General features: G+C 68.3%; 59 protein-coding genes (2 of these 59 running past the window's edge). 35 read left to right on the forward strand and 24 right to left on the reverse strand.

Annotated features, from left to right (window positions below; translation table 11 throughout):
* The 4 genes from PX554_RS05240 to PX554_RS05255 all read left to right on the forward strand — a co-directional run.
* Positions 1–536, forward strand: the 3' portion of a protein-coding gene (locus PX554_RS05240; protein WP_275499557.1) for a type 1 glutamine amidotransferase domain-containing protein. It extends 259 nt beyond the left edge of the window; only the last 536 of its 795 coding nucleotides appear in the window; its start codon lies beyond the left edge, outside the window; its stop codon occupies positions 534–536.
* Between the two features lie 135 nt (positions 537–671).
* Positions 672–1,400: an alpha/beta hydrolase gene (locus tag PX554_RS05245; RefSeq protein WP_275499559.1), complete on the forward strand. Its 729-nt coding sequence runs from the start codon at positions 672–674 to the stop codon at positions 1,398–1,400.
* Between the two features lie 246 nt (positions 1,401–1,646).
* A complete protein-coding gene (locus PX554_RS05250) occupies positions 1,647–2,501 on the forward strand; it encodes an MBL fold metallo-hydrolase (protein WP_275499560.1) in 855 nt (284 codons plus the stop codon).
* A 402-nt stretch (positions 2,502–2,903) separates the two neighbouring features.
* Complete coding sequence (locus PX554_RS05255) at positions 2,904–3,722, forward strand: alpha/beta fold hydrolase (RefSeq protein WP_275499562.1); 819 nt, start codon at positions 2,904–2,906, stop codon at positions 3,720–3,722.
* A gap of 220 nt (positions 3,723–3,942) precedes the next feature.
* Here PX554_RS05255 and PX554_RS05260 read toward each other — a convergent pair whose 3' ends face one another.
* On the reverse strand, positions 3,943–7,080 hold the full coding sequence (locus PX554_RS05260) for an efflux RND transporter permease subunit (RefSeq protein WP_275499564.1): 3,138 nt from the start codon (positions 7,078–7,080) through the stop codon (positions 3,943–3,945).
* Between the two features lie 9 nt (positions 7,081–7,089).
* On the reverse strand, positions 7,090–8,343 hold the full coding sequence (locus tag PX554_RS05265; RefSeq protein WP_275499566.1) for a TolC family protein: 1,254 nt from the start codon (positions 8,341–8,343) through the stop codon (positions 7,090–7,092).
* Positions 8,344–8,471: 128 nt separating this feature from the next.
* On the opposite strand from PX554_RS05265, the gene PX554_RS05270 reads away from it, so the two are divergent.
* Both PX554_RS05270 and PX554_RS05275 read left to right on the forward strand, forming a co-directional pair.
* Positions 8,472–9,149 carry a response regulator transcription factor gene (locus PX554_RS05270; RefSeq protein WP_093221173.1) on the forward strand — a complete coding sequence of 226 codons (678 nt, stop codon included), beginning with the start codon at positions 8,472–8,474 and terminating at the stop codon, positions 9,147–9,149.
* Positions 9,136–10,503 carry an ATP-binding protein gene (locus tag PX554_RS05275; protein ID WP_275499569.1) on the forward strand — a complete coding sequence of 456 codons (1,368 nt, stop codon included), beginning with the start codon at positions 9,136–9,138 and terminating at the stop codon, positions 10,501–10,503. Before PX554_RS05270 ends, PX554_RS05275 begins: the two co-directional genes overlap by 14 nt.
* A 50-nt stretch (positions 10,504–10,553) precedes the next feature.
* Here the strand turns inward: PX554_RS05275 and PX554_RS05280 are convergent, their stop codons facing one another.
* The 4 genes from PX554_RS05280 to PX554_RS05295 form a co-directional block, all read right to left on the reverse strand.
* Positions 10,554–10,694, reverse strand: a complete 141-nt coding sequence (locus PX554_RS05280; protein ID WP_275499571.1) for a hypothetical protein — start codon at positions 10,692–10,694, stop codon at positions 10,554–10,556.
* Between the two features lie 77 nt (positions 10,695–10,771).
* Positions 10,772–12,316 (reverse strand): bifunctional aminoglycoside phosphotransferase/ATP-binding protein, encoded by a 1,545-nt coding sequence (locus PX554_RS05285; protein WP_275499573.1) that lies wholly within the window; start codon positions 12,314–12,316, stop codon positions 10,772–10,774.
* Positions 12,317–12,318: 2 nt separating this feature from the next.
* Positions 12,319–12,798 carry an Hsp20/alpha crystallin family protein gene (locus PX554_RS05290; RefSeq protein ID WP_093221846.1) on the reverse strand — a complete coding sequence of 160 codons (480 nt, stop codon included), beginning with the start codon at positions 12,796–12,798 and terminating at the stop codon, positions 12,319–12,321.
* 36 nt (positions 12,799–12,834) lie between these two features.
* A complete protein-coding gene (locus tag PX554_RS05295) occupies positions 12,835–13,065 on the reverse strand; it encodes a hypothetical protein (RefSeq protein ID WP_093221182.1) in 231 nt (76 codons plus the stop codon).
* 245 nt (positions 13,066–13,310) lie between these two features.
* On the opposite strand from PX554_RS05295, the gene PX554_RS05300 reads away from it, so the two are divergent.
* From PX554_RS05300 to PX554_RS05320, 5 genes are all read left to right on the forward strand, one after another.
* A complete protein-coding gene (locus PX554_RS05300; protein WP_275499577.1) occupies positions 13,311–14,348 on the forward strand; it encodes a zinc-dependent alcohol dehydrogenase family protein in 1,038 nt (345 codons plus the stop codon).
* Between the two features lie 39 nt (positions 14,349–14,387).
* The gene (phbB, locus tag PX554_RS05305) at positions 14,388–15,122 is read left to right on the forward strand and encodes an acetoacetyl-CoA reductase (protein WP_275499579.1); all 735 of its coding nucleotides are present in this window, start codon (positions 14,388–14,390) and stop codon (positions 15,120–15,122) included.
* Positions 15,123–15,343: 221 nt separating this feature from the next.
* A complete protein-coding gene (locus tag PX554_RS05310; RefSeq protein WP_093221190.1) occupies positions 15,344–16,000 on the forward strand; it encodes a BON domain-containing protein in 657 nt (218 codons plus the stop codon).
* Positions 16,001–16,130: 130 nt separating this feature from the next.
* Positions 16,131–16,928: a universal stress protein gene (locus tag PX554_RS05315; RefSeq protein WP_275499582.1), complete on the forward strand. Its 798-nt coding sequence runs from the start codon at positions 16,131–16,133 to the stop codon at positions 16,926–16,928.
* Positions 16,929–16,989: 61 nt separating this feature from the next.
* A complete protein-coding gene (locus PX554_RS05320; protein WP_275499584.1) occupies positions 16,990–18,771 on the forward strand; it encodes a PHA/PHB synthase family protein in 1,782 nt (593 codons plus the stop codon).
* Between the two features lie 22 nt (positions 18,772–18,793).
* Here PX554_RS05320 and PX554_RS05325 read toward each other — a convergent pair whose 3' ends face one another.
* Together PX554_RS05325 and PX554_RS05330 are read right to left on the reverse strand one after the other, a co-directional pair.
* Positions 18,794–19,447: an NAD(P)H-dependent oxidoreductase gene (locus PX554_RS05325; RefSeq protein WP_275499586.1), complete on the reverse strand. Its 654-nt coding sequence runs from the start codon at positions 19,445–19,447 to the stop codon at positions 18,794–18,796.
* Between the two features lie 38 nt (positions 19,448–19,485).
* Positions 19,486–20,067, reverse strand: coding sequence for an NAD(P)H-dependent oxidoreductase (locus tag PX554_RS05330; RefSeq protein ID WP_275499588.1), 582 nt, complete (start codon positions 20,065–20,067; stop codon positions 19,486–19,488).
* Between the two features lie 383 nt (positions 20,068–20,450).
* Between PX554_RS05330 and PX554_RS05335 the strand changes: the two genes are divergently transcribed.
* From PX554_RS05335 to PX554_RS05355, 5 genes are all read left to right on the forward strand, one after another.
* Positions 20,451–20,705 (forward strand): response regulator transcription factor, encoded by a 255-nt coding sequence (locus tag PX554_RS05335; protein ID WP_256326063.1) that lies wholly within the window; start codon positions 20,451–20,453, stop codon positions 20,703–20,705.
* 72 nt (positions 20,706–20,777) lie between these two features.
* Positions 20,778–21,170 carry a phasin family protein gene (locus PX554_RS05340; RefSeq protein ID WP_093221205.1) on the forward strand — a complete coding sequence of 131 codons (393 nt, stop codon included), beginning with the start codon at positions 20,778–20,780 and terminating at the stop codon, positions 21,168–21,170.
* Positions 21,171–21,217: 47 nt separating this feature from the next.
* Positions 21,218–22,006: a universal stress protein gene (locus PX554_RS05345; RefSeq protein WP_275499591.1), complete on the forward strand. Its 789-nt coding sequence runs from the start codon at positions 21,218–21,220 to the stop codon at positions 22,004–22,006.
* A gap of 13 nt (positions 22,007–22,019) precedes the next feature.
* Entirely contained in the window at positions 22,020–22,709 is a 690-nt protein-coding gene (locus tag PX554_RS05350; RefSeq protein ID WP_275499593.1) for an NAD(P)H-dependent oxidoreductase, read from the forward strand.
* Positions 22,710–22,746: 37 nt separating this feature from the next.
* Positions 22,747–22,890, forward strand: coding sequence for a hypothetical protein (locus PX554_RS05355; RefSeq protein WP_176787029.1), 144 nt, complete (start codon positions 22,747–22,749; stop codon positions 22,888–22,890).
* 22 nt (positions 22,891–22,912) lie between these two features.
* On the opposite strand, the gene PX554_RS05360 is transcribed toward PX554_RS05355, so the two are convergent.
* On the reverse strand, positions 22,913–23,554 hold the full coding sequence (locus tag PX554_RS05360; RefSeq protein WP_275499596.1) for an NAD(P)H-dependent oxidoreductase: 642 nt from the start codon (positions 23,552–23,554) through the stop codon (positions 22,913–22,915).
* Positions 23,555–23,707: 153 nt separating this feature from the next.
* Between PX554_RS05360 and PX554_RS05365 the strand changes: the two genes are divergently transcribed.
* A complete protein-coding gene (locus PX554_RS05365) occupies positions 23,708–24,145 on the forward strand; it encodes a potassium channel family protein (RefSeq protein ID WP_275499597.1) in 438 nt (145 codons plus the stop codon).
* 111 nt (positions 24,146–24,256) lie between these two features.
* Positions 24,257–25,045 carry a universal stress protein gene (locus PX554_RS05370; protein ID WP_275499599.1) on the forward strand — a complete coding sequence of 263 codons (789 nt, stop codon included), beginning with the start codon at positions 24,257–24,259 and terminating at the stop codon, positions 25,043–25,045.
* A 57-nt stretch (positions 25,046–25,102) separates the two neighbouring features.
* Here PX554_RS05370 and adhP read toward each other — a convergent pair whose 3' ends face one another.
* The gene (adhP, locus tag PX554_RS05375; RefSeq protein WP_275499600.1) at positions 25,103–26,134 is read right to left on the reverse strand and encodes an alcohol dehydrogenase AdhP; all 1,032 of its coding nucleotides are present in this window, start codon (positions 26,132–26,134) and stop codon (positions 25,103–25,105) included.
* Between the two features lie 194 nt (positions 26,135–26,328).
* Here adhP and PX554_RS05380 point away from each other — a divergent pair, with 194 nt between their 5' ends.
* From PX554_RS05380 to PX554_RS05395, 4 genes are read left to right on the forward strand one after another with little or no spacing between them, the layout of a single operon-like run.
* Positions 26,329–27,483, forward strand: a complete 1,155-nt coding sequence (locus PX554_RS05380; RefSeq protein ID WP_275499602.1) for a L,D-transpeptidase family protein — start codon at positions 26,329–26,331, stop codon at positions 27,481–27,483.
* 52 nt (positions 27,484–27,535) lie between these two features.
* Positions 27,536–28,237 carry a VIT1/CCC1 transporter family protein gene (locus PX554_RS05385; RefSeq protein WP_093221225.1) on the forward strand — a complete coding sequence of 234 codons (702 nt, stop codon included), beginning with the start codon at positions 27,536–27,538 and terminating at the stop codon, positions 28,235–28,237.
* The gene (locus PX554_RS05390; protein WP_275499605.1) at positions 28,234–30,804 is read left to right on the forward strand and encodes a cation-translocating P-type ATPase; all 2,571 of its coding nucleotides are present in this window, start codon (positions 28,234–28,236) and stop codon (positions 30,802–30,804) included. Before PX554_RS05385 ends, PX554_RS05390 begins: the two co-directional genes overlap by 4 nt.
* A complete protein-coding gene (locus PX554_RS05395; protein ID WP_275499607.1) occupies positions 30,801–31,895 on the forward strand; it encodes an AI-2E family transporter in 1,095 nt (364 codons plus the stop codon). The genes PX554_RS05390 and PX554_RS05395 overlap by 4 nt, the downstream gene beginning before the upstream one ends.
* A gap of 27 nt (positions 31,896–31,922) precedes the next feature.
* On the opposite strand, the gene PX554_RS05400 is transcribed toward PX554_RS05395, so the two are convergent.
* Positions 31,923–32,828, reverse strand: a complete 906-nt coding sequence (locus PX554_RS05400; protein ID WP_275499993.1) for an alpha/beta hydrolase — start codon at positions 32,826–32,828, stop codon at positions 31,923–31,925.
* Positions 32,829–33,045: 217 nt separating this feature from the next.
* On the opposite strand from PX554_RS05400, the gene PX554_RS05405 reads away from it, so the two are divergent.
* Positions 33,046–33,381 (forward strand): lysozyme inhibitor LprI family protein, encoded by a 336-nt coding sequence (locus tag PX554_RS05405; protein ID WP_093221236.1) that lies wholly within the window; start codon positions 33,046–33,048, stop codon positions 33,379–33,381.
* Here PX554_RS05405 and PX554_RS05410 read toward each other — a convergent pair.
* The 11 genes from PX554_RS05410 to PX554_RS05460 form a co-directional block, all read right to left on the reverse strand.
* Positions 33,365–34,855 (reverse strand): efflux transporter outer membrane subunit, encoded by a 1,491-nt coding sequence (locus tag PX554_RS05410; protein WP_275499609.1) that lies wholly within the window; start codon positions 34,853–34,855, stop codon positions 33,365–33,367. The two genes, PX554_RS05405 and PX554_RS05410, sit on opposite strands and share 17 nt — an antisense overlap.
* A complete protein-coding gene (locus tag PX554_RS05415; RefSeq protein WP_275499611.1) occupies positions 34,855–36,429 on the reverse strand; it encodes an MDR family MFS transporter in 1,575 nt (524 codons plus the stop codon). The genes PX554_RS05410 and PX554_RS05415 overlap by 1 nt, the downstream gene beginning before the upstream one ends.
* Positions 36,422–37,600, reverse strand: coding sequence for an HlyD family secretion protein (locus PX554_RS05420; RefSeq protein WP_275499613.1), 1,179 nt, complete (start codon positions 37,598–37,600; stop codon positions 36,422–36,424). Before PX554_RS05420 ends, PX554_RS05415 begins: the two co-directional genes overlap by 8 nt.
* Before the next feature lie 121 nt (positions 37,601–37,721).
* Positions 37,722–38,288, reverse strand: a complete 567-nt coding sequence (locus PX554_RS05425) for a TetR/AcrR family transcriptional regulator (RefSeq protein ID WP_093221244.1) — start codon at positions 38,286–38,288, stop codon at positions 37,722–37,724.
* Between the two features lie 82 nt (positions 38,289–38,370).
* Positions 38,371–38,580, reverse strand: a complete 210-nt coding sequence (locus tag PX554_RS05430) for a hypothetical protein (RefSeq protein WP_275499617.1) — start codon at positions 38,578–38,580, stop codon at positions 38,371–38,373.
* A gap of 46 nt (positions 38,581–38,626) precedes the next feature.
* A complete protein-coding gene (gene fghA / locus PX554_RS05435) occupies positions 38,627–39,457 on the reverse strand; it encodes an S-formylglutathione hydrolase (protein WP_275499994.1) in 831 nt (276 codons plus the stop codon).
* A complete protein-coding gene (locus tag PX554_RS05440; protein WP_275499619.1) occupies positions 39,457–39,837 on the reverse strand; it encodes a VOC family protein in 381 nt (126 codons plus the stop codon). The genes fghA and PX554_RS05440 overlap by 1 nt, the downstream gene beginning before the upstream one ends.
* A gap of 4 nt (positions 39,838–39,841) precedes the next feature.
* On the reverse strand, positions 39,842–40,954 hold the full coding sequence (locus tag PX554_RS05445; protein ID WP_275499621.1) for an S-(hydroxymethyl)glutathione dehydrogenase/class III alcohol dehydrogenase: 1,113 nt from the start codon (positions 40,952–40,954) through the stop codon (positions 39,842–39,844).
* 48 nt (positions 40,955–41,002) lie between these two features.
* A complete protein-coding gene (locus tag PX554_RS05450; RefSeq protein WP_275499623.1) occupies positions 41,003–41,671 on the reverse strand; it encodes a pentapeptide repeat-containing protein in 669 nt (222 codons plus the stop codon).
* A gap of 4 nt (positions 41,672–41,675) precedes the next feature.
* A complete protein-coding gene (locus tag PX554_RS05455) occupies positions 41,676–42,032 on the reverse strand; it encodes a GntR family transcriptional regulator (RefSeq protein WP_093221256.1) in 357 nt (118 codons plus the stop codon).
* Between the two features lie 37 nt (positions 42,033–42,069).
* Entirely contained in the window at positions 42,070–42,648 is a 579-nt protein-coding gene (locus PX554_RS05460; protein ID WP_093221258.1) for a nitroreductase family protein, read from the reverse strand.
* A gap of 123 nt (positions 42,649–42,771) precedes the next feature.
* On the opposite strand from PX554_RS05460, the gene PX554_RS05465 reads away from it, so the two are divergent.
* The 7 genes from PX554_RS05465 to folP all read left to right on the forward strand — a co-directional run bounded on the left by PX554_RS05465 (position 42,772) and on the right by folP (position 50,863).
* Positions 42,772–44,583, forward strand: coding sequence for a peptide MFS transporter (locus PX554_RS05465; RefSeq protein WP_275499626.1), 1,812 nt, complete (start codon positions 42,772–42,774; stop codon positions 44,581–44,583).
* Between the two features lie 238 nt (positions 44,584–44,821).
* Positions 44,822–46,159, forward strand: a complete 1,338-nt coding sequence (glmM, locus tag PX554_RS05470) for a phosphoglucosamine mutase (protein WP_275499628.1) — start codon at positions 44,822–44,824, stop codon at positions 46,157–46,159.
* A 138-nt stretch (positions 46,160–46,297) separates the two neighbouring features.
* Positions 46,298–46,528 carry a DUF1272 domain-containing protein gene (locus PX554_RS05475; protein WP_093221266.1) on the forward strand — a complete coding sequence of 77 codons (231 nt, stop codon included), beginning with the start codon at positions 46,298–46,300 and terminating at the stop codon, positions 46,526–46,528.
* The gene (locus PX554_RS05480) at positions 46,525–47,772 is read left to right on the forward strand and encodes a bifunctional hydroxymethylpyrimidine kinase/phosphomethylpyrimidine kinase (protein WP_275499631.1); all 1,248 of its coding nucleotides are present in this window, start codon (positions 46,525–46,527) and stop codon (positions 47,770–47,772) included. The genes PX554_RS05475 and PX554_RS05480 overlap by 4 nt, the downstream gene beginning before the upstream one ends.
* A complete protein-coding gene (locus PX554_RS05485; protein WP_275499633.1) occupies positions 47,772–48,407 on the forward strand; it encodes a ribonuclease HII in 636 nt (211 codons plus the stop codon). Before PX554_RS05480 ends, PX554_RS05485 begins: the two co-directional genes overlap by 1 nt.
* A gap of 142 nt (positions 48,408–48,549) precedes the next feature.
* Positions 48,550–49,686, forward strand: a complete 1,137-nt coding sequence (locus PX554_RS05490; protein WP_093221270.1) for a site-specific DNA-methyltransferase — start codon at positions 48,550–48,552, stop codon at positions 49,684–49,686.
* A gap of 121 nt (positions 49,687–49,807) precedes the next feature.
* Entirely contained in the window at positions 49,808–50,863 is a 1,056-nt protein-coding gene (gene folP / locus PX554_RS05495; protein ID WP_093221272.1) for a dihydropteroate synthase, read from the forward strand.
* Between the two features lie 14 nt (positions 50,864–50,877).
* Here the strand turns inward: folP and PX554_RS05500 are convergent, their stop codons facing one another.
* Positions 50,878–51,603 (reverse strand): SDR family NAD(P)-dependent oxidoreductase, encoded by a 726-nt coding sequence (locus tag PX554_RS05500; protein WP_275499637.1) that lies wholly within the window; start codon positions 51,601–51,603, stop codon positions 50,878–50,880.
* Between the two features lie 96 nt (positions 51,604–51,699).
* Here PX554_RS05500 and PX554_RS05505 point away from each other — a divergent pair, with 96 nt between their 5' ends.
* Positions 51,700–52,089: a winged helix-turn-helix transcriptional regulator gene (locus PX554_RS05505; RefSeq protein ID WP_275499639.1), complete on the forward strand. Its 390-nt coding sequence runs from the start codon at positions 51,700–51,702 to the stop codon at positions 52,087–52,089.
* Between the two features lie 128 nt (positions 52,090–52,217).
* Here the strand turns inward: PX554_RS05505 and PX554_RS05510 are convergent, their stop codons facing one another.
* Positions 52,218–53,639, reverse strand: coding sequence for a sigma-54-dependent transcriptional regulator (locus PX554_RS05510; RefSeq protein WP_093221279.1), 1,422 nt, complete (start codon positions 53,637–53,639; stop codon positions 52,218–52,220).
* Between the two features lie 139 nt (positions 53,640–53,778).
* Here PX554_RS05510 and PX554_RS05515 point away from each other — a divergent pair, with 139 nt between their 5' ends.
* From PX554_RS05515 to PX554_RS05530, 4 genes are all read left to right on the forward strand, one after another.
* Positions 53,779–53,916, forward strand: a complete 138-nt coding sequence (locus PX554_RS05515; RefSeq protein WP_093221281.1) for an aa3-type cytochrome c oxidase subunit IV — start codon at positions 53,779–53,781, stop codon at positions 53,914–53,916.
* On the forward strand, positions 53,913–55,034 hold the full coding sequence (locus tag PX554_RS05520; protein ID WP_275499642.1) for an NAD(P) transhydrogenase subunit alpha: 1,122 nt from the start codon (positions 53,913–53,915) through the stop codon (positions 55,032–55,034). The genes PX554_RS05515 and PX554_RS05520 overlap by 4 nt, the downstream gene beginning before the upstream one ends.
* 147 nt (positions 55,035–55,181) lie before the next feature.
* Positions 55,182–55,493 (forward strand): NAD(P) transhydrogenase subunit alpha part 2, encoded by a 312-nt coding sequence (locus PX554_RS05525; protein WP_093221285.1) that lies wholly within the window; start codon positions 55,182–55,184, stop codon positions 55,491–55,493.
* A gap of 107 nt (positions 55,494–55,600) precedes the next feature.
* Positions 55,601–55,785, forward strand: partial view of an NAD(P)(+) transhydrogenase (Re/Si-specific) subunit beta gene (locus PX554_RS05530; RefSeq protein ID WP_275499645.1) — the 5' portion only. 1,321 nt of this gene lie beyond the right edge of the window; 185 of the gene's 1,506 nt are visible here — the first part of the coding sequence; it begins with the start codon at positions 55,601–55,603; its stop codon lies off the right edge, out of view.

Raw genomic sequence — 55,785 nt, forward strand, 5'->3', positions numbered from 1 at the left:
CGTCGATGAAGGGCCGCACTTTGCGCTCGATCCTCGACGAGGGCATCAACAGCTACGACGGAGCCTTCATCCCTGGCGGGCAGGCGCCCATCGTCGACCTGATGCAGGATCAGGAACTCGGTGAAATTTTGCGCCATTTCCATGCGCATCAGAAGCCGACGGCGATGCTCTGTCATGGCCCGATTTCCTCGAGCGCCGCCATGCCATACGCACGCGAGTTCCGCGCCGCGCTGATCGCCGGCGACGAGGCAAAGGCGAAGGAATGGTCCGAGGGCTGGCAATATGCCGGCTACCGAATGACCGTGTTCCAAAAGTCCGAGGAGAAGGTGATCGAGGACACGATCCTCCACGCCAAGATCTATTTCGACATGCCCTATGCGCTCGGCCTGGCGGGCGCCGTCGTTGATACCGGGCCGGACTTCGAGCCTTATGTCATTGAGGATCGCGAACTGATCACGGGCCAGAACCCCCGCTCGGACCACCCGATCGCCAAAGCCCTGATCGCAGCCCTGGATCGCAAACTCGGCCACGCCTGACCTGCGCCGAATGCCGTCCGAAGCCGCGCGCCATGCACCTCGGTGTCAACCTTACGCGGCCCCAGCGCACGCGCGCGCCCTGTTCAACCTGGAGTGACGACGATGAAACATCATATTGCAGGAGTACTCCTCGCCATGGCCACGACCGCTTCCGCCACCGCCCAAACACACGCGCCGAACAAGCCCGTCTCGATCGTGCTGGTGCATGGCGCCTTCGTCGACGCGTCGGGCTGGAAGTCGGTCTACGACATTCTGACTAAGGACGGGTATGAGGTGCTGGTCGTCCAGAACCCGACCGTCACGCTCGACGGTGACGTTGCGGCCACCCGCCAGGTGATCGCGAAGGCAAGCAAGCCGGTTGTGCTGGTCGGCCACAGTTATGGCGGCGCGGTCATCACCGAAGCTGGCGCCGATCCCAAGGTGAAGAGCCTCGCCTATATCGCCGCGCTCGCGCCCGATGTCGGGGAATCTGTGTACGAACTGGCGACCCGGCCGGTGCCCGGCGAAGCCGGTCCGCCGCTGCTGCCGCCGGACGACGGGTTCATCATCGTCGATCCCGCCAAGTTCCCGAGCGCCTTCGCGAAGGATGTCGACATCTCGATCACCGGCTTCATGGCGGTGGCGCAGGTTCCTTGGGGCCTGGCTGCGGTGCAGACCAAGCTCGCCACAGCGGCATGGCGCGACAAACCGGTTCGCTGGATGCTGACGTCACAGGACCACATGGTCTCGCCGACCACCCAGCGCTTCATGGCGACCCGCGCCAAGGCCAAACTGACCGAGATCCACAGCAGCCACGCGGTCATGCTGTCCCATCCGAAGGATGTCGCCGCCTTCATCGAAGCGGCGGCCACCGGCGCCGACTAGCCCCCGCTCCAAGGACGGCGCACCACGGCGCCGTCCTTGGACATTGGCGAGGTCGAGATCCAAGGCCGCTCGATCTGCCGCGCTGATACAGCCGCGGCACGGTTGACTGCGATCGCGGCGCCGGCGCTGGCTGCGCCCGCTCCTCGATCCCCGACCAGCCGGACGGCCGTCGTATGTTGAGGGAGATGTTCGATGGTCGATGGATCAGGCACACCAAACGCGGTCAGCCGCCGCCAGGCGATCACCTTGGGCGGCGCCACGATACTTGCATCGGCGCTGTTCGCCGCGAGCGGACCGGCCGGTGCTACCATCGTGGACGCTACACGAAGAAATAGCCTGACCCAGGTGCGCAACGCCACATTGCGCATCAAGTATGGCGGCGTCCGCTTCCTTGTCGACCCGGTGCTGGCGGACAAAGACGCCTATCCCGGCTTCGAAGGGACGGCGAACAGCCAGCGGCGCAACCCGCTGGTGCCGCTACCCATGCCGCTTGCCTCGATCATCGACGTGGACGCCGTCATCGTGACGCACCTGCATCCCGATCATTGGGACGAGGCGGCCAAGGCCAAGCTGAACAAGGCGCTGCCGATCTTCGCGCAGAATGCCGGCGATGCCTCCCAACTCCGCTCGGCAGGCTTCGCAGACGTCCGCGTTCTGACCGAGAGCACCGAATTTCGTGGTGTTCACTTGAGCCGCACCGGCGGGCAGCATGGCACTGACGCGGCCCTCAAGGCATTGCCGCAGATCCTCGGCCCGGTCAGCGGCTTCGTCATGCGCCACCCCGCGCACAAAACGCTATACGTCGCGGGGGATACGATCTGGAACAGCCAGGTCGAGCGCGCCATCGCCACCCACGCCCCGGACGTCATCGTCCTGAACGCCGGCATGGCGACCGTGATTGGCCTCGATCCCATTATCATGGGGCCGACCGACGTCCTGGCGGTGCATCTGGCCGCGCCGAACGCGATGCTGATCGCGAGCCACATGGAGGCCGTGAACCACTGCATCCTAAGCCGAGCCGATCTGCGCGCCTTCTCGAAGCGCGACGGATACGAACAACACCTACGTATCCCCGCCGACGGTGAAACGCTGGCGATCTGAAAAGCGGTTCTGCACGTCGCGAGGCAAACGCAAACGGCCAGGAGGCTGCTTTCCGGCGCATTGCTGCTGCTTGGCAAAACCGCGCGGGGACAGCGGGCCGGTCGCGGTAAAGCGAGACGCTTGATCTCAACACCAGGAGCGTCTTCCCGCAAAATGCGCATCTGGCTTGGAAGCCAAGCCGCATGACCCGCGAGACATCCGATAGCGAACACGGGCAGCTCTGGCCGGCCAGCTCTCCGGGCACCTTCGCGGTCAACCCTGATCAAATCTGGAGAAGGTTGCTCAGCCACCGAAGGAACCGACCCATCCTTTAACGCTACGTCACCGCAATTGACGCCCCCTGCCGAGGGATGGGTCTAGATAACGGTGACTGGATGTACAGCAGCACAATGGAGCAATTCGATGCCGACGATCGCTACTGACGACGGCGTGAACATCTTCTACAAGGACTGGGGATCGGGTCAGCCGATCGTCTTCAGCCACGGTTGGCCGCTTTCGGCGGACGACTGGGACGCCCAGATGATGTTCTTCCTCAAACAGGGCTATCGGGTGATCGCGCATGACCGGCGCGGCCATGGCCGGTCCGACCAGCCCGGCACCGGCAACGACATGGACACCTGGGTCGCCGATCTCGCGGCGCTGACCGAGCATCTCGACCTGCGCGATGCGATCCATATCGGGCACTCGACTGGCGGCGGTGAGGTGGCTCGTTATGTCGCTCACCACCAGGATCGCGTTGCCAAGGCGGTGCTCGTCGCCTCCCTGACACCGAACATGTACCGGAGCGAGGACAACCCGTCGGGCCAGCCGCCCGAGTGGTTCGAGACCATTCGCGGGGGCGTGCTAGGCAACCGGGCGGAGTTCTACCGTTTTGTCCCCGAGAATCCGTTCTACGGCTACAATCTCGACGGAACCGAAACTTCGGAGGCAGTCATCGCGAACTGGTGGCGCCAGGGCATGGCCGGCGGCGCCCTTGCGCACCTCGCATCGGTCGACTCGCGGCTCGAAGACTATACTGCGGACCTCGAGAAGATCACCGTGCCGGTGCTGGTGATGCATGGGGAGGCGGACCAAGTCGTCCCGTTCGCCAGTTCTGTGCCGCGCGCGGTCGATCGGCTCCAAAAGGGGTCACTGAAGGCATATCCCGGCTATTCCCATGGCATGCTGACCACCCATGCGGATGTCCTCAACCCCGACCTGCTGGCGTTCATCAGGTCGTAACGACATAAGAGGGTTCGACTTTGGCGTCGTGGCGAATGAACGACGAAGAAGCCCGAACCCTCTCCGGATATTTCACGGCAAAGCAAAGTCGAGAGATGCGTGGTGGCCTCGACTGGCCCAGCTCCCGCCATAGAATGACGCGAACCCTCTCTCCAGCGTCAAGGGCGACATGGCGTAATGCGCTGTGGTGGGTGCTTTGGCCACGAAGCACCTACCCACGTCAGTCCCGGTGTAACCAGCGGTACAGGCTGGGCAACAAAACCAGCGTGAGAAGCGTCGAGGTGGCGATACCGCCGATCACCACGGTCGCGAGCGGGCGCTGTACCTCCGCCCCCGCGCCGGTCGCGATCGCCATCGGCACGAACCCGATCGAGGCGACCAAGGCGGTGGAGAGCACCGGCCGCAGGCGGTCGCGGGCGCCCTGGCGGACGGCGGCGTTGGCCGATAGCGGCTCGCCCTCTCGCCCCTCGCGCAGTCCGTTGATATGGTCGATCAACACCAGCCCGTTGAGCATCGCGATGCCCGATAGCGCGATGAAGCCGATCGCGGCGGTGATCGAAAAGGGCATGCCGCGCAGCCATAGCGCCAGCACGCCGCCGGTGATCGCGAAGGGGATGCCGGTGTAGACGATCGCCGCCTCGCGGACGCTGCCGAGCGCCGCATAGACCAGAGCGAAGATCAGCAGCAGCGCGGCGGGTACGACAATCGACAGCCGCTGCTGTGCCGCCTCGAGCTGGTGATACTGGCCACCGAATTCGATGCGATAGCCGGGCGGCAGCGTGATCCGTCGATCCAGTTCGGCGCGCGCGGTGGCGACATAGCCGGCGAGATCGCTGGTCGAGAGGTTGACCATCAGCGCGGCGCGACGATTGCCATTGTCGTGGAGGATCGGTTCCACCATCCGCGCCTCGCGCAGCCGGGCGACGCGCGACAGCGGCACCATGCCATAGGCGCCGACGCGCAGGGGCAGCGCGAGGATGGCATCGGGGTTGGCGCGCAGCCCTTCGGCCATGCGGATCACGATCGCGTGGCGCGCGGCATTGTGCGGGATGAAGCCGACTTCGGCGCCCGCCACCGCGTCGCTGATCGCCCTGTTCACCTCCTGCGTGCCGATGCCGAGCCGCAGCAGCGCGGCATGATCGAGCTCGACGACGATCGTCTTCGGGCGCCCGGTCGTCTCGAACTCGACGCTGGCGGTGCCGGGTTGTTTCTCCAGGATCGCCTTCGCCTGGGCGGCCGCGCGTTCCAGCACGTCGTAATCGTCGCCGTAGATCTTCACCGCGACGTCGGCGCGCACGCCTTCCAGCATCTCGTTGAAGCGCATTTCGATCGGCTGGGCGAAGGCGAGGGTCTGCTCGGCATAAACCTGTTGCGCCACCTTCTCGATACCGGCGATCAGGTCCTGCTTGGTGCGCGGCTTGCCCGGCGCGTGCGGCCACGTCTTTTCGGGCGCGTAGAAGAGGTAGAGGTCGTTCTGCTCGGGCGGCATCGGATCGGTGGCGACTTCGCTGGTGCCGATGCGCGAGAAGCTGTGCGTCACCTGCGGAAACGCCTTCAGGATCGCCCGCTCGGTGGCCTGCTCGATCGCGAGGCTGCGCTCGAGCGACATGCCGACCGGGCGATAGACCATCGCCGTGATCGCGCCCTCGTCGAGTTGCGGGGTGAATTGCGACCCGAGCGTGCGGAAGGTGAGGACGGTGCCACCCAGCAACGCCACCGCACCGATCACCAGCAGCAGCGGATGCGCGAGCGCGGCCGAGAGCACCGGCGTATAGACGCGATCGGCGAGGCCCATCACGCCCTTCTCACCACCCGTCTCGGCGTGGTCCGCCGGCGCACGAAGCAGCCAGGCGCCGAGCATCGGCACGATCGTGAAGGTCCAGGCGAGCCCGGCGACGATCGCCAGCATCACCGCCTGCGCCATCGGCTGGAACAGCTTCCCCTCCACGCCGCCGAGGCTCAGCACCGGCACATAGACGAGCGCGATGATCGCGATGCCGAAGAACGTCGGCCGCGCGACGCTGCGCGCCGCCTCGCCGACGATCGCACGGCGCTCCTCCAGCGTCAGGTCCGCGCCCTTCTCCCGCCGCCGCACCGCGAGCAGCCGCAGCGCATTCTCGACCACGACGATCGCGCCGTCGACGATCAGCCCGAAGTCGAGCGCCCCCAGACTCATCAGATTGCCCGACACGCCGATCGCATGCATGCCGGTGACGGTGACGAGAAAGGCGAGCGGGATCACCAGCGCCACGATCAGCGCCGCGCGCCAATTGCCCATCACCACCAGCAGCACCAGCGCGACCAGCAGCGCGCCCTCGCCGAGGTTGCGCTCGACGGTGTGGATCGTACGATCGACCAGATCGGCGCGGCTATATTGCCGGTCGATCACCATGCCCTTGGGCAGCGCCGCCTGGATTTCGGGCAGCGCGCCTTCGATGCGCAGCGCCACCTGCCGGCTGTTCTGGCCGACCAGCATCATCGCGGTGCCGAGCACCGTCTCGCGCCCGTTCTGGGTCGCCGCGCCCTGGCGCGGGCCATGACTGGTGACGACGGTGGCAAGGTCACGCACCTGCAAGGGCAGCACGCCGCCGGCGAACTTCACGGGAATCGCGCCGATCTCCTGCGCGGTCATCACCCGCGCGTCGGTACGCACCGCGAAGCGTTCGCTCCCCCGCGCGATGATGCCGCCGCCGGCATTCTCGACATTGCCCGCCACCGCCTGCGCCAGTTCGGCCGCGGTCACCCCGTGGGCGGTGAGCTTCGCCGGGTCCGGCTGGACGACATATTGCTCCTCCAGCCCGCCGTTCGAGTTCACGTCGGCCACGCCGGGTACGGCGCGCAGCATCGGCCGCACGGTATATTCCTGCGCCTCGTACAACTCCATCAACTGCCGCTCCGCCGACATGCCGGGTCGCGGCCGCCGCCATTCGAGCGTGTAGTAATAGATTTCGCCCAAGCCCGTGGTGATCGGCGCCAGTTGGGGCGTACTGCCGGCCGGTAGCTGGTCGCGTACCGCGTTCAAGCGCTCGGTGACGAGTTGGCGCGCCTTCAGTTGATCGGTGCCGTCCTTGTAGAGCAAGGTCACCTGGCTCAGCCCGGTCTTGGTCACCGAACGTGTCTGGTCGAGCCCTGGCTGGCCGCCCATCGCGCGTTCGATCGGCAGCGTCACCAGCCGCTCGATCTCCTCGGGGGCGAGCGCGGGCACCTGGGTGTTGATCTGCACCTGCACGCCGGTGATGTCCGGGATCGCGTCGATCTGCAGGCTGAAATAGGACCACAGCCCGATCGCCGCGACGACCGCGCTGACGGCGGCGACCGCCAGCCGGTGGAGGGTGACCCAGCGGAGCCAGCGCGTCATGCCGTGGCCTCAGCGCGCCAGCGCATTGCCGCCATTGAGCGCGCGCAACTGGAGCAGCGCCTCGATCGCGTCGCGCCGCGTGTCGAGGATCGCCCCGGTCGCGTCGAGATAGGCCTGCTGCATCTGCGTGTAGGTAGTGAGCGGAATCGCGCCGAGCCGGTAGTTACGGTCAGCCTCGATTGCGGCGGCGGCAAAGCGCTGCGCCGATGCGCCGTCCCATTTCGCCAGCGCCTCGCGCTTGGCTTGATATTGCGCGGCTTGATCGAACACGTCGCGCGCGATCCGACGTTCGGCGGCGACCAGCGTGGCATTCGCCTGGGCCTGCCGCCCCTGCTCGGCCGCGACGTCGCCCGCCTGCCGGTTCCACAGGGGAATCGAGGTGGAGAGGCGCACGCCGACGTTGGTCTCGCGAATGTCGGAGCGCGCGCGATCATAATAGGGCCCGACGCTCACCACCGGGATGCGGGCCTTTTTCGCGAGGTCCACCCGCAGCCCCTGCTGCTCGAACTGTGCCCGCAGCGCCTGCAGCTCGAAATTGTTGGCGTTCGCCTGCGCGGCGAGCGTCGCGTCCGCTGGCAGATCGGGCAGGCCCATGTCGGGCCGGACGATGCGAATGCGCGCGGCGAACGGCGCACCGCGCAGTTGATTGAGTTCGTAGAGGATCGAATTGGCCTCGGCATCCGCCGCCGCCGCGCTACGCTCCGCGCTGATCGCGTTCGCCTGGAGCGCCGTCGCCTCGAGCTGGGGCGAAGGGCCGGCGGGGTCGCGCGCGACGATCACGCGCGCCAGCGTCCGCATCCGATTGGCGACCGCGCGTGCCGCCGCCGCCTTCTCGTCCGCCGCGAACAGCCGGTAGCCGAGCGAGCGCGCCCGCGCCGCCAAAGTCGCGTCGAACTGCTGGAGGCCAATCCGCGCCAGCGCCACCTGCCGGTCGGCGATCGCGCGGCGCAGCGCGATCCGCCCGCCGAACTCGATCGGCTGGGTGACCGACACGGCATAGGTCATGCCCTCGCCGTTGAGCGCGCCGGTATTGACGTCGTTCGCGCGGCGCTGGCCGAATTCGACGGTCGCTTCGGGATCGGCCCAGCGCCCGGCCGCCGCGCGCTCGACACCGGCCGTATCGATCTGCCGCTGGTAGAATTGCCGCTCGGGATTGTTCGCGATCACGTCCTGCGCCAGCGCGTCGAGCGACACGGCGGGGCCGCTCTGCGCCAGCGCGGGCGTCGCGAGGCATATCCATCCCGCCAGTGCGAGCAACCGCATCTTCCGCCTCCGATCGATCCTGCCGCCCCCTAACCCTGCCGCTTTACGGCCGTCGACTAAAACCGCGTTCAGAGTCTGAAACGCAATTCAGTTGACCGCGCGCGCGTGCCCGCCACACATGCGCAGGCGTGACGCAGATCCTGCTCCTTGAAGACGATCCCGGCACGGCGGATGAAATCCGGCTGGAACTCGTCGCCGCCGGGCACGGGGTCGCACATCGCTCCACGCTCGCCGCAGCGGCCGAGGCGGTGCGCGCGGGCGGCATCGACGTGTTGATCGTCGACCGCCAATTGCCCGATGGCGAGGGGCTGGACCTGATCGCGGCGCTGCGATCGGAGGGATTTCGCACCCCCGCGCTGGTGCTGAGCGCGCTGGGCAGCCTCGACGATCGCGTGCGCGGTCTGCGCGCCGGCGGCGATGATTACCTCCCCAAGCCCTTCGCGCTGGTCGAGCTGATCGCCCGCGTCGAGGCGCTGCTCCGCCGCCCCGACGAGCGGCGCGACACGCGATTGATCGTCGGCCCGCTCGATCTCGACCTGCTCGAAGGCAAGGCGCGCCGCGCGGGCCGGCCGCTGGACCTGCTGCCGCGCGAGTTGAAGCTGCTCGACTATCTGGTGCGCCGCCCCGGCCGCATCGTCACCCGCTCGATGCTGCTCCAGGACGTATGGGGCTACAATTTCGAGCCGAACAGCAATGTGGTCGATGTCCACATCGGCCGCCTGCGCCGCAAGGTGGACGGCGAAGGCGAACCGCAACTGATCCGCAACGTGCGCGGGCAAGGCTATATCTTCGATGTTCCGGCCTGATCCCCGCACCCGCGCGACCTGGCGCTGGGGCGGCGCGCTGGCAGCGATCCTGATCCTGCAGTCGCTGGTGCTGGCCGGCATCTTCTGGGTGACCGCCAACGGCAACCACCGGCGCGCGATCGAACACACGCTGCTCGACGATTGCGGCTTCTTCGCGCTCACCCCGCCCGCCGAACGCGCCGAAGAACTGCGCGAACGGCTGGCGCGCGACATTCACCGCGAGCGCTTCCTTGCCCTGTTCGATGCGAACGGGCGGCGGATCGCGGGTAACGTCGCGACGATCCCGGACCTTCCACCCGGCACCAGTGCGTCGTTCGTCGCTCCCGTCGCGCCGACCGAACTGCCCGGCAAGACGAGCGACGTCGCCCGCCTGACGCTCTGCCCCTTGTCGGACGGCACGCGCCTGCTGACCGGCATGGACCTCGACGATACCGAGGAAGCGCTGCGGCTGACCTGGCAATCGTTGCTGCTCGGCCTGCTGCCCGGCCTCTGCTTGGCACTCGGCGTCGGCCTCGTCGCCGGCCGGCGCGCCGCGCGGCAGGTCGATGCGGTGCGTTTGCTCACCGAACGGATCGTCTCGGGGGATCTTGCCCAGCGCCTGCCGGTGCCGGCGCGGCCGGACAGTTTCGGGCTGCTGTGCGCGCACATCAACAGCATGCTCGACCAATTACAGATGCTGGTTGCCGAGGTGCGCGGCATCGGCGACGATATCGCGCACCAGCTCCGCACCCCCCTCACCCGCCTCCGCGCAGGATTGGAGCGGGGCTTGCGCGAAGCCGAGGACCGGGCCGGCTTCGAGGCGGTGATCGACCGCGGGCTCGCCGAGATCGACAGTCTGCTCGGGATCGTCGCCGCGCTGCTGCGCTTGCGCGAGTTGGAGGATGACGAACGCCGAAGCCGCTTCGCGTCGATAGACCTCGTCCGGCTGGTGGAAGACGCGTGCGACCTTCACCGCCCGGCGGCGGAGGATCGCGGCATCACGCTGCTGTGCGAATGCGCGCGCGTTCCCACGATCGAGGGCGATGCCAGCCTCCTGTTCGAAGCGGTCGCCAACCTGATCGACAATGCGATGAAGTTCGGGCCGCCGAACGGGACGGTGACGGTGCGGCTGGCCAGCGACGCCGCCGTCCCGACCATCACCATTGCCGATGAAGGGGATGGCGTGCCGGCCGCCGAACGCTCGCTCGTCACCCAGCGTTTCTATCGCGGCCGCCGCGACGGCGTCGGCGCGGGGCTTGGCCTCGCGCTCGTCAAAGCCATCGTCGATCTGCACGGATTCGCGCTGCACTTCGCGGCCTGCGGGAGCGCCGTGACGATCCGCTGCGCGCGCGAGATGCCAGCGCCGCCGCGGTGACGCCGTCCGCGTCGTCCCCGGCGATCCTCTCATGGTCGGCGAGACCGCCGTCAGACAAATCCGCTATTCATCCAGACCGAGACGATGACTTCAAACAGTATGATCGAAGCAAGCACACTTCCGCCGACTTGAATACGACGCTTCGCTTCCGCATCGAGCACGGAGCGGGATTTGTAGATGTGCGCCTGCATTTCCATAGTCCCGAATCTGAATTTATCTTGAAGATTTTGTAACAATATCGTCACCGCCGACGCATTGGGATTGATACTTAGGTTTGGGTGAGGCCGCCCTCCAGCGCGCGTTTCAGGTCCGGCAGATCCCGCCCCGCCGCCAGCACGATCCAGTCATCCGGGGCCGCAAGCGCGCTCTGTTTTCGCGCGACCTCCGCGTTCGCGTCCGACGCATCTGGCCCGCGCGCCTCGATACGCCGCACACGTTCCGCCTCGCCCAACTCCAGCCAGAAGCCGTGAAAGGGAACGCCGCACAGCCGCGCCACCGCCGCGATCGCCGCCCGGTCGAGTCGGTCCGAGAAGACGGCATCGGCGATCACCGCGCGACCCGCGCGCAGCGCCTCGGCCGCGAGTCGCCGCGTTTCCTCATAGACCCGCCGGTTGGCCGGCGCGGTGTAGTGCGACGGGTCGAGCCGCTGCTCCGGCCCGACGCCGCAGAGCCGCTTGCGCAAGACGTCGCTCCGCAACACGCGCGCGCCGGGCGGGCCGCCGATCTCGCCCGCGACGAAGCGCGCGAGCGTCGACTTGCCCGACCCGGACAGGCCGCCGATCGCGACGAGTCGCGGACGGGCATCGGCAAGGATTTCACCCGCGAGCGAAAGGTAACGCCGCGCCTGCGCGAAGTCCTCGGCCCGGCCGGTTCGCGCCGCCTGCGCGGCGAGCACATGCGCACGGATGCCGGCGCGGATGCTCATATACAGCGGCAGCAGCGCGATTCCCGCTTCGTCGGCAGGCGACAGATCGAAATAGCGATTGGCGACGATGCCGGCCTCGCGGCGCAGCCCGCGCGCCCAGAAATCCATCAGCAGGAACGCAAGGTCGTACAGTACGTCGGTGGTGGCGAGTTCGGCATCGAATTCCAGGCAATCGAACGGTGTCGGCACGTCATCGAGCACGACGATGTTGGCGAGATGGAGATCGCCGTGGCAATGCCGGACGCGTCCGGCACGCGCCCGCGCGTCGAGCAACGGCCGGTGCCGCGCGACCCCCGCCATCAGCCGTTCGGTGAGCGCCTTCACGATGGCCGGGTCGAGCGTATCCGCGAAGGCCGCCATGCTGTGGGCATTGCCCTCCACCACCTTGCGGATGCGGTCCGCGCCATCACCGCCTTCGGCGATCTGCGCGCGCGCGTGAAAGCCCGCCACCGCGTCCGCGAGGCGCATCAGCAACGCGTCGTCGAGCGTGATCCGGTCCACCATGTTCGCCAGCAATGCCGCGTCGGGGAAGCGGCGCATCTCGAGCAGCCAGTCGATCGGCGCGCCACGCCCGCCGAGCGCCAGCGTACCGTCCTGCTCGAGCGTCACGGGATGCAGGTTCAAGTACAGGTCCGGCGCGGTGCGGCGGTTGAGGTGGAGTTCCGCGTCGAGCGCGGCGCGGCGGCGCTCCGGCGTCGTGAAATCGAGATAGCCGAACGCCACCGGGCGCTTGATCTTCCACGCGCGGTCGCCCGACAGATAGATCGTGGCGGCATGGGTTTCGATGATCTCCACCGGCGCATCGGCCCCGGACGGGCCGCCGCGTGCCAGCCAGGCCGCGACGTCGGCATCGCGCCGGGGAAGGCGCGCGACCGACGCCGCCGCCACGCCTATGCCTCGATCGCGATCTTTCGCGACCGCTGCGGGGCGTTGCGGTCCTTGGCGATCTCCAAGCTCAGCACGCCGTGGTTGAACTTGGCCTTTATCTCGTTGGGATCGGCGTCGGCGGGCAGCGCTATTTCCCGGCGGAACGCGCCGTAGCGGCGTTCGCTGATCAGCCGCCCCTCGTCCTTGCGCTCCTCCGACGCGGTCTTTTCGCCGGCGATGACGAGGACACCCTCGGTCACTTCCACCGAAACGTCCTTGTCGGTGAGGCCGGGAAGTTCCGCCGTCAGCCGATAGGCGTCACCGGTGTCGTTCAGTTCCAGCGGCGGCATCGGCGCGACCACGCGCTTCGCGATATCGAAAAAGCCCCGCCCCGGCTGATCGACATCGGCGAACATGCGGTCGATCTCACCGCGCAGCCAGCCGAACGGGCTGATGTCCGCGATCGACGTCCGCGTGGCGGGTGTCTTGCTCATCTCGTTCATGGGAAGCGTCTCCATTTCGGGTTGCGGCACGCGGGATCAGGCGAAGAGCGCGGGTTCGGGATCGTCCTCGATCGGCTCGGGCACGGCCAGTTGTTCGTGGCAATCATGCGAGATCGTATGATGGCACCGGGGCGGCCAGGCCGCATTGACGGCCGCGTTCCACCATCCCGTGGTGACGATCATCGGCACTTCCCAGACGCGCTCGCAAGCAGTCCAGAGCAGCTCGGGAACCGGCGCGTCGAATTGCGTGGTGGCCGATTCGGTCATCGCTCGTCTCCTTAGTCCCGCCGGCAGAGGGATAGGATCGCGCCCGCAGGCGATGAATCGGGGATGCTACTTAGGTGTCCGGCACGGGCACCGCCGCGCGCGCCAGCTTCGCCGCGCATCGCCCCCCGCCCGCGCCGCCGTGCCGTCCGTGAATCTACGGATGGGCTGCGCGTGGTGCGATCGGCATGAGCCGATCCGCGAGGTCGCCCGCCGGTCGGCGCGGCGTGTGAAACGGAGACACCGCGATGAAAGCATTGGTCTATCACGGCCCCGGCAGCAAAAGCCTGGACGAACGCCCCATGCCGGTGCTCCGTGACGGCGGCGACGCGATCGTGCGGGTGACGCACACGACCATCTGCGGCACCGATCTCCACATCCTGAAAGGCGACGTACCGACCTGCGCGCCCGGCCGCATCCTCGGCCATGAGGGCGTCGGCATCGTCGAGGCGGTCGGCGCCGGCGTCACGACGTTCAAACCCGGCGACCACGTCCTCATCTCGTGCATCACGTCGTGCGGGCGGTGCGCCTTCTGCCGCAAGGGCATGTATTCGCACTGCACGTCGGGCGGCTGGATTCTCGGCAACACCATCGACGGGACGCAGGCGGAGTATGTGCGCGTCCCGCATGCCGACACCAGCCTCTATCCCATACCGGCCGGCGCCGACGAGGAAGCGCTGGTGATGTTGAGCGACATCCTGCCGACCGGCTTCGAATGCGGTGTCCTCAACGGTCGGGTCCAGCCGGGGTGCAGCGTGGCGATCGTCGGCGCGGGGCCGATCGGGCTTGCCGCGCTGCTGACCGCGCGCTTCTACACGCCGGCCAAGATCGTGGTGATCGACCTCGACGCGCACCGCCTCGCGACCGCGAAGCGCTTCGGCGCGACGCATGTCGTCGACAGCGGCCATGAGGATGCGGCGGCGGCGGTGCGCGCGGTCACCGGCGGTCTCGGCGCGGACACCGTCATCGAGGCGGTCGGCGTGCCCGCGACGTTCGAGCTTTGCCAGGAACTCGTCGCGCCCGGCGGCGTCATCGCCAACATCGGCGTGCATGGCTGCAAGGCCGATCTGCACCTCGAAACGCTGTGGTCGCGCAACATCGCCATCACCACGCGGCTCGTCGATACCGCCACGACGCCGATGCTCATGGAAACGGTATCCGCCGGAACGCTGGCGCCCGAGCGCCTCATCACGCACCGCTTCCAGCTCGCCGACATCCTCGACGCCTATGACACGTTCGGCCGCGCGGCCGAGACCCAGGCGCTGAAGGTGTTGATCGCGACCTGACGCCGCGGCGCCCGCTTCCACAGCAGAGAGGAGACGAAAATGGCGACACAGACACGGCGCGTCGCGCTGGTGACCGGCGGCACCACGGGAATCGGCGCCGCGACCTGCCAGTCGCTGGTGGCGGCCGGATATACGGTCGCCGCCAGCTTCTGCGGCAACGAGGATCGGGCCAAGGATTTCACCAGCCGGACCGGCATCCCGGCGTGGCGCTGGTCGGTCAGCGATCACGACGCCTGCCGGGCCGGCATCGATACGGTCGAGGCCGCGCTCGGGCCGATCGAGATCCTCGTCAACAACGCCGGCATCACCCGCGACTCCAGCCTCGCCAAGATGACGCCGGACGCGTGGCGCGCGGTGATCGACACCAACCTTTCGGGCTGCTTCAACATGGCGCATGCCGTGTTCGCCGGCATGCGCGCGCGCAAATGGGGGCGGATCGTCAACGTCTCCTCGATCAACGGCGAGACGGGACAGTTCGGCCAGACCAACTATGCCGCCTCCAAGGCGGGCATTCTCGGGTTCACGCGCGCGCTCGCGCTCGAAGGCGCGCGGGACGGGGTGACGGTGAACGCGGTCGCGCCCGGCTACACCGACACCGATATGGTCAAGGCCGTGCCGGCCGATGTCCTCGGCGGGATCGTCGCGCGCATTCCCGTAGGCCGGCTCGCCAGGCCGGAGGAGATCGCGCGCTGCATCGCGTTTCTCGTCGCCGAGGAGTCCGGCTTCATCACCGGCGCGACGTTAGACGTAAACGGTGGCCAGCGCATGGGCTGAGGCCCGACCCTTACGGGAATTTGCGCATTGGGCGGCGCAAATCCGCGCTTCAGAAAGACCGTGACAGCCACGCGGGCGCCGGATGCGATCGACCCCCATCCCGACACCTCCGACACCGGCGTTGCCCGTGGCCTGGATGATCTTGCCGGCGGTCGTCAGCCTATCCGCCTGCGAGCCCGGCGCCCCGATCGGGCGCCTCACCTCGAAGAAGGAGAAGAGCAATGCTAAAGACCGACAGCCAGTTGCAGCATGACGTCATCGCCGAGCTCGAATGGGAACCGCGTGTCGATCACGCCGACATCGGCGTGGCCGTCAACGATGGCGTCGTCACCCTGTCCGGCTATGTGAAGACCTATCCCGAGAAATTCGCCGCCGAGAAGGCGACCCGCCGGGTGGCCGGTGTCAAGGCGATCGCCGAGGAGATCAAGGTCCGGCTCGCGGCCGAACCCAAGACCGCGGACCATGAGATCGCCAAGCGCATCCTCGATCTGTTCGCGTGGAACGTATCGATCCCGGATGACCGCCTGACGGTGAAGGTCGAACACGGCTGGGTGACGCTGTCCGGCACGGTCGACAAACATTATCAGAGCGAGGAGGCGCGCAGGGCGGCTGGCCGTGTGACCGGGGTGCTCGGCGTCGTCAATCTCATCACCGTCAAGCAATTGCCGGTGCCCGCCGACATCAAGGACCGCATCATGGCCGCGTTCAAGCGCCAGGCCAATCTCGATGCCAACACGGTGATGGTCGCGACCGAGGGCAGCAAGGTCAAGCTGACCGGCAAGGTGCGGGCGTGGAGCGAGCGCGGCCTGGCCGAACAGGCGGCATGGGCGGCACCGGGCGTCACCGCCGTCGAGGACGACATCGTCGTCGCGTTCTGACCATCCCACGCGCGGATCGCGTCACGCGGCCGTCCGGGTACCGGGCGGCCGCTTTCGTATCCGTATCATCCCCCATATCGGCAGCGCCGACTCCTTTCCTATCGTCGTCGCCGGAACATTGGAGGTGGCCATGAAGAACATTCTCTTGCTGGTGCATGACGACAGCGGGCAGGAGGCCCGCCTGCAGGCGGCACTGGACATCACCCGTGCGCTCGAAGGGCATCTGTCCTGCGTCGATGTGTCCGTGCTGCCGATCCTGGTCGGCGATTATTACGGCGGGGCGGAAGCGGAGGCGATCCTCTTCGCCGACGAATGCGAGCGCGAGACCAAGAACAAGGCCGCGCTCGAAGCGCGCCTGGTGCATGAGGATGTGGCGTGGGACTGGTGCGATTCCACCGGCTCGATCGAACGATGCCTGCAGGACAAGGCGGCGCTGGCCGATCTCATCGTGCTCAACCGCAAGCTCGAAGTCGGCAGCCCCGACATGCACGACATCGTGAGCAATCTCGTGATGCACGCGCGGGCGCCGATCCTCGCGGTTCCCGAAACGCTGAAGCGCATGACGCTCGACCGCGCGCTCATCGCCTGGGACGGCCGCGGCTCCGCCGCCGCGACGGTGCGGGCCTGCCTGCCGCTGCTCAAGCTCGCCAAAGACGTCGAGATCTTCATGGCCCGGCGCGGCGGAGACGGCGTCGAGCCGACCGAGGCCGCCGAATATCTTTCGCGTCACGATGTTCACGCCGCCGTCCGCATCATCGACGAAACGCATACCGCACCGGATGAGTTGATCGGGGACGAGGCGACGCGCTGGCGCGCCGATTACGTGCTGATGGGCGCCTATGGCCACGGCCGGCTGCGCGAGACGTTCGGGGGCGTGACCAAACGCATGCTGTCCCACAGCACGCTTCCTCTGATTCTCGGCCATTGAGGCGCGCCGCCCTCGCCGCGATGCGGGGGAACGTTTTTGGCAAAGTGCGTGGGGGACGGCGGTGGAGGCCGAACATGTGAACGATCGCGGCACGGGCCGCGCGGCGGGCGAGGAGCCGCTCGCCGCCGTCGGCGACGTTATCGACAGGGTGACCGGCGCCGCGCTGGCGCGGCTGACCGGTGGCCTCTCGCCCGCGTCGATCGGCGCGGCGTTCCTTGATTGGGCGGTCCATCTCGCGATCTCGCCGGGGCGGCAGCTCCAGCTCGCCGCCGATGCCGATCGCCAGACCCTGCGCTTCCTCGATTACGCCTGCTCCGTCGCGGTCGCCGCCGCGCCGGTCACGCCGGCGATCGATCCGCTGCCGCAGGACCGGCGCTTCACCGATGCGGACTGGCAGGCCTGGCCGTTCAACCTGATCGAGCAGGCGTTCTTGCTTGGCCAGCAATGGTGCGACCAGAGCGGCCGCGCCGTCGGCGGGGTGACGCCGCGCCACGAGGAGATGGTGCGCTTCACCCTGCGCCAGTGGCTCGACGTGATGGCGCCGTCCAATTTCATCGCCACCAATCCGGTCGTACAGCAGCGCATCGCGGCGACGGGCGGCCAATGTCTGGTCGATGGCGCCGCCAATTTCGTCGATGATCTCCGCCGCGCCTGGTCGGGCGACCGTCCCGCCGGCGCCGACGCCTATCGCCCAGGAATCGAGGTCGCGGTCACGCCCGGCGAGGTCGTCTATCGCAATCATCTGATCGAACTGATCCAGTACCGCCCCACCACCGCGGCCGTCCGCCCCGAGCCGGTCCTGATCGTCCCCGCCTGGATCATGAAATATTATATTCTCGATCTCAGCCCGGCCAATTCGCTGGTGCGCTGGCTGGTCGGGCAAGGCTTCACCGTGTTCATGGTCAGTTGGCGCAATCCCGGCCGCGAAGACCGCGACATCCACTTCGACGATTATCGCCGGCTGGGCGTGATGAAGGCGCTCGACGCGGTCACCGCGATCACCGGCCACCCCGCCGTCCATGCCGCCGGTTATTGCCTTGGCGGCACCCTGCTCGCGATCACCGCCGCGACGATGGCGCGCGACGGCGACGCGCGGCTCGCCTCGATGACGCTGTTCGCCGCGCAGACGGAGTTCAGCGAGCCTGGCGAGCTCGGACTGTTCATCGACGCGGCGCAGGTGCATTTCCTCGAGAACATGATGTGGGCGCAAGGCTATCTCGACAGCCGCCAGATGGGCGGCGCCTTCCAGATGCTGCGCTCGAACGACCTGCTGTGGTCGCGCGTCATCCACGGCTATCTGATGGGCGAAGCCGAGCCGATGAACGATCTGATGGCGTGGAACGCCGACGGCACCCGGCTTCCGCAGGCGATGCACAGCGAATATCTGCGGCGGCTCTTCCTCGACGACGATCTCGCCGAAGGCCGTTACCAGGTCGATGGCAGGACGATCGCGCTCAACGACATTCGCGTGCCGATCTTCGCGGTGGGGACCGAATGGGATCACGTCGCGCCGTGGCGCTCGGTCTTCAAGATCCACCTGCTGACCGATACCGAGGTGACCTTCCTGCTCGCCAGCGGCGGCCACAATGCCGGCATCGTCTCCGAGCCCGGCCATCCGGGGCGGCATTTCCGCGTCATGACGCACCCGGCGACGCGCGGCCATCTCGATCCCGAGGGCTGGCAGGCGGTCGCGCGCGGCCAGGAAGGGAGTTGGTGGCCCACTTGGGCGGCCTGGCTCGACGAACGCTCCGCGCAGCCCGGCCCGCCCCCGTCCATCGGGAAACCGGAGGCCGGATACGGGCCGATCGAACCCGCGCCCGGCCAATACGTCCTCTCGCGCTGAAGCTGGGCGCGGCGCGCGCCGGTCATCCCGCCGCCGCCGCGCGCGCCGACGCGTCGGCGAGTTCGCGGATCACCTTGCCGGCTTCCATGCGCACGTCGCTCAGATACTGGCGCACGAAGCCCGCATCGACGCCATCGACGATCTCGTCATAGTGGACATGGCGCACCATCCGCAGCGCGAAGGCGTGTTTGATGTAATGGTCGAAACAGCTCCGCAAGCCGTTGACCTGCCCTTGCAGGTTCAGCCAGACTTCGCGCGCGGCAGAGGAGGTGAAGCTGATCATCACCTTGCCGGTCAGCACCCCTTTCGCCGCCGCCGCCTGCACGTCCTGCGCGGTCGCGGCCGATCCCAGCACACGCTCGACATAGCCTTTCATCATCGCCGGCGGCGTCCCGAACCAGATCGGATAGACGAGTACGAACGCGACCGCGTCCGCGAGGATCGCGAGTTCGTCCGCCACGTCGGGGAAGCGGCGGAACGCCGGGCCGGGCCGTTCCTCGCGCCGCAGAATGGGGTTGAAGTTCATCGCATACAGATCGCGCAGGATCGCGCGGTGTCCGTGCTTCTCGACCGCGTCGCAATAGGCGCGCGCGACCGAGGCGTTGAAGCTGTTGTCATCGGGGTGGCAGAGGATGACGACATGCAGCGGGGCTGCGCCGGGATCGTTGCTTGCCATGAATCGGGCCTCCGTCTGAAACACCGTGCGCGGGACGATCAGATGCCGGCCTCGCCGAAATCGAACAGATCGTCGAGCCACCCCGCCCGCGCCACCGCGCTGCCCTCGACATTGCCGATCAGGACATGGCCGAGCGGCCGTATCCCGACGAAGCGCAGGATGTTGCGCTCGAAACTCTTGACGCAGTGCGCGCGGTAATAGGTGCGATAGACGACCGCCGGCATCCCCATCGTCACGATCAGCCGCCCCGTGCGCGACGTCAGGCGCTTCTCGTGCAGCTTGCCCTGCCGCTCGACGAACGCGAATCCGGGCCGCATCACCTGCTCGACGAAGCCCTTGAGCAGCGCGGGCATGTCGCCGAGCCAAAGCGGGAAGAAGATGGCGATGTGATCGGCCCAGGCGACCGCTTCCTGCGCGGTCTGGATATCGGGGGGCAGGTTGCCATTCTCCCAATCGGCGCGCGAGGCGACCAGCGGGAAGCGAAGCTCGGCGACGTTGAGCGCGCGGACCTCATGCCCGCCCTCCTCGGCCCCTTCGATGTATCGCCGCGCGAGTGCGTGGACGAACCGCGCCGGATCTGCGTCCGGGTGCCCGTCGATGACGAGAAGGCGCTTCTTCATGCCGCGTCCTCCGTGGCGACGCGCGGCGCGGCGCTGGCGGTCGGGGCGGATGGGTGGCGGATCGTCATCGTGTCTCTCGCCGGTTTGCGAACTGCGCTGCCGGGTTTGCCCCAGACGCGGCGGGCGCGGCCATGCGTAATTCCCCGCATCCGCGCGCCGGACGCGCCCGAGACCCGGGCGGCCCGGCCGATCCGTGTGACCATTACGTAACGACGCGGCGCAGCAATCGCGCAACAATCGCGCAACATGGCGGGGTTCGCCGAGGAGCGTCGGATGAGGAATGTCGCCGCATCGACCACGGGCCAAAGGCCGGGAGCCCCTATCGTCGCGCATGGCGCGGGCGCCGCGCGCGCGCTGGCGCCATGCCCGCCGGGCGTCGCGTGATGCCGCCCGCGCCCGACTCGCTCCGGGCGCCGGACCATCGCCGCCCGGCCACGCTCGAGAGCCTCTCCGCGCGCGAACGCGACGTGCTCGACGGCGTCGTGCGCGGCCTGACCAACAAGCAGATCGCGATCGAACTCGGCATCAGCCACCGCACGGTCGAAAATCATCGCGGTCGCCTGATGCGCAAGCTCCGCGTCGGCAGCGCGGCCGATCTCGTCGCGATCGCCACCGCCCGCCCGACCGACACCGCGTAACATCCCGTATAGCGCCTCGCCCGGCCCAAGATGCAGACCGCCCCTGCGGGGACCATTTGACCGGAGACCGAGATGAGTGAAGATCAGCAGACGTTGGTAACGGATCAACACGCCGCCAGGAGCGAGGCGTCCGTCACGGCGGCGATTCCCGCGATCGGCAAGATGCTGATGGTGGGGCCGCGCCTTCAGGCCACCGTGCTCAAGACCTATTTCGACCGTCAACGTCAGGCGATCGCGTTTCTCAGCGAGCGCACGGCCGACGGCCTGAAGTTCGCCGACGCGGTATCCAGCGCGAACACGCCCACCGAGGTGCTCTCGGCCTGTTCGGACTTCGTCCAGACCGGCTTCAGGCATTTCGCGGAGCAAAGCGGCGAGATCGGCCGCCAAGCGGTCGAGGCGTTGCAGACCGCGCAGCGCGACGCCGCCAACATCGCGGCCGCGACCACGCCGCGTCACGCCGCCTGACACGTCGGCGGCCGGCGGCCTTCATCGAAGCGGGGACGCGAAAAACAATGAACACCATTCTCTTGCTCGTCCATGATGACGCCGGTCTCACTTCACGGCTGCGGGCCGCCGTCGACGTCGCCGGAGCGCTGGACGCGACCTTGCTCTGTCTCGATCTGACCATCCCGATCGCATCGATCGGCGCGGACCCGCTGTTCGGGCCGATGGTGCTGGAGCCGGACACCGCCACCGAGGCGGTGCTGGCGGCACGCGCCGAACTCGATCGCAGCGGGCTTCGATACGACTGGATCGAGCGGCGCGGCGAGCTGGCGCACGAACTCGCGCAGGTCGCCCCGCTCGCCGATCTGGTGGTGCTGAGTTCGCCGAAGGACTTGCTCTTCCCCGCGATGCACAAGGCGATCGGCGAAACGCTGGTACACGCCGACAAGCCCGTGCTCGCGGTGCCGGGTACGGCGGCTGGCATGCAACTCCACGGCGAGGCGCTTCTGCTGTGGGACGGATCACAGGGCGCGAACGACGCGATGCTCGCGGCGATGCCGTTGCTGCGCCGCGCCGCGTCCGTCACCGTGCTGGAGATCGACGACGGCTCGCTCGGCGTGCCCGCTTTTAAATGCACCGAATATCTGTCGGAGCGCGGCATCCGCCACCACCTCCGGCACGATCCCGCGTTCGGCGAGAAGGCCGGGTTCGTGATCCTCGAAGCGATCGAGGGGATCAAACCCGCCTATGTCGTCATGGGCGGCTACGGCCACGCGCGTCTCGTGGAGGGTCTGTTCGGCGGTGTGACCGAGCGCCTGCTGAACGATTGCCCCTTCCCGCTCTTCATCAAGCATTGAAGGAGATGCGGCCGTGACCATCGAACCGATCCGGCATCTCGTGGTGCTATGCCATCCCCGCAGCGGCAGCTTCAACCACCAGATCGCCGCCACCTATAGCGAAACCGTGCAGGCGTGCGGTCAGGTCGTGTGTGTGCGCGATCTCTATGCGCTGCGCTTCGATCCGATCCTCGAATATATCGGCGAAGGGCCGCAACTCGCCACGCTCGACGACCTGCGCGAAATCCGCCGCTGTGACGTCCTCACCTTCATCTATCCGATCTGGTTCGGCCTCCCCCCGGCGATGATCAAGGGCTATGTCGATCGCGTGCTGGGCGGCGGCTTCAAGCCGGACAGCGAGCATCCCCGCGTGGGCAAGCCGCTGCTCGCGGGCGTGCGCATGCTCGGCATCACGACATCGGCCTCGACCGAGGCGTGGCTCGCCGAGCACGGGCAGTTGATCGCGCTTCGCGAAGGCTTCGACCGATATCTCGGTACGATCTTCAACATGGCGGACACCCGGCACCTGCACATCGACGCCATCGTCGAGGGCCTCGACAAACATTATGCCGAGGAACAGCTCGAACGGGTGCGCGAGACCGCCCGGCAGATCTGCGCCGACGCACTCCACGCCGCCCACCGCGACGAGATGTCGCGCGTTCTCAGCCATGGCCGCGCCGCACCGCAGGCGTCGCCGCCCGTACCGGAGCATCCGCCCGCCTGACCGCCCCGCCCACCGCCGCTTGAAAGGAAGCCCGCCGATGTCACAGCAGTTTGACGACGAGGGGCCGATCCCCCCCGGAGAGGAGATCGGCCGCACGCCCGGCCCAATCGCCTTTTTCGTCGGTCTCACCCTGCTCGGCATGGTCATGGCGCTCGTCGCGCTGCTCAAGCAGCGGTTTTGATCGCGAGCGGCACCGCCGCGCGTCAGGCGTCGGCTCGGGCCGGCATTTCGCAGACTTGCCGCGCGGCGGCCCGCACCCGTTCGAGTTGCGCCGCCGCGTGATGCTCGCTCATGTTGGGCACGATCTCGTCGATCGCGACATGGTCGCTCCGCCGCATCCCGAAGGCGCGCATCAGATAGGCATCGAACACCGCGCGGAGCGAATCGTCCTGCCCGCGCGCGTGCAGCCACACATGCGACAGACCCGAGGTGCTGAACGACAGCAGCGGCTTGCCCGCCAGTGGCGACTGCGTCCGGTTGTCGGCGACCTTGCGAAACGAATGGTTCGCGCCGAGCACCCGGTCGACATAGCCCTTCAGCATCGCCGGCGGCAGGCCGTACCAGATCGGATAGACCAGAACGAGGATATCCGCCGCGTTCAGCAGATCGAGCTCGGCCGCGACATCGGCGGAGGGCGTCCATGCGCCGGTGCCGGGCCGCTCCTCGTCGCGCAGCACCGGATCGAACCCGAGCGCGTACAGATCGCGGACCTCGACGCCATGGCCATAGCCGCGCGCAGTCTCGGCATAGGTGTTCACGATCGCATGGTCGAAACTGTGGGTCGAGGGGTTGGCGCAGACCAGCAGGTGGCGGAACGGGGCGGACGGTGTCTGAGGGCCGGCCATCATCATCTCCAATCAGCTATCGTCGGCGGTCATCGCCGCTCGGCCGGGGGATGGCCATGCGTAGTCTCCCGTAGCGGCGGCGGGGGCGCGGCATCGGGGCTACGTACTTTCCCCAGTCGGTGCCCCTCGCGGCCTTTTGCTACTCGCGCGGGCATGAGTCTCGTCTGCCAATTGCTCGTCGCGACCGCGATGGTCTTGTCGATGCTGATCCTGCATCTCGGCGGTTTGGCGCTGCTGATCAGCGTGCTGGCGCACCGCGCGCGCGTGCCCGCCGAGCGCCACTGGCGGGTCGAGGTCGCGGTGATCGTCGCCGCGGCGATCGGGCTGTTCGTGCTGCACGGTATCGAGATCTGGGCCTATGCGCTGCTTTACGACGGCACCGGCGCGGTGCCCGATTTCGAAACCGCGCTGTATTTCTCGACGGCCACCTATACGACGATCGGTTATGGCGATGTCCTGCTCGCCCGGCCGTGGCGGCTGATCGGCGCGATCGAGGGCGCGAACGGCATCATCCTGCTGGGCTGGTCGACCGCCTTCTTCGTCGCGATGGTGCGCCGGATCGGCTTCGTCGAGCGCCAACTCGGCCTGTAGCCCGCCATCGCCCTGTCGGCCCTGCGCCATGTCCGTATGATTGCGGATGGGCGGCGCCTGGCGCGCGACATACCCCTGGTGATGACGGTATCGCGGCACGGGAACGACCCGATGAAGAACATCCTTCTGCTCATCCACAGCGATCGTGGCCAGGACGGGCGCTTGCAGGTCGCGCTCGATCTGTGCCGCACGATCGACGGGCATGTCACCTGTCTCGATATCGGCGGAGGCCCCGCGACCGACACGGACGGGTATCGTGACGGCGGCGAGCGCGGCGGATTGCTCACGGCGGAGACGAGCGCCAGAAGCGCGGTCGAGGCGCGGCTCGCCGGCGAGGACATATCCTGGGACTGGATCGACGCGCGCCGCGACATCGCGACATCCTTGCGCGGCGCGGCGGCGCTCGCCGACGTGATCGTCGTCCAGCGCGAACTCGGCGATTTCGCCTATCCCGAAATGCACGGCGCCGGGGCCGACCTGATCGTCCGTTCAGGCAAGCCCGTGCTCGCGGTGCCGGCGGAATGCCGCGGGCTCGATCGCGATGCGGTGCTGCTCGCCTGGGACGGATCGCGCTGCGCCGCATGCGCGCTGCGCGCCGCCGTGCCACTGCTGCGGCGCACGCGTCGCGTCACCATCGTCGAGGTGCAGGATGGCTCGATCACCACCACCCCGGCGGAGGATGCCGCCGAATATCTGTCGCGCTACGGCATCTGGGCCGAAATCCGGCGGGTCGATGCGCCGCGCGCGGGGCCGGCGCTGCTGGCCGAGGCATCGTCGGGCGCGTTCGGCTATGCCGTCATGGGCGGCTATGGCCATTTGCGGCTCGTCGAGGCGGCATTCGGCAACGCCACGCGCGAGATGCTCGGGCAAAGCCCGATCCCGGTGTTCCTCGCGCATTGAGCGCCAACTTCCGCCGCGAACGCCCGGCGGGGCCCGCCGGACGTTCGGGCCGGAACGTCACGCCTTTTCGAAGTCGATCACGATCCGTCCTTCGATCTCGCCGCGCGTCATCCGCCCGAAGACCTGATTGATATTCTCGAGCGTGTCGGTGGCGACGGTCGCATGGACCTTGCCGTCACCAGCGAAATCAAGCGCCTCCTGAAGATCAAGCCGCGTGCCGACGATCGACCCGCGCACGGTGATGCCGTTGAGCACGGTATCGAAGATCGACAGCGGAAAATCGCCCGGCGGCAGGCCGTTGAGCGCGACCGTACCGCCGCGCCGCACCATCCCCATCGCCTGCGCGAACGCGATCGGCGAGACCGCCGTCACCAGCACGCCCTGCGCGCCGCCGATCGCCTTCTTGATGAACGCGGCGGGATCGGTGTTGCGCGCGTTGACGGTGAGCGCCGCGCCCAGCTCCGTCGCGAGCTTCAGCTTGGCGTCGTCGATATCGACCGCGACGACGTTCAGCCCCATCGCCTTGGCATATTGCACCGCCATGTGGCCCAGACCGCCGATGCCCGAGATCGCCACCCAGTCGCCCGGCTTGGTGTCGGTGACCTTGAGGCCCTTATAGACCGTCACGCCCGCGCACAGCACCGGCGCGATCTCGACGAAACCGACGTTGGCGGGCAGATGGCCGACGTAATTGGGATCGGCGATGACATATTCGGCGAAGCTGCCGTTGACCGAATAGCCGGTGTTCTGCTGCGCCTCGCACAAGGTCTCCCATCCGCCGAGGCAATGCACGCAGTGCCCGCAGGCGGTGTAGAGCCAGGGCACGCCGACCCGGTCGCCCTCCTTCACATGGCTGACCCCCGCGCCGACCGCGACGACATGGCCGACGCCTTCATGGCCGGGGATGAACGGCGGGTTGGGTTTGACCGGCCAGTCGCCCTCGGCGGCATGCAGATCGGTGTGGCACACGCCGGTCGCCGCGATCTTGACGAGGATCTGCCCCGGCCCCGGCATCCGCACCGCCACTTCCTCGATAACGAGCGGCTTGCCGAATTCGCGGACGACCGCCGCTTTCATTGTCTTTTCCATGATGTCTATCCTCGTTCAGAACGGCGCGTCGATGCAGTCGCATACGCCCATCGCGTCGAGCGCCCCGGATCGGGCCGGCCACGGGCAGCTTTGTTCGCACGGCGGCGACGGCCCAATACGGATTGCTACGTAGTCGCGCCCGCACCGTAGAAACCCGTATAGGCACCCCGCGCCCCACCGCTGATGAGCGTGCGATGACACGCGCCCTCCTGCTCTGCTGCTTCCTGTCGCTGGTGTCGGCCGCCCCCGCGCCCGATGTCGTCCAGCCGCACTGGACGCGGCCCCAGGCCGCCCGGCTCGTCGAATGGCTCGACGCGGCCGCCGATGACGCGCTGGAACCCGTCACGGCGCAGGCGCGCGTCGTGCAGGCCGCGCTTGATACGAACGATCAAGCCGCTCTCGACGCCGCCGCGACGGAGGCGGCGACGCGGCTGCTCGAAGCCCATCGGCATGGCTGTTGCGGGGCCGCGCTTCGCAGCGGCTGGCATATCGCCGACACGTCCGACCGAACCGACGCCGCGACGCGCGTCGGACAGGCGGTGGCGGCGGACCGGATCGACGCGCTGTTCGCATCCGCGCGGCCCTCGCACCCCTATTACCTGGCGCTCCGCGCGGCCTATCACGCGGAAAGTGACCCGGCCCGCCGCGCCACGCTCGCCGCCAATCTGGACCGGTGGCGCTGGATGCCGCGCGCGCTCGGCACCCGTTACCTTCTGGTCAACACCGCCGCCTTCGAGGCGACGTTGTGGGAGGACGGGAAGATGACCGGGCGTTGGCGCGTGGTGGCGGGAAAGACGGCGTCGCCGACCCCCGTGTTCGCCGCGACGGTCACGGGCGTGATCCTCAATCCGTGGTGGGAGATTCCGCCCTCGATCGCGCGCGAGGGCATCGCCGCGCTACTGCGGACCCATCCCGCGCAAGCCGCCGCGCAGGGCTATGTCCTGCAAGCGGGCCGCTATCGACAGCGCCCCGGCGCGAACAACGCGCTCGGCCGGATGAAGCTGGTCATGCCGAATGGGTACAGCGTCTATCTGCACGACACCCCCGAACAGAAACTCTTCGCCGAGGACGTGCGGGCCTATAGCCACGGGTGCGTCCGGGTCGGCGATGCGCTCGGCCTCGTCGCCGCACTGCTGTCGAAACAACCCGGCTGGACGCGCGGAGATGTCGACGCGGCCGTCGCCACCGGACGGACGCGCACGGTCGCGCTGGCCGCGCCGGTCCCGATCTACATCGCCTATTTCACCGCCGAACCCGATGACAAAGGTGACATACGGTACATCGCTGATATCTATCACCGCGATACCGGCGCAAAGCTGCGGGGGGACCAGGGCCAATGCGCGCGCTGATCGCCCGCGCGCCCACAGCGCGAGCCATCGGCATGCCGGAAAGGGAGCGGCGATGACCAGGTTGCGTGTGCATCGTGAACATCACCTCGTCTCCCGGATCGGCTGGCTGCGCGCCGCCGTGCTCGGCGCCAATGATGGGATCGTCTCGACCGCGAGCCTGATCATCGGCGTCGCCGCCGCTGCCGCCCGGCCGGCGGACATATTGGTCGCGGGCGCGGCCGGACTGGTCGCCGGCGCGATGTCGATGGCGGCGGGCGAATATGTCTCGGTCAGCTCGCAATCGGACACCGAACAGGCCGATCTCGCGCGCGAGCGCAGCGAACTCGCCGGGGACACCGCCGCCGAGGTCAACGAACTGGCCGGCATCTATGTCGAACGCGGCGTCGATCCGGCGACCGCGCAGATCGTCGCGCGGCAATTGATGGCGAAGGACGCGCTCGCCGCGCACGCCCGCGACGAACTGGGTATCTCGCGGATCACGACCGCGCGGCCGATCCAGGCGGCGTTCACGTCCGCCGCCACCTTCACCACCGGCGCCGCGCTGCCGCTCGCGATCGTGTTCGTGGCGCCCGCGCGGTGGCTGGCGCCGAGCGAGGCGGTCGGCTCGCTGCTGTTCCTCGCGCTGCTCGGCGGCATCGGCGCGCGCGCGGGCGGCGCGCCGGTCTGGACCGCGACGCTGCGCGTGACCTTCTGGGGCGCGCTCGCGATGGCGCTGACCGCCGGGATCGGGCTGGCGGTCGGCACGGCGGTATGACCGCCGCCGCGCACCGCCACGTGGGCCTGACGGCGGCGGCGGCGGCGGAGCGGCTTACCGCCGAAGGCCCGAACGCCCTGGCGCAGGCGGGCCGGCGCTCGACCGTGGCAATCGTGCTCGACGTGCTGCGCGAGCCGATGCTCGCGTTGCTGCTGGCGGGCGGCGGCGCCTATCTGCTGCTCGGCGATCTGGCCGAGGCGTTGATCCTGCTCGCCTTCGCGACCTTCTCGGTCGTCGTCACCGTCGTGCAGGAAGCGCGCACCGAACATGTTCTGGAAGCGCTCCGCGATCTCTCGGCGCCGCGCGCGCTGGTGATCCGCGACGGCGCGCGCATGCGCATCGCCGGGCGGGAGGTCGTCCGGGACGATCTGATGGTGCTGGAACAAGGCGACCGGGTGGCCGCCGATGCCGTGCTGGTGGAGGCGGCGGATCTCCAGACCGACGAATCGCTGCTCACCGGCGAATCGCTGCCGGTCGGCAAGACGGTCGCCGCCGAAGGCCCGGTGCCCGATATCCGCCGGCCCGGGGGCGAGGGCCAGCCCTTCGTCTATTCCGGCTCGCTCGTCACGCGCGGCACCGGCATCGCCCGCGTCATCGCGACCGGGCCGCGTAGCGAAATCGGTAGGATCGGCCAGGCGCTCGCCACGCTCGACACCGAAGCGCCGCGTCTGCGCCGCGAAACGACGCGGATCGTCACCTGGTGCGCGGCGGGCGGCGCCACGGTCGCGCTGCTCGTCGTGCTGCTCACGGGCTTCTTGCGCGGCGGCTGGATCGAGGCGATCCTCGCCGGCATCGCGATCGGCATGTCGATGCTGCCCGAGGAGTTTCCGGTCGTCCTCACCGTCTTCCTCGCGATGGGCGCGTGGCGAATCGGCAAGGTCGGCGTGCTCACGCGCCGCGCGGCGGCGATCGAGACGCTCGGCTCGGCGACGGTGCTGTGCACTGACAAGACCGGCACGCTGACCGAGAACCGCATGTCGGTCGCCGAACTCTGGCTCCCGTCGGGCGAGACGCTCGCGCTCGGGCCGGGCGTGACCGTCCCCGAGGCCTATCGCGGCCTTATCGAAACCGCCGCGCTCGCCAGCGCGGTCGAGCCGACCGACCCGATGGAGATCGCGCTGCACGCCGCGCGCGGTGCCGCGCCGCAACCGGGGGCGTCGCGGGGCGCGCTGGTCCACAGCTATGCACTGCGCCCCGAACTGCTCGCGGTGTCGAACATCTGGGATGACGGCGCGGCTCTCGTCCTTGCCGCCAAGGGCGCGCCCGAGGCGATCGCCGCGCTGTGCCACCTGCCGCCGGAACCGTTCGCCGAAATGACCGCCGCGATCGAGGCGATGGCGGTGCGCGGCATCCGCGTCCTCGCCGTCGCCACGGCGGCCCCGCGCGACCGCGACTGGCACGAGACGCAACACGGCTATGACTATGACCTGTGCGGCCTCGTCGGGCTGGCCGATCCGCTCCGCGCGAGCGTGCCGGGCGCGGTCGCCGAATGTCGCGGCGCCGGCATCCGGGTCGTGATGATCACCGGCGATTACGCCGCCACCGCGCGATCGATCGCCGATCAGGCCGGGCTCGCCGCAGGGGATGTGCTGACCGGCGCCGAACTCGCCGCGCTGGACGACGCCCGGCTCGCCGAGCGGCTGAAGCGCGTCACCGTCTTCGCGCGCATCATGCCCGAACAGAAGTTGCGCATCGTGCAGGCGTTCAAGGCCGACGGCGAGATCGTCGCGATGACCGGAGACGGCGTCAACGACGCGCCCTCGCTCAAGGCCGCGCACATCGGCATCGCGATGGGCAGGCGCGGCACCGATGTCGCGCGCGAGGCGTCGTCGATCGTGCTGATCGAGGATGATTTCGGGGCGATCGTGCAGGCGGTTCGGCTCGGGCGGCGGATCTACGACAATATCCGCAAGGCGATGTCCTTCATTTTCGCGGTCCATGTGCCGATCGCGGGGCTGGCGCTGCTGCCGCTGGTGTTCGGGCTGCCGGTGTTGTTCGGCCCGATCCATATCGCCCTGCTGGAAATGGTGATCGACCCGGTCTGCGCGCTGGTGTTCGAGGCCGAAAGCGGCGAAGACGACATCATGCGACGCCGTCCCCGCGATCCATCCGAAACCTTGTTCTCCGTGGCGATGGTCGTGTGGAGCGTGTTCCAGGGGTGCGCCGCCTTCGCGACGCTGGCATTGGTCTTCGTGGTCGAGCGATCGACCGGCATGTCCGACACCGAACTGCGCGCGCTGATGTTCTTTGCGCTGGTCGCGGAGATCATCGCGCTGATACTGGTCAACCGGGCGTTCGGCAGCTCGATCGGCCAAGCGGTCGCGCGCGCCAACGCGGCGCTCCGCTATGTGCTCGGCGCCATCGCGAGCGTGACCGTGCTGATCCTGTTCGTGCCGCAGTCGCAAGCGCTGCTGAAATTCGGGTCGATCCGCTGGAGCGACATGGCGCTCGCGCTCGGGCTGGGCATGGTCCTGCTGATCCTGCTCGAAGGGTGCAAGCCGCTCGTCCGGCACCTGCTCGCCCGCCTCGTGCCGGCCGGCACGCGCGGATTGGCCGCAACGGCATGATGGAGCATCCCGGCCAAAAGACGCCGGCGGGGGTCTTCCTGCTGGCGCTGGTCGCTGCCGCCACCGTGGCGTTCCTCTGGCTGATCGCACCTTTCGCGGGCGCGATCCTGTGGGCGGTGATCGCGGCGGTGCTGTTCGAGCCGCTCAACGCGCGCGTGCTCGGCATGATGCCGCGGCGCCGCAGCGGCGCCGCGCTGATAACCTTGCTCATCATCGTCGTGGTCGTCGTGGTTCCCGCGATGCTGCTCGCCGGCGCGCTGCTGCGCGAGGCGACGGCCTTCTACGCGCGTGTGCATGCCGGGGAGATCGACATCGGACGGCTGTTCGTCGAGGCGCAGGCGCATCTGCCGGGCTGGCTGAGAGGTTGGCTGCGGGACATCGGCCTCGGCGACGTGGACGGCCTGCGCACCAAACTCGCCCAGGGGGTCGCGAGCAGCTTTCGCACCGTGGCCGCGCAGGTGCTGAGCATCGGCCAGGGCACGTTCGGGTTCTTCGTCGCGCTGGGGGTGATGCTTTACCTGACCTTCTTCCTGCTGCGCGACGGCCATGCGATCGCGGCGCGGATCGAACGCGCGATCCCGCTCACCGACGGCCAGCGCGCCGTGCTGATCGGCAAGTTCGTCGCCGTGATCCGCGCGACCATCAAGGGCAGCCTGATCGTCGCCATCCTGCAGGGCGCGACCGGCGGACTCGTGTTCTGGGCGTTGGGGCTGCCCGGCGCCTTGCTGTGGGGCGTCGCGATGGGCGTGTTCTCGTTGTTCCCGGCGATCGGGACCGGCATCGTCTGGGTGCCGGTCGCCATCTATCTGTTCGCCACCGGCGCGATCTGGCAGGGGATCGCGCTCGCTGGCTGCGGCTTCTTCATCATCAGTAGCGTCGACAACGTCGTCCGCCCGTTCCTGGTCGGGCGCGATGCGCGCATGCCCGATTATGTCGTCCTGATCGCCACGCTGGGCGGGTTCGAGCTGATGGGGTTCAACGGCTTCGTGGTCGGGCCGGTCATCGCGGCGCTGTTCATGGCGGTGTGGGACATTTTCATCAGCGCCCGCCCCGCCCCCGACCCGGTCGTCGAACCGCCGCCGGGGGCGTGACGCCCCCGCCGTCCGGCCGCTTTCGCGTCAGCCGGCGGGCTTCATCCAGTCATGCATCGTCATCCAGCGCGCGAATTCGTCAAACCAGCCGGTGCTGGTCGTCTTCTTCGGGTACATGCCGAAGCCGTGTCCGCCCTGTTCGAAGAAGTGGAACTCGACCGGGCGCTTGGCCGCGCGCCAGCTCTCGATCAGCCCGAAATTGCCGTTGCCGAACAGCGGATCGTCCGCGGCGAGCGCGACGAACAGCGGCGGCGCGTCGGCGGGCACCGTCACCGCCGCGAGCGAGCCATAGACGTTGCCGACGAAGGCCGGCTTCGCATCGGCCGCGCCGTTGAGGGTGGTCGCCATCGTCAGCATCGCGCCCGCCGAAAAGCCGACCATGCCGATCCGCGCCGGATCGACATGCCATTCGGACGCGCGGCTGCGGATCAGCGCGAAGGCAGCGCGCGCGTCGGCGAGCTGCGGGCCGAGATTGGCCATCATCGCCGCCACGTTCGGGCGCGGCGCCCCGCCGGCGGCGCGCTCCTGGAGCGACCGCTGATAGGCGGCCATGTCGCCGGGGGTCTGGTTGAGCCGGTACTTGAGCACGAAGGCGGCGACGCCACGCGCGGCGAGCGCGCGGGCGACATCCCACCCCTCGTTCTGCATCGACAGCGTGGTGAAGCCGCCACCGGGCGCGACGATGACGGCGGTGCCGCTCGCCTTGGCGGGGTCCGGCAGGAAGGGCGTGAGCGTCGCCACCGTCACGTTGCGCGCGAAGACGCTGTTATACTGGCTGTGCCAGGATTCCTTGGCGGTCGCGCCGGGCAGCGGCCCGGTGTCGAGCTCGATCGCATTCGGCTGGCTCGGGACCGCGATCGCCACCATCCGGTCGGCCTGCGCCAGCGCGGGCGAAGCCGTTGCCAGCGCGAGAACCAGCGCCGCCGCCGTCATCCGCACGCCCGACCGCCGGATCGCGCGAGTCAGTCTTCCCGAATTGGTGTGCCCCATTGTCCATCTCCCCTGATTTGTCCGGGTTTTGCGCCACGCGGCGGGCTCAGTCAATCGCATCGGGCGGTCGCCCGGCTTGACATGCCCCCGCGCCGCTTGCCATCCGCGCGGACCGTTTCGGCGCGCGCGCCGGCGCGGCCGAACCGGGAGAAGGACGCAGATGCTGTTATCGATCCTCGCGCTGGCCGCCGCCACGCCCAACGCCTGCCTCGACCAGACCTCGACCGCCGCGATCGCCGAGTGCTTCACGCGCCAGACCGCGCAGGCCGACGCGCGGCTCAACGCCGCCTACAAGGCGGCGCGGGCGCGCATTCCAGCGCGGCAGGCGGCGGCGTTGCAGGCCGCGCAGCGCGCGTGGATCGCATATCGCGATGCCAATTGCCACGCCTATGCGCTCGGCGAGGGCACGATCTCCCGGATCGAGGCGGCGCAATGCGCGTTCGACACGACCAGCCGCCGCGCCGACGAACTGGCGGCGTTCAGCCGCCGGAACTGACCGGCGCCGAACCGGCCGGCGGCGCGCCGGCGGGGTCGCTCCAGCCGAGCCCGAGGCTCTTCTGCACGCCGATATAGGCGTTGGTCAGTTGCGCCTTGGCCTGCGCGACCGCGATCGCCGCCGACAGCCGCTGGCGTTCGATATCGAGCTGGTCGATCAGCGTGCTGGTGCCCGCCCGATAGCGCTGCGCATTGAGCTGGGCGGATCGCTCCGCCGTCGCCTCGGCCCCACGCAACTGGCCAAGCTGCTGGCGGACGTTGCCGAACAGCGACAGGTTGCGCTCGGCATCCTGAAGCGCCTCCAAGACCGTCTCGCGATATTGCGCCTCGGCCTGGTCGCGCTGCGCCTCGGCGGTGTGGATCGCGGCGCGGGTGCGGCCGAAATCGAGGAACGACCAGCTCAGCATCGGCGCGACCAGAGACGTCAACTTGCCCGGATCGAACACATCGCCCGGATTGGTGCCGCCCAGGCCGAGGATGCCCATGAAGTTGATCTTGGGATACAGCTTGGCGGTCTGCACGCCGATATTGGCGTTGCCCGCAGCGAGCGCGCGCTCCGCCGAACGGATATCGGGGCGGTGCGCGATCAGCGTCGCCGGGTCGCCGATCGGAACCTGCGCGGGCGGCAGCGGCACGGGCGCGCCCGCGTCGAGCTGCGCGTCGAGCGCGCCCGGCGTCCGCCCGGTCAACACCGCGAGCTGATCCTTATACTGGTCGATCTGCGCGGCGAGCGGCACGTTCTGCGCGTCGGTGTTCTGGACCTGGGTCTGCAGGCGCACGACGTCGAGTTGCGACGCCGTGCCCGCGCGCAGGCGCTGGCGGGTGAGATCGAGCGCCTGGCGCTGGAGCCGGCTCGATTCGGCGTTGAGCCGCTGGCGTTCCTGCACGTCGCGCAGATTGACATAGGCTTGCGCGACCTGCGCCGACAGGCTGACCTGCGCGTCGGCGAGATCGGCGAAGCGCTGCGCGACACCCGCGCGCGCCTGTTCGATGCCGCGCCGGCCGCCACCGAACAGATCGAGTTCCCAGGACGCCTGTCCGCCGAGATTGTAGAAATTGAGCGACGAGACATCCCCGCCGCCGCTGCTGCCGCCATTGCCGCTGTCGCTCGATCCGACCAGGTTGGTGCCCGGCAGCCCGGCATGCAGATAGGTGGCGTTGGCGCTGATATTGGGAAGTTCGTTGGCGCGGCGCGAGCTGAGTTGCGCCTGCGCCTCGCGGATGCGCGCCTGCGCGAGATCGATATTGGGGCTGTGCGCCAGCGCGTCGTCGACGAGCCGGTCGAGCGTCGTGTCGCCGAGCGCCTCCCACCAGCGCGCGAGGCCCGGCGCGGGGACGAACGCCGCGTCCTTCGCGCGCACGAAGCCGCCGCGCGCGACCGCGTCGGACGCGGCCTTGGGCGGGCCGGCATAGTTCGGGCCGACCGTACACGCGCCGAGCAACGCCAGCGCGACGAGGGGAGTATGTTTCAGCATCAATGCACCGCCGCAGATTCGGAATGCTTCGGCAAGGGCCGAAGGAAGAAGATGAGCGGCAGCACGATCAGCGCGCCCATGCCCATCACGAAGAAGATGTCGTTATAGGTCATCACCAGCGCCTCGATCTGGATCTGGCCGCCGATCAGCCGGTACGCCGCCGCCTGGCTGCCGACGGTTCGCGCCGTCGCGGCCATGTAATCCTGCACCGCCACCGAATTGGCGTGGAGCGACTCCTCCATCCGCCGCGAATGCAGCCACACCCGCTGATCCTGGATGATCGAGATGCCGGCAAGCGCGAGGCTGCCGCCAAGGTTGCGCGCGGCGTTGTACAGGCCCGAAGCGTCGCCGGCATCGGCGGGCGGAACCGATTGCACCGCCGCCTGGCTGAGGAACAGCATCGTCAGGATCTGGCCGACGCCGCGTAACAATTGCGAGGCGGTGAAGTCGCCGCCGGTCGATTGCGCGTTCAGGCTCGAATCGATCAGCGCCGAGGTGCCCATGATGATAAGCCCCATCCCTACCGCGATACGGATATCGATCCGCTTGAGCAGGATCGGCACGACCGCCATCAGCAACAGACTGGGGATACCCGACAGCAGCACGACCTTGCCCGATTGCAGCGAATTGTAATCGGCAATCGAAGCGAGGAATTGCGGGATCACATAGGATGTGCCGTACAGCACGATGCCGAGCACGATCCCCATCAGCGCCACCGATCCGAACTGACGATCGAGCAGGAGGCTGAGCTTGATGACCGGCCGCTTCGCGAACACCTGCCCGGCAAACAGACAGATGAAGCCGACCGCCGAAATCGCCGTCACCGTGCGGATCACGCTCGAATCGAACCACAATTCGCGCTGGCCCTCTTCGAGCACGACGGTCAGCCCGCCGAGCCCGAGCGCGAGCCCGGCGATGCCGAGCCAGTCGGCGTTGGCGAATTCGCCGAGCTTGGCCTTCTGGTGGGGCAGACCGACGAACAGCAGCACCGCGAGCACCACGCAGATCGGCAGGTTGATGAAGAAGGCGTAGTGCCAGCTCACGTTCTCGGTCAGCCAGCCGCCGAGCAGCGGGCCGATCACCGGCCCCATGATCGCGACCACGCCGAACATGGCGATGCCGACCGGCTGCTGCGCGCGCGGCAGCCGCTGCGCGATGATGGTCTGCGCGGTCGGGATCAGCGCGCCGCCGGTGAACCCCTGCCCGACCCGACCGATAATCATCTGCGTCAGGTTGGTCGAGGTGCCGCAGATCAGCGAGAAGCCGGTGAACAGCACCGTCGCGATCAGCAGGAAGGTGCGCAAGCCGAGCATCCGCGTCAGCCACGCCGACAGCGGGATGATGACGATCTCGGCGACCAGATAGGCGGTGGCGACCCACGTCCCCTCCGTGCCGCTCGCGCCGATCTCGCCCTGGATCGTGGGCAGCGCCGAGTTGACGATCGAGATGTCGAGTGTCGCCATCAGCGCGCCGAGCGTGCCCGCCGCCACCGCCAGCCAGGCGCTGGCATCGGCGCGGCGCCCCTCGGCATCGGCGGGCGGCCGCGCCCTGGGCACGGCGGCGGAACTAGCCACGCGTACGGGCCTTTTCGCGCTGCTTTTCCTGATCGCGAATATGGTCGAGTTCGCCCTTCGCGCCGATCGTGTTGACCGTCACCGTCACCGACAGCCCGGGGACGAGCAGCTTGCGCGCCGCCGGGGTCGCGTCGATCGCGATGCGGACCGGAACGCGCTGGACGATCTTGGTGAAGTTGCCGGTCGCGTTCTGCGGCGGCAGCAGCGAGAATTCGCCGCCGGTGCCGGGCGACACGCTCTCGACTCGGCCGTGCAACTCGGTGCCGCCGAGCGCATCGACCTCGATCGTCGCCGGCTGTCCGGCGCGCATCAGCGCGAGCTGGGTCTCCTTGAAATTGGCGGTCACATAGATCTTGTCGAGCGGCACCAGCGACATCAGTCGCGTACCGGCCTGCGCGAACTGGCCGAGCGTCACCGTCTTGTCTCCGATGCGGCCGTTGATCGACGCACGCAGGATCGTCGCGCCGACATCGACGTTCGCCGCGGCAAGCTGGGCGCGCGCGCCCTGCGCCTGCGCCTCGCCCTGCCGCACCTGCGCGCGGATGCTGGCGATGCGGCGTTCCTGCGCGACCAGCGCCGCCGCCTGCGCACGCGCGTCCTCGGCCGATTGCTTGGCGGCAAGCTGCAATTGCGCGAGTTGCTGACGGGTCTCGGCACCACTCGCCGCGAGCGGCGTGTACCGCGCGACCTCGGCCGCGTCGTGCGCGGCTTTCGTGCGCGCGGCGGCGAGCTGCGCGCGCACCTGGTCGATCGCAGCATATTGCTCGGCGATGCCGGCGCGCGCGTTCTCGGTCGATGCCGCGGCCTGCGCGATCTGCGCCTGCGCCTGTTCGGCGCGCGCGCGATAATCGCGCGGGTCGATGCGGACGAGCGGATCGCCGGCCTTCACGTCCTGGTTGTCGATCACCAGCACCTGCTCGACATAGCCGCTCACCTTCGGCGCGATCACCACCGCATCGGCGGCGATCGTCGCGTCATCGGTCGATTGCAGATATTTGCCGACGGTCTGGTGATGGATGAACCAGACGATGCCGAGCACCACCAGCACGACCACGACCGCCAGCAGCACCAGCTTGGTGACCGGGCTGAGCTTGGACTTCTTGGCAGCGGCTTCGGGCTGATCCTGCGCCGGCGCGTCGTCGCGCACGGTCTGATCGGGCGTGTCGCTCATCGCGCCGCCACCGCCTTCGCCTTGCGTGATGGGAGCGCCCCAACCGTCCGTCCGTCTGCATATCGCGCCATCATGAAACCCTGCATGTTTGACCAGTCAGTCGTTTAAAGTTGAAATGAAATCAGCCGATCATCCGCCACAGCGCGTCGAAGCCGGTCTGGCGATGCGCATCGGCATTGGCGGGATCCTGATTGATGAAGTCGACCGTCGCGTCGGCGACCGCGTGCATCAGCGCCGCGAACAGCCCGAACGGCGCCGCGTGCATCGGGCCATTCTCCCGCGCCCGCTCGACGAGCGCGGTGATCTCTCCATACGCGCAGCGGACGCGGTCGCGGCTCGCCGCGCCGACCTCGTCGGAGACGTTGAGCTGCATCATCGCACGGCGTTTCTCCGGATAGCTTTGCGCCCAGCGCAGCGAGCACGACCAGACATGAAAGAGTTGCTCGCGCGGGCTCTGCTCCATCGGCATATCCGCCAGCGCGAGCGAGGCGATCTCGCTCTTGAGCTCGATATAGAGCTGGTTGAGCAGATCGGCCTTGGTCTCGAAATAGGTGAACAGCGATCCGTTCGAGACACCCGCCGCCTTGGCGATCAGCGCTGTAGGCGCGCCGAGTCCCTGCGCGGCGATGATCCGCGTCGCCGCCGCCATGATCGCGTTGCGCTTGTCGTCGCTTCTCGGCCTCGCCATGGCGCGCCGTCTATTAAAGAGTGTTCAGTCGGTCAAGCCAGAAATGTTGCACTGCGACAAGCGCGACTCAACGCCCCGATCGTCAGGGGTTCGACGTACCCGGCGCCTTCTTGACCAGCCCGCCAGCCCATTCGATCTCGCCCGCATCGGGCGCGATCACCGTGATGCCCTCGTCGGTCCCGCCGGCATCGCCGGTCGCGTCCGCCGTCGTGTCGTCGCCTTCGGTGCCCTGAACCCCGCCGACATCGCGGTCGATCTCATCCTCGCGCCCGGTGGCCGTATCGTCGGTCATGTCGTTCTCCTCAGAGCCACCCAACGCGTGAGGACCACGAACGGGTTCAGCCGAGGCGCTCCGCATGCCAGCGCAGATGATCGGCCATGAAGGTCGAGACACAATAATAGCTATGGTCGTAGCCGGGCTGGAGCCGGAGCGTGAGCGGGATACCGGCATCGTCACATGCCGCCGCAAGCAACTCCGGGCGCAATTGTTCTGCCAGAAAGGGATCGGCGTCGCCCTGATCGACCAGCAGCGCGTCCAGCCGCGCGCCGTCCTCGATCAGCGCGACCGCGTCGTGCGCGCGCCACACCGCCGAATCGTCGCCGAGATAGCCGGTGAGCGCTTTCCGCCCCCACGGCACCTGGCTCGGCGCCACGATCGGCGCGAAAGCGGAGACGCTGCGGAAGCGGTCGGGGTTGCGCAGGCCGATCGTCAGCGCGCCATGCCCGCCCATCGAATGGCCGGTGATCCCCTGCCGCGCCGTGTCGGCGGGGAACTCGGCCGCGATCAGCGCGGGGAGTTCCTGCTCGATGTACGAGCGCATGTGGAAATGCGCGGACCACGGCGCTTGCGTCGCATCGACGTAAAAGCCCGCACCCTGCCCGAAATCATATTCGGGCGCGTCCGCCACGCCCTCGCCGCGCGGCGACGTATCGGGCGCGACGAAGATCAGCCCCAGCTCCGCGCAGGCGGCGCGATACTCGCCCTTCTCCGTGACATTGGCGTGCGTGCAGGTCAGTCCTGACAGGAACCACACGACCGGCAGGCGCGCCCCCGGCGCGTGATCGGGCACGAACACCGAAAAGGTCATCGTCGTCCCGGTCGTAGCCGACGCGTGCCGGTACACGCCCTGCACGCCGCCATGTGCGCGCGCGGTGCTGACCGTTTCGATCATGCGACGATCCGGTGCGCGGCGCAGAGCTTGTTGCCAGCGGGATCGCGCAAATACGCGGCGTAGGCGCGGCCGAGCCGCGTGTCGCGGTGGCCGGGCGGGTCCTCACAGGCGCTGCCGCCATGCGCCAGCCCGGCGGCATGCCACGCATCGACCGCTTCGATCGAGCCGGCCCGGAAGCCGATCGTGCCGCCGTTGGCGCACGACGCCGCCGCGCCATTGATCGGTTTGGTCACGATGAAGATGCCCCCGTCGTGCGCGTAGAGGAAGCGATCCTCGGCGCGGCGCGCCGGCGCGATGCCGAGCGCGCCGAGCGTCGCGTCGTAGAAGCGCTGCGACGCATCGAGATCGTCGGCACCGAGCATGATGTGGGTGAACATCGCCTCAATACACCACGACCGAGCGGATGCTCTCGCCCGCGTGCATCAGCTCGAAGCCCGTGTTGATCTCGTCGAGCGAGAGGACGTGGGTAATCATCGGGTCGATCTCGATCTTGCCGTTCATATACCAGTCGACGATCTTGGGCACGTCGGTGCGACCCTTCGCCCCGCCGAACGCGGTGCCGCGCCAATTGCGCCCGGTGACGAGCTGGAACGGACGGGTCGAAATCTCCTTGCCCGCCTCGGCCACGCCGATGATGATCGAGGTGCCCCAGCCGCGATGGCACGCCTCGAGCGCGGTGCGCATCACCTCGGTGTTGCCGGTGCAATCGAACGTATAGTCCGCGCCGCCGTCGGTGAGCGCGAGGATTTCAGCGATCGTCTCCTCGCGCGATTTGCCGCGCGCGTCGATGAAGTCGGTCATGCCGAAGCGGCGGCCCCATTCCTCCCGATCCGGGTTGATATCGACGCCGATGATCTTGTTCGCGCCGGCCAGCTTCGCGCCCTGGAGCACGTTGAGGCCGATTCCGCCCAGCCCGAACACGACGATGTTGTCGCCGACCTGCACTTTGGCGGTGTTGACCACCGCGCCGACGCCGGTCGTCACGCCGCAGCCGATATAGCAACTCGTCTTGAACGGCGCGTCCTCGCGGATCTTGGCGACCGCGATCTCGGGCAGCACGGTGAAGTTCGAGAAGGTCGAACAGCCCATGTAGTGGAAGATCGGCTGCCCCTTGTAGCTGAACCGAGTCGTGCCATCGGGCATCAACCCCTTGCCTTGGGTCGCGCGGATCGCGGTGCACAGGTTGGTCTTGCCGCTGAGGCACGATTTACACTGGCGGCATTCGGGCGTGTAGAGCGGGATGACGTGATCGCCCGGCGCCACGCTGGTGACGCCCGCGCCCACTTCGCGGACGATGCCCGCGCCCTCGTGGCCCAGCACGCTCGGGAACAGCCCCTCGCTGTCGAGCCCGTCGAGCGTATAGGCGTCGGTATGGCAGATGCCGGTCGCCATGATCTCGACCAGCACCTCGCCCGGCTTCGGGCCTTCGAGATCGAGTTCCACGATCTCCAGCGGCTTTTTGGCTTCGAACGATACGGCAGCGCGGGTTTTCATACGGCTTCTCCTGATCGCGCGCCTCTTATCGCTCCCGGTCCGGATGCGCTACCGCACGTTGAGGCCGAGCTCGCCCAGCAACTGCCCGGCCTGGTCGCGCGAGATCGTCGCGCCCCGGAACAGCGCGGCATCGACCAGCCGCAACCCGCCGAGATCGGCACCGCGCAGGTCCGCGCCCGTGAAGCGCGAGCCCGCCATGTTGCCGTCGCGCAGGCTGCACGCTTCAAACACCGCGTGGCGGAAATCGCATTTGCGCAGATCGGCACGGCTGAGATCGAGCCGGGTTAGCGTCTGCTTGAGGAACGAAAAGCCCGCCAATCTCGCGTCGATCAGCAACGTCTCTTCGAACCGCAGCTCGAGTGCGCGCGCATCGGTGAAGTCCGCGCCCGTCAGCTTGCAGCCGGTGAACGACGCCGCCGGCAAGGTCGCGCCGCGCAACAGCGCATTGTTGAAATCGCTCGCCACGAACACCGCATCGCCGAGTTCCGCGCCGGTGAAAGTCGCGAACGCGCCGCGACACGATCGCCAGTGCGTCCGCTCAAGCCGCGCGCCGGAGAAGTCGGCGCGCCGCAGGCCGCAGCGTTCGAAACGCCATCCCGACAGATCGAGCCGGCCAAGCTCGGCCTCGGCGAGATCGCAGTCGATCAGGCTCACGGGCGCCGAACCAGCCAGCGCGGCGATATCCGCGCGCGCGAGCGACTCGCCGGTGATCGTCACTCGCTCAGGCGTGGCTGCGTTCCAGCAGGTCGGCGGGATCGAGACCGAGCAGACCGATATGCTCCCGGATGCGCGGCCAGCTTTCGTTTAGAAACTGGGTCCGCTCGGCGTCGCGCAGCTTCTCCGCTGCACCCGGCAGCACGAACATGCCGACTCCGCGCCGCACCTCGACATAGCCGTCGTCCTGGAAGGTCTGGTATGCCTTCGCCACGGTGAGCGGATTGGCGCCATGCTGCGCAGCAAGCGCGCGCACCGAGGGGAGCTGGTCACCCGCGCGATAATCGCCGCGCAGGATCGCCGCCGCGATCGTGCCGCGCAGCCGGATGTACACGGGGCTGTCGTCGTTGCTGAGCGCTGTCATGCCATCTTAATACAGCAGCGGGGCGTGGCGTCCAGCCCTAGCCTGCCCAGGTCGAGACGACGTCGCCCAGTTCGGGCCGGGGGCGCTCGTCGAGGGTGCGCTCGGGCGTGCCGAGGAAGATGAAGCCGGCGATTCGCTCGGGCGCGGCGCCGAACGCATCGCGCACCGCATCCGAAAACGCCGGCCAGCCAGTCAGCCAGCCGCCGACGAAGCCCAGCGCATGCGCGGCGGTGAGCAGGTTCATGCACGCGGCGCCCGCCGAAAGCTCCTGCTCCCACAGCGGGATCTTGCTGGTCGGGTGGGGCGCGGAGAGCACCACCACCAGGGCCGGCGCCTGATGCGCGAACTGGACGAGCGACTCGAGTTCGACGCGCGTCGCCTGCGGCCGCTCGGCGCGGTACGCCTCGGTGATGACCTCGGCGAGCCGGTCGCGCTTGTCGCCGGGCACGATCACGAAGCGCCACGGCGCGATCTTGCCGTGATCGGGCGTGCGCGCGGCGATGGTGAGGATCGTTTCCATCTGTTCGGGCGAGGGGCCGGGCGCGATCATGTCGCGCGGCTTGCCCGAGCGGCGCGTGGCGAGCAGCGCGAGCGGCGAACTGGTGTCGTTGAACATGGCCCGGCCCTGTAGCGCGGCAGCGGACATATTTACAGCCGGCGGAATGCCGCTAGTTTCATCTGCTACAAAACACCGCGCGACCAAGCGCGGCGCGTCGCGTTTTTAGGAGCACATTAGAAAATGGTGGACACCCCGACCGCGGATAGCCCGCGAGAGCCGGACATCACCCATGTCAATCCGGCGGCGAGCGGAACGTGGTTCGGCCACCCCAAGCCGCTGTTCTGGCTGTTCGGCACCGAGATGTGGGAGCGGTTCGGCTATTACGGGATGCGCGCGCTCCTGACGATCTACCTCACCAAGCATTTCGTGCTCGGCGACCGCGCCTCGACCGGGCTGTACGGCGGCTATACCGCGCTGGTGTATCTCACCCCCTTGGTCGGCGGCTTCCTCGCCGATCAATATCTCGGCTCCAAGCGCGCGGTGAAGTTCGGCGCGCTGATGATGGCGGTCGGCTATTTCACGCTCGCGTTCGGCGGCCAGCCCGCCAAGCCGTATCAGGTGATCGACGGCCAGCGCTACGAAGTCGTGGTCGATCATTTCCGCGATGCGCCGACCAGCGATCCCAATGAGGTTCGCTCGCTGCTGTACCAGGGGCAGAAGCTCAAGATCCGCGGCAATGACGACGGCAGCCTCGCGCTGCTCGCCGCCGACGGCAGCGTGGCGCATACCGTGCCGGCCGGGCATTTCGCGGAGGAAGCCGAGCGCGATCCGCTGCTGACGATGATCCTGCTCATCGCGCTGTCGGTGATCTCGGTCGGCAACGGCTTCTTCAAACCCAATATCTCGACGATGGTCGGCGAACTCTACGCGCAAGGCGACCGCCGCCGCGATTCGGGTTTCACGATCTTCTACATGGGCATCAACACCGGTTCGTTCCTCGGGCAGATCCTGTGCCCGATCTTCGCCGACGTGTTCGGCTGGCCGTTCGGGCTCGGTTTCGCCGGCGTGGTGATGCTGATTTCGTGGGCGATGGTGAGCTTCCACGGCGGCCGGCTCGCGCTGGTCGGCAATCCGCCCGCCGACGCGGTGAAGGATCGCTCGAAGATCATCTATCTGTGTGCGCTCCTCGCGGTGCCGGCCTTCTATTTCCTGTTCACCAACCTGATGAGCGCGGCGCCGGCCGCGCCGGGATCGGGCTTCCTCGGCTATCTCGCGTCACTGTCGCTGATGGGCAAATTGCTGTTCGGCACCTTCCTCGTCTCGGTTCCCGCGATCATCCTGTGGTCGTGGTTCGCCGGCAGCCGCACCGAATTCCAGATGATGATGGCGGCGATGGTGCTCGTCACCTTCAACGTGATCTTCTGGACTTTGTTCGAACAGGCCGGATCGAGCCTGACACTGTTCGCCGACCGCAACACCGATCTCAGCGTGTTCGGGCTGTTCTCGCTGTCCGCGCCGCAAACGCAGAATTTCAACTCGATCGCGATCATGCTGCTCGCGCCGGTGATGAGCGTCGTGTGGGGCTTCCTCGCCCGGCGCAATCTGGAACCCTCGATCCCGGTCAAGTTCGGCATCGCGCTGATGGGGGTGGGCGCGGGCTTCCTGTTCCTCGTCTGGGGCACGACCTTCGTCGGCGCCGATTACAAGGTCGGGCTGTGGTGGCTCGCCGGCCTCTACGTGATCCACTCGCTCGCCGAACTGTGCATCTCGCCGGTCGGCCTCTCGATGATAACCAAGCTGTCGATCGCGCGCGTGGTCGGGCTGATGATGGGCGTGTGGTTCCTGTCGATCTCGGTCGCGCAATATGTCGCCGGCGTCGTCGCGCAATTCGCCAGCGTCGATACGGTCGGCGGACAGGTGACCAACCTCAAGGTCAGTCTCGACACCTATGTCGGCGTGTTCGTGACGATCTCCGAAGTCGCGATCGCGCTCGGCGTGGTGCTGCTCGCGCTGTCGTGGCCGCTCAAGCGCTGGATGCATGGGGTGACGTGAAAACCCGTTCGTGCTGAGCGCTGGATGTCTGGCGTGACGCCCCCCGTCCGTCCCGTTCGTGCTGAGCCTGTCGAAGCCCGTCCTGAGCGGCTGGCTTGCCGGCCAGCCGAAGGGCACGTGCCCCAAACGTCGCGCCCTTGGCACGCCCTTCGACAGGCTCAGGGCGAACGGGTACAGGGGTCGCGCAGGCGACGAACCCACGATATTGAGCGCAAACAACCGATCCGGAACCCCACGCATGGCACGCAAATATTTCGGCACCGACGGCATTCGCGGGCTGACCAACAAGAGCCCGATGACGGCGGCGATGGCGATGCAGGTCGGCATGGCGGCGGGCGCGCGTTTCCGGCGGGGCGATCACCGCCACCGTGTCGTGATCGGCAAGGATACGCGGCTGTCGGGCTATATGCTCGAAAACGCGATGGTGGCGGGTTTTACCTCTGTCGGCATGGACGTGGTGCTGGTCGGCCCGATGCCGACCCCGGCGGTGGCGATGCTGACGCATGCGATGCGGGCCGATCTCGGCGTGATGATCTCGGCCAGCCACAATCCGTATCAGGACAACGGCATCAAACTGTTCGGCCCCGACGGCTACAAGCTTTCCGACGCCGACGAACTCGCGATCGAGGCGCTGATCGACGGCGAGGTCGCGCTCGCGCCCGCCGAGGAAATCGGCCGCGCGCGCCGTGTCGAGGATGCGCGCGGGCGCTACATCCACGCCGCCAAATCGACCTTCCCCGGCGGGCTGACGCTCGATGGGCTCAAGATCGTCGTCGATTGCGCCAACGGCGCCGCCTATCAGGTCGCGCCCTCGGCCTTGTGGGAATTGGGTGCCGAGGTGATCGCGATCGGCGTCTCCCCCAACGGCAAGAACATCAACGACGGGGTCGGCTCGACCGCGCCGCAGGTGCTGCGCGAGACGGTGGTGGCGAGCGGCGCGCATATCGGCATCGCGCTGGACGGCGACGCCGACCGGCTGATCGTGGTCGACGAGAAGGGCCAGGTCGTCGATGGCGATCAACTCATGGCGACGATCGCGAGCGGCTGGGCGCGCGCGGGCCGGCTCAAGCAGGGCGGGCTGGTCGCGACGGTGATGTCCAACCTCGGGCTGGAACGCCACCTCGCCACGCAGGGCATCAAGCTGGTCCGCACGAGCGTCGGCGACCGCTACGTGCTCGAGGCGATGCGCGCGCAAGGCTATAACGTCGGCGGCGAGCAATCGGGACACATCATCCTGTCGGATTACGCGACCACCGGCGACGGGCTGGTCGCCGCGCTCCAGGTACTCGCCGAACTGGTCCGTTCGGGCGCACCCGCGAGCGAATTGCTCCACCGCTTCGATCCACTGCCGCAAATGCTCAAGAACGTCCGCTTCGCCGGCGGCAAGCCGCTCGAAGCCGAATCGGTCAAGGCGGTGATCGCCGCGGCCGAGACCGAACTGACCGGCAAGGGCCGCCTCGTCATCCGCCCCTCGGGCACCGAACCGGTGATCCGCGTGATGGCCGAAGGTGACGATCCCGGCCAGGTCGAACGCGTGGTCGATCGCATCTGCGACGCGGTGCGGGCGGCGGCGTAAAATGTCCCTCTCCCCTCGGGAGAGGGAGGGAGGAGCGAAGCGACGGAAGGGTGAGGGTGAGGCACGCCCCCGCCCTCACCCCGCGCCGCTTCGCGGCTTGCCCCTCTCCCGATGGGAGAGGGGAAAAAAGGAAACACAATGCTCGAAATGCGCCCCGATTGCGAACGCTGCGGCACCGATCTCCCCGCCAACGCCCCCGGCGCGTTCATCTGCTCGTTCGAATGCACCTTCTGCGCCGAATGCGCCGAGGATCTCGACGATCGCTGCCCGAACTGCGGCGGCGAGCTGATGGACCGGCCCGCGCGCACCGGCAAGGCGCTCGCCGGCAATCCGGGATCGAGCGTGCGCCGCTTCAAGGGACATGCGTGACCCCGCGCATCCTCATCATCGCCGGCTCGGACTCGGGCGGCGGCGCGGGCATCCAGGCCGACATCAAGACGGTGACGATGCTCGGCGGCCACGCCATGACCGCGATCACCGCGATCACCGCGCAGAACACCACCGGCGTGCAGGCGGTGCTGCCGGTCCCCGCCGACATGGTCGTCGCGCAGATCGAGGCGTGCGTGTCGGACATCGGCGTCGATGCGATCAAGATCGGCATGATCGGCTCGGCGGAGACCGCGCATGCGGTCGCGGATGCGATCGAAAGCCTGGAGGTGCCGATCGTGTTCGATCCGGTGATGGTCGCTACCAGCGGCGCGGCGCTCGCCGACGCCGACACGATCGCCGCGTTCGGCCGCCTGATGCGGCTCGCGACCTTGGTCACCCCCAACCTGCCCGAACTGGCCACGCTCTCTCCTCCCGTTCGCCCTGAGCTTGTCGAAGGGCGTGTCCCAGGCGCAGCGCCCGCGACACGTGCTTCGACAAGCTCAGCACGAACGGAAGGGAAAGCTGAGACGTCAGCGCGAACGGACGGAGACGCGGAAAGGCTCGCCGCCGCCACCGGCACCGCGATCCTCGCCAAGGGCGGCCACGCCGAGGGCGACACGCTGACCGACCGCCTCGTCGGCCCCGAAGGCGAGATCGCGCGCTGGGACAGCCCGCGCATCGAGACCCGCCACACCCACGGCACCGGCTGCACGCTCGCCTCGGCGATCGCCACCGAACTCGCGCGCGGCGCACCGCTGCCGCAGGCGGTCGCGCGCGGGCGCGGCTTCGTCCGGCTGGCGATGCTCGGCGCGCCCGGTTTCGGCGCCGGCCACGGCCCGATGGGGCACCAGAGCGTCCGGCTCGACGCGCCCGACGCCCCCACCCCCAATCAGATCACGCTGCCGCTCACCGATTTCGCCGCGAGCGCCGCCTTCTACGAAGCGCTTGGCTTGCGGCGCATCGTCGATGCCCCCCCGCGTTACGCCCGCTTCGAAAGCGCGGGCGGCGTCACGCTGTCGATCGAGGCGGCGGACGAAATGCCGGACGGCACGATGCTCTATGTCGAATGCGGCGATCTGGACGCCGCCGTCACCGCGTTGCGCACGCGCGGCGCAGCGGTGAGCGATCCCGCCGACCAACGCTGGGGCTGGCGCGAGGCGCGCACGCGTGACCCCGCCGGCAATGCGATCTGTCTCTATCAGGCTGGCGAGGCGCGCCGTTTCCCGGCATGGCGAATCGCCTGATGCCATCGCTCAAACATGAAAAGCTCTGCCTCGCGCCGGTCGTCGGCGTCGACGAGGCCGGGCGCGGTCCGCTCGCCGGGCCGGTGGTCGCCGCCGCCGTCATCCTGCCCGCGAAGGGCGTGCCGCGCGGGATCGACGATTCGAAGAAGCTGCCCGCCGCCGAGCGCGCGCGGCTGCACGATCGGCTGCGCGGCTGCGCGCAGATCGGCATCGGCATCGTCGAGGCGGGGGAGATCGACACGCTCAACATCTATTGGGCGACGATGAAGGCGATGACGCTCGCCGTGGAAGCGCTCGGCTGCGTGCCCGGCCACATCCTCGTTGACGGCAACCGGCTGCCCAAATGGAGCCATGCCGCCACCGCGATCGTCTCGGGCGATGCGATCAGCCTGTCGATCGCCGCCGCCTCGATCGTCGCGAAGCACACCCGCGACACGATCATGCTCGCGCATCACGAGGCGCATCCGCAGTACGGCTGGATCACCAACAAGGGTTATAGCGCGCCCGAACATCTGCGCGCCTTGCGCGAACACGGCCCCTCCCCGCTCCATCGGCGCAGCTTCGCGCCGGTCGCGGCGTTTTTTCGCGAAGCCGAGTCTTCGCCGCCACACGCTATCGCTGGGGCCTGTGGATAAGTCGGGACTCAACATCTGCGATCCTTCCCGAAATGTTCCGCCACGTTAACGATTTAGCAAGCCGAATCGTTAACCAATGTCCGCTTGACGCGAGTCTCGCGATCCGCAGGAAGGTGCGGACTTGGAAGCGGGGGGTACATGCATGGGATTGATGGAGAAGGTTAAGGCGCGCAAGGCGGCGCCGGTCGTGGCAGCTCCCGTCGAGCTCCCGCTCGACCAGATCCTCCAGCGGGATTGCATCGCCGCGATGCGCGCGCTGCCGCCCGCGTCGATCGACATGATCTTCGCCGATCCGCCCTACAACCTTCAGCTCGGCGGCGACCTGTCGCGCCCGGACGGCAGCCATGTCGATGCCGTCACCGACGAATGGGACAAGTTCGACAGCCTCTCGGCCTATGACACCTTCACCCGCGCATGGCTCGCCGAGGCGCGCCGCATCCTCAAGCCCAACGGCTCGATCTGGGTGATCGGCAGCTACCACAACATCTTCAAGGTCGGCTCCGCGATCCAGGATCTCGGCTATTGGATCCTGAACGACATCGTCTGGCGCAAGTCGAACCCGATGCCCAATTTCAAGGGCACGCGCTTCACCAACGCGCACGAGACGTTGATCTGGGCGTCGATGGGCGAAAAGGCGCGCTACACCTTCAACTATCGCAGCATGAAGACGCTGAACGACGAGTTGCAGATGCGCAGCGACTGGGAATTCCCGGTTTGCGGCGGGCAGGAGCGGCTCAAGAAGGACGGCGTCAAGGTCCACCCGACCCAGAAGCCCGAGGCGCTGATCTACCGCATCCTGCTCGCCTGCACCAAGCCGGGCGACGTGGTGCTCGATCCCTTTTTCGGCACCGGCACCACCGGCGCGGTCGCCAAGCGGCTCGGCCGCCACTGGATCGGCATCGAGCGCGAGGACGCCTATGTCGCCGCCGCGCAGGAACGGATCGACGCCGCATTGCCGCTCGACGAATCCGCGCTGACGACGATGCAAAGCCCCAAGGCCGCGCCGAAGGTGGCGTTCGGCGTGCTGGTCGAGAACGGCTATCTCACCCCCGGCGCGGTGCTGAGCGACGCCAAGCGCAAACACCGCGCGCTGGTCCGCGCCGACGGCAGCCTGCAAAGCGCGTGCGGGACGCACAGCGGCTCGATCCACAAGGTCGGCTCGCTCGTGCAAGGCGCGCCGGCCTGCAACGGCTGGACCTTCTGGCATATCGAGACCGAGACCGGCCTCGCCCCGATCGACACGCTGCGCCAGACGTATCTGCTCGCGACGCAGCCGTGACACCCGGCTGAGGAAGGCCACCCCACCCGTTCGTCCCGAGCGAAGTCGAGGGACACGCCCAGGCGCAACGTGTCTCGACTTCGCTCGACACGAACGGAGCGTGGGGGCTACGGCGCGTTCCATGACCACCCTCCACCTCCGCCCCACCCAGTTCGTCGATACCCCCGCCGCCCACCCGGACGGCGGCGTCGCGCGGCTGGCCGGCGGGATGCTGTGGTTCGCCGCCTATGAGGTGATCGAGCGCGGCACCAGGCGCACCGTGCCCGTCGCCGAGATCGCCACGCTCGGCCCACACGCCACCGCGATCCACGCGCGCGTCGTCGCCCCGCGTCCGCCGCTCACGCTCGGCGCGCGCACGCTGCGCTTCGATCAGCCGCTGGTCGCCGGCATCCTCAACGTCACGCCCGACAGCTTCTCGGACGGCGGCAAGCTCGAGAACGATCCCGAAGCCGCCGCCGCGGCCGGCGTCGCGATGGCGGCGGCGGGCGCGGCGCTGATCGACCTCGGCGGCGAATCGACCCGCCCCGGCGCGCCGCTCGTCTGGGAGGGCGACGAGGCCCGGCGCGTCGCGCCGGTCGCCGAACGGCTACTGCGCGCGGGCACTTTGGTCTCGGTCGACACCCGCAAGGGCGCGGTGATGGAAGCCGCGCTCGCGCTCGGCCCGGTGATCGTCAACGACGTCTCGGCGCTGCTCTGGGACGATCGCGCCGCCGGCATCGTCGCCCGCGCGGGCGCGCCGGTGATCCTGATGCACTCGCCCGATCCCAAACGCGGCCCCCACGGCGGCGATGGCTATACCGACGTGCTGACCGAAGTGTACGACTGGCTCGAGGCGCGCATCGACACGGTGGTCGCCGCCGGCATCGACCGCACGAAGATCTTGGTCGATCCCGGTATCGGCTTCGGCAAGGGCCTCGCCGACAATCTCGCGCTGCTGAACGGGCTCGCGCTGTTCCACGGCCTCGGCGTGCCGATCATGCTCGGCGCGAGCCGCAAGCGGCTGATCGGCGCGCTCTCGGGCGAAGCGCCGGTCGGCGAACGCCTCGGCGGCTCGGTCGCGCTGGCGCTCAAGGGCGCCGAGGCCGGCGTGCAATTGCTGCGTGTCCACGACGTCGCCGAGACGGTGCAGGCGCTGCGCGTATGGCGCGGCCTGAAGGACCGCGCCCTGCTGGGGTGAGGACGCGCCGCGGATCAGACCTGCGCCATGCCGCCATCGACCGGCAGTTCGGCGCCGGTGATGAAGCTGCTTTCGTCGCTGGCGAGGAACAACGCGGCCGAGGCCACTTCGTCGGCGCGCGCCATCCGGCCGAGCGGGATCAGCGTCGATAGCGCCTCGCGCACCTCATCGGAGACCGCCGCCATCATTGCGGTGTCCGTCGGCCCCGGTGCCACGACGTTGACGCGGATGTTGCGGGGCGCCAGCTCGTTGGCCCAGGTCCGCGCGAACGAGCGCACCGCGGCCTTGGTCGCGCCATAGACGCCATAGCCCTTGGTGCCGATCGCGTCGGCGATCGAGCCCACCAGCACGATCGAGCCGCCATCCGGCATGACCGCCGTCGCGGCCTTGGCGGCGAACAGCAGCGCGCGCACGTTGAGGTTGAAGGTCCGGTCGAAATGATCCTCGCTGATCTCGTCGAGCGTCGCGAACTCCGAGATGCCGGCGTTGACGGCGAGCACGTCCACCCGCCCGGCCTCGCCGCGCACCACTTCGAAGAAGGCGGCGAGCGCGGCCGGATCGGCAGCATCGACGCGGCGCGCGCGCAGCCTGCCGGTTCCAAGCTCGACCTCCTCCTCTTCGGCGCGGCGGCTGGTGGCGTAAACCGTGGCCCCTTCCGCCGCGAACCGCTCCGCGATGGCGCCACCGATGCCGCCATGGCCGCCGATCACGACGGCGATTTTTCCTGAAAGTCTGCTCATACGTCCTCCCGTCTCGGATGATGACGGGCAGATATCAATCCTATATCTAATCACAAGAAGGCACCAGGTGGTGCCTAGATAGTGAGATGTATACCCATGTCCCTAGACGTGCTCGACCTGCCGCTCGATGTCGGCGCGACGCGGCCCATCCTCGAACATATCGCCAACAAATGGACGGTGCTGATCCTCAGCGTCCTGTGCACGCGGCCGGCGCGGTTCAACGACTTGAAGCGCCGCCTCGACGGCATCACCCACAAGGCTCTGTCCGAGTCCCTGAAGCGTCTGGAGCGCAACGGCCTCATCAGCCGCAAAGTCCTGCCGACGCAACCGATCGGCGTCGAGTACACGATCACCGATCTCGGCTGCTCGCTACGCGAACCCTTCGCCGCGCTATACACTTGGTCGCTCGCCAACGGCGCAGCACTGGGCCGCGCGCAACGTGCCTATGACGCATCGAGACGCGACGGTGGGCTGGACGAGATTTAGCAGCCCGGGGGCGTGGGCCATCAAACCACGCCGCCGGCAAAGCCGGCGTCGGACGGATTCGCTGACGCGACCCGCCGTCCGGGCGAGGCGCTGCGCTTCGCGCCCTAGCGCGGAGCCGCGCCTGCGCCTCACGCCGCGCTGTCGATCCCCAGTTCGCCCAGCTTGCGGTACAGCGTCGACCGGCCGATCCCCAGCCGCCTCGCCACCTCGGTCATCCGCCCGCGGTAATGGCCGATCGCGAGCCGGATCACGTCGGCCTCGATCTCCTCGAGCGCGCGCAGGTTGCCGTCGGGGTGGAACAGCGTCACCCCGCCCGAGGTCGCCATCGGCGCGGCGGCGCTGACGGCGCGGCGTTGCGCGCCGAGCGCCGCGATCTGCGGGAAATCCGCCGGGGTCAGCGCCGCGCCCTCGCACAGCACCGCCGCGCGGAACAGCGCGTTCTGAAGCTGGCGGACGTTGCCGGGCCAATCATACCGGCACAGCAGATCGAGCGCCTCGTCGGTGATGCCGAGCGGCCGCAGCCCCGGCTGCTGCGCGATCCGCGCGAGCAGGTGGCGGGCGAGCGCCGGAATGTCGCCCGGCCGCTCGCGAAGCGGCGGGATCGTCACCTGCACCACGTTCAGCCGGTAATAGAGATCCTCGCGGAACCGCCCGGCCTCGACCTCGTCGATCAGCGTCTTGTTGGTCGCCGCGATCACGCGCACGTCGACCTCGCGCGCGTGGCGCGCGCCGATCGGCTGGATGTCGCCCGATTGCAGCACGCGCAGTAATTTGACCTGCGCCTCGAGCGGCATCTCGCCAATCTCGTCGAGGAACAAAGTGCCGCCATCGGCCTCCTGGAAACGGCCGATCTTGCGCTCGAACGCGCCGGTGAACGCGCCGCGCTCATGCCCGAACAGCTCGCTCTCGACGAGATTGGCGGGAATCGCGCCGCAATTGACGGTTATCATCGGCTTCTTGCCGCGCGGCGACGCGGCGTGGATCGCCTCCGCCACCACTTCCTTGCCAACCCCGCTCTCGCCCTCCAGCAGCACCGGCACGCGCGCGCGCGCCGCCTTCGCCGCGATCGCCAGCGCGGCGCGGAAATCGGGCGCCGAGCCGACGATCTCGTCGAACGCGAGCAGCGCCGGGATCTTCTCGGTGAGCGGCCGCAGCTCGCCCGCCGCCTGCCCCGCCACCGCCGCGTCGAGCGCGCCGAGCAGCCGTTCGGGGGCGAGCGGCTTGACGAGGAAGTCGGTCGCCCCCGCGCGCATCGCCGCCACCGCCTGCGCGACCGAGCTGTTGGCGGTGATCAGCAGCAGCGGCAGCGCCGGGCGCCGGCTGCGCACCTCGGCGATCAACATGGTCGGGTCGGCGTCGGGCGCCCAATGATCGAGCAGGATCGCGTCGAGCTGCATCCCGTCCTGCGTGCCGAGCATGGCGATCGCGGTCTCGCCGTCCTGCGCGAAGATCGCGCGCCAGCCGCGCCGCGCCGCGATCGCGGCGACGAGGCGGCGTTGCGCCGGCTCGTCATCGATCAGCATCAGCAGCCGTTGCCCGTTACGCGTCATCCGCCATCCCACAAAAGCCGTTCGAGCGGCCCGTTTAGGGTGGATCGGTAAAAGCGCCCTTAAACACCCGGTGCGGACTTGAGGGCGGGGCGCGCAGCGGTTAAGCCATATACCGATATAAGCATTGGGAGATGCGGGCATGGCCGAAGACGGCGACATCAAGGTCCATGAAGCGACCTATCACAAGGTGATCGGCCTGCTGAAATATGGTGCGGCGGCGTGCTTCCTGCTCGCCTTCGTCATCGTCTATTTCGCGCTCGCCCCCGCCAGCAAGTGAAGATCGCGGTCCTCAAGGAAAGCGCGTCGGGTGAGCGCCGCGTCGCGGCGACGCCGGAAACTGTCAAGAAATTCATCGGCCTGGGCGCCGAGATCGCGGTGGAGGCCGGCGCCGGCCTGACCGCCGCGATCGCCGATGCCGATTATGCCGCCGCCGGCGCGCAGGTCGCGGACCGCGCCGGCGCGCTCGCCGGCGCGGGCATCGTGCTCGGCGTGCAGGGTCCGGAGCCGGCGTCGCTCGCCGGAGTCGCGCCGGGCGCATGGGTCGTCGCCAGCCTCAACCCGTTCGGGGAGCGCGCGCGAGTCGATGGCTATGCGGCGGCGGGGCTGGAGGCACTGGCGATGGAGTTCATGCCGCGCATCACCCGCGCGCAATCGATGGACATCCTCTCGTCGCAATCGAACCTCGCCGGCTATAAGGCGGTGCTCGATGCCGCGAGCGAATATGGCCGCGCCTTCCCGATGATGATGACCGCGGCCGGCACCGTCTCCGCCGCGCGCGTGTTCGTGATGGGCGTCGGCGTCGCGGGGCTGCAGGCGATCGCCACCGCGCGGCGGCTCGGCGCGCAGGTCTCGGCGACCGACGTGCGCTCGGCGACCAAGGAGCAGATCCTGTCGCTCGGCGCCAAGCCGATCTTCGTCGAAAATGTCGCGGGCATTGAGGGCGAAGGCGCCGGCGGCTACGCAGGCGAGATGAGCGACGCCTACAAGGCCGCGCAAGCCGAACTGGTCTCGGCGCACATCGCCAAGCAGGACATCGTCATCACCACAGCGCTGATCCCCGGCCGCCCCGCCCCCCGACTGATCTCGGCCGCGCAGGTGGCGAGCATGAAGCCCGGCAGCGTGATCGTCGATCTCGCGGTCGAACAAGGCGGCAACGTCGAGGGCGCGGTGGCGGGTGAGATCATCGAAATTGGCGGCGTGAAGATCGTCGGCCACAAGAACGTGCCGAGCCGGCTGGCGGCGGATGCCAGCGCGCTGTTCAGCCGCAACCTGTTCAACTTCCTGAGCGCGTTCTGGGACAAGGCGGCGGGCGCGCCAGTGCTCGATGCCGAGATCGGCGATGCGATCCGCCTGACCAAGGGCGGTGAGGTCGTGAATCAAAGGCTTCTCGCGTGAGCCTCGCTGGTGCGGGGGTGGCCAGTCGTGATTTATACTACGCTGCGGTGCGCGCCTGGCCGTGTCAGATTCCACGGTCATGCACGGTCGCCGCGATTTCGACTTTGACACGAACAAGCTTCCGGAACTTCGAGAGGATGGCCTGACATGGACTTCATCGCGATCCTGTCGATTTTCGTCATGGCGTGCTTCGTCGGCTATTATGTGGTCTGGTCGGTCACGCCCGCGCTGCACACGCCGCTGATGGCGGTCACCAACGCGATCTCCTCGGTCATTATCGTCGGCGCGCTGATCGCGGCGGCGGCGGCCGGAATCGGCGCCGGCGGCGCGGTGTCGAAATGGCTGGGGCTGCTCGCGGTGGTGCTGGCGAGCGTCAACATCTTCGGCGGCTTCGCGGTCACCGCGCGCATGCTCGCGATGTACAAGAAGAAGGAGCGGCCGGTTCCGGCTAAGCACTAATCAGCCCGTCACCCCAGCGAAAGCGGGGGTCTCGCGGGGCTCCTGTCCCGCGCGAGCAACGGGAGACCCCAGCTTTCGCTGGGGTGACGACAAGGGGTGGAAATATCGTGGAACACGCAAGCGTAAATCCCTGGGCGGCCTTCGCCTATCTCGTCGCGGGCGTGTGCTTCATCCTCGCGTTGCGCGGGCTATCCTCCCCCGCCACCTCGCAGCGCGGCAACCGCATGGGCATCATCGGCATGACCATCGCGGTGGTGACGACGCTGCTGACCCACGTTCCGAGACTGGCGAT

Origin of the sequence: Sphingomonas pollutisoli (genome assembly GCF_029167165.1) — a bacterium.
GTDB classification, from domain to species: domain Bacteria; phylum Pseudomonadota; class Alphaproteobacteria; order Sphingomonadales; family Sphingomonadaceae; genus Sphingomonas; species Sphingomonas pollutisoli.

Coding starts and splice junctions, on each gene's coding strand:
- PX554_RS05245 (WP_275499559.1), top strand. CDS start 672: ATGGCCACGACCGCTTCCGCCACCGCCCAAACACACGCGCCGAACAAG.
- PX554_RS05255 (WP_275499562.1), top strand. CDS start 2,904: ATGCCGACGATCGCTACTGACGACGGCGTGAACATCTTCTACAAGGAC.
- PX554_RS05260 (WP_275499564.1), bottom strand. CDS start 7,080: ATGACGCGCTGGCTCCGCTGGGTCACCCTCCACCGGCTGGCGGTCGCC.
- PX554_RS05265 (WP_275499566.1), bottom strand. CDS start 8,343: ATGCGGTTGCTCGCACTGGCGGGATGGATATGCCTCGCGACGCCCGCG.
- PX554_RS05275 (WP_275499569.1), top strand. CDS start 9,136: ATGTTCCGGCCTGATCCCCGCACCCGCGCGACCTGGCGCTGGGGCGGC.
- PX554_RS05280 (WP_275499571.1), bottom strand. CDS start 10,694: ATGCAGGCGCACATCTACAAATCCCGCTCCGTGCTCGATGCGGAAGCG.
- PX554_RS05290 (WP_093221846.1), bottom strand. CDS start 12,798: ATGAACGAGATGAGCAAGACACCCGCCACGCGGACGTCGATCGCGGAC.
- PX554_RS05295 (WP_093221182.1), bottom strand. CDS start 13,065: ATGACCGAATCGGCCACCACGCAATTCGACGCGCCGGTTCCCGAGCTG.
- PX554_RS05300 (WP_275499577.1), top strand. CDS start 13,311: ATGAAAGCATTGGTCTATCACGGCCCCGGCAGCAAAAGCCTGGACGAA.
- phbB (WP_275499579.1), top strand. CDS start 14,388: ATGGCGACACAGACACGGCGCGTCGCGCTGGTGACCGGCGGCACCACG.
- PX554_RS05310 (WP_093221190.1), top strand. CDS start 15,344: ATGCTAAAGACCGACAGCCAGTTGCAGCATGACGTCATCGCCGAGCTC.
- PX554_RS05315 (WP_275499582.1), top strand. CDS start 16,131: ATGAAGAACATTCTCTTGCTGGTGCATGACGACAGCGGGCAGGAGGCC.
- PX554_RS05325 (WP_275499586.1), bottom strand. CDS start 19,447: ATGGCAAGCAACGATCCCGGCGCAGCCCCGCTGCATGTCGTCATCCTC.
- PX554_RS05330 (WP_275499588.1), bottom strand. CDS start 20,067: ATGAAGAAGCGCCTTCTCGTCATCGACGGGCACCCGGACGCAGATCCG.
- PX554_RS05335 (WP_256326063.1), top strand. CDS start 20,451: ATGCCGCCCGCGCCCGACTCGCTCCGGGCGCCGGACCATCGCCGCCCG.
- PX554_RS05340 (WP_093221205.1), top strand. CDS start 20,778: ATGAGTGAAGATCAGCAGACGTTGGTAACGGATCAACACGCCGCCAGG.
- PX554_RS05345 (WP_275499591.1), top strand. CDS start 21,218: ATGAACACCATTCTCTTGCTCGTCCATGATGACGCCGGTCTCACTTCA.
- PX554_RS05355 (WP_176787029.1), top strand. CDS start 22,747: ATGTCACAGCAGTTTGACGACGAGGGGCCGATCCCCCCCGGAGAGGAG.
- PX554_RS05360 (WP_275499596.1), bottom strand. CDS start 23,554: ATGGCCGGCCCTCAGACACCGTCCGCCCCGTTCCGCCACCTGCTGGTC.
- PX554_RS05365 (WP_275499597.1), top strand. CDS start 23,708: ATGAGTCTCGTCTGCCAATTGCTCGTCGCGACCGCGATGGTCTTGTCG.
- PX554_RS05370 (WP_275499599.1), top strand. CDS start 24,257: ATGAAGAACATCCTTCTGCTCATCCACAGCGATCGTGGCCAGGACGGG.
- adhP (WP_275499600.1), bottom strand. CDS start 26,134: ATGGAAAAGACAATGAAAGCGGCGGTCGTCCGCGAATTCGGCAAGCCG.
- PX554_RS05380 (WP_275499602.1), top strand. CDS start 26,329: ATGACACGCGCCCTCCTGCTCTGCTGCTTCCTGTCGCTGGTGTCGGCC.
- PX554_RS05385 (WP_093221225.1), top strand. CDS start 27,536: ATGACCAGGTTGCGTGTGCATCGTGAACATCACCTCGTCTCCCGGATC.
- PX554_RS05390 (WP_275499605.1), top strand. CDS start 28,234: ATGACCGCCGCCGCGCACCGCCACGTGGGCCTGACGGCGGCGGCGGCG.
- PX554_RS05395 (WP_275499607.1), top strand. CDS start 30,801: ATGATGGAGCATCCCGGCCAAAAGACGCCGGCGGGGGTCTTCCTGCTG.
- PX554_RS05400 (WP_275499993.1), bottom strand. CDS start 32,828: ATGACGGCGGCGGCGCTGGTTCTCGCGCTGGCAACGGCTTCGCCCGCG.
- PX554_RS05405 (WP_093221236.1), top strand. CDS start 33,046: ATGCTGTTATCGATCCTCGCGCTGGCCGCCGCCACGCCCAACGCCTGC.
- PX554_RS05410 (WP_275499609.1), bottom strand. CDS start 34,855: ATGCTGAAACATACTCCCCTCGTCGCGCTGGCGTTGCTCGGCGCGTGT.
- PX554_RS05420 (WP_275499613.1), bottom strand. CDS start 37,600: ATGAGCGACACGCCCGATCAGACCGTGCGCGACGACGCGCCGGCGCAG.
- PX554_RS05425 (WP_093221244.1), bottom strand. CDS start 38,288: ATGGCGAGGCCGAGAAGCGACGACAAGCGCAACGCGATCATGGCGGCG.
- PX554_RS05430 (WP_275499617.1), bottom strand. CDS start 38,580: ATGACCGACGATACGGCCACCGGGCGCGAGGATGAGATCGACCGCGAT.
- PX554_RS05440 (WP_275499619.1), bottom strand. CDS start 39,837: ATGTTCACCCACATCATGCTCGGTGCCGACGATCTCGATGCGTCGCAG.
- PX554_RS05445 (WP_275499621.1), bottom strand. CDS start 40,954: ATGAAAACCCGCGCTGCCGTATCGTTCGAAGCCAAAAAGCCGCTGGAG.
- PX554_RS05455 (WP_093221256.1), bottom strand. CDS start 42,032: ATGACAGCGCTCAGCAACGACGACAGCCCCGTGTACATCCGGCTGCGC.
- PX554_RS05460 (WP_093221258.1), bottom strand. CDS start 42,648: ATGTTCAACGACACCAGTTCGCCGCTCGCGCTGCTCGCCACGCGCCGC.
- PX554_RS05465 (WP_275499626.1), top strand. CDS start 42,772: ATGGTGGACACCCCGACCGCGGATAGCCCGCGAGAGCCGGACATCACC.
- glmM (WP_275499628.1), top strand. CDS start 44,822: ATGGCACGCAAATATTTCGGCACCGACGGCATTCGCGGGCTGACCAAC.
- PX554_RS05475 (WP_093221266.1), top strand. CDS start 46,298: ATGCTCGAAATGCGCCCCGATTGCGAACGCTGCGGCACCGATCTCCCC.
- PX554_RS05485 (WP_275499633.1), top strand. CDS start 47,772: ATGCCATCGCTCAAACATGAAAAGCTCTGCCTCGCGCCGGTCGTCGGC.
- PX554_RS05490 (WP_093221270.1), top strand. CDS start 48,550: ATGGGATTGATGGAGAAGGTTAAGGCGCGCAAGGCGGCGCCGGTCGTG.
- folP (WP_093221272.1), top strand. CDS start 49,808: ATGACCACCCTCCACCTCCGCCCCACCCAGTTCGTCGATACCCCCGCC.
- PX554_RS05500 (WP_275499637.1), bottom strand. CDS start 51,603: ATGAGCAGACTTTCAGGAAAAATCGCCGTCGTGATCGGCGGCCATGGC.
- PX554_RS05505 (WP_275499639.1), top strand. CDS start 51,700: ATGTCCCTAGACGTGCTCGACCTGCCGCTCGATGTCGGCGCGACGCGG.
- PX554_RS05510 (WP_093221279.1), bottom strand. CDS start 53,639: ATGACGCGTAACGGGCAACGGCTGCTGATGCTGATCGATGACGAGCCG.
- PX554_RS05515 (WP_093221281.1), top strand. CDS start 53,779: ATGGCCGAAGACGGCGACATCAAGGTCCATGAAGCGACCTATCACAAG.
- PX554_RS05525 (WP_093221285.1), top strand. CDS start 55,182: ATGGACTTCATCGCGATCCTGTCGATTTTCGTCATGGCGTGCTTCGTC.